Raw genomic sequence first — 57,671 nt, 5'->3', positions numbered from 1 at the left:
ATCCGTTGTTGAGATTGATGGTCTGATAGGCAAGCTGCGCCTGCGGTTCGATGCTGAAGCCGCCGGGGCCGGTGTAAACCGGATAGCCACCTTCAAGCGAAGCACCTAAGGCGCCGCCGTCTGTTTTCATCTTCGGGATGCGGTTCGACTTGGCGTCAATATCGTACCACGAGCCTAACAACAGCGCGTCAACGTAGGCGTTGTTGGGCGTGTAGTGCGTCCAGTAGGCGCCCCACGAATACGCCATGAACGAGTTCTCACCCGCCCTACCATCGCCGATGTGCTGCACATCGCCGGAACCATGGCCGATGGCGAAGAAGGCGCCGGCGTGGTTGCGTGATGTGCCGACATCGCCGTCGCGATAAAGATCAAGACCGCCCTGGAAGGCCCAGAAGTCATAGTCGTACTTCGGGCCGGCGCCGTAGATGCCGCCCTTGCCGCCATCACGATCGCCATGCTGACCGATGACACGCGCCCATGCAGCGTTGTGTACACCTTCTGCGTATGAGCTGACGGATGTTCCGCGCCGTTCGTGCAGCGTGTCGAGCATCAGGCGACCGTACAGCAACGTCATCGCAGGAACAGCGGCATAAAGCGACGTTTCCTGCCGCCAATCTGGGATGTCATCGCCGCCGCCACCACGACATTCCGCAACGTTAGGATCGAGTTCGCAATCGAGATCAGAGCGCAGATACCAGTTCTGCGGGTTGGCGCCATTCTCACCGCCTTTATAGAGCGAATATTCGTACGGGCCTGCAATGACCGGCGCAGCGAGTGCGAACAGGTCTGGCACCGTCGCTCCGTTAAGTGCGTCAACAATGAGAATGCCGTCCAACCGTGTGAGATCACCGCCACCGCCGACGTTATTGACCGACAGCAACGAGGTGCCAATCGCGTTGCCGCCATCGATCACCAGCCTATCGGATGGCGATCCATCGCCGCCGAGATATGCTGTTGACGGCTAGCGTACCACCAGCACCGAGGTAATCGTTGACCGTCAGCGTTTTGAACGGTCCTGCCCCCGATCCCGGCGGCGTGAACTGCACAAGGCTTCCCGCAGCGTTATCCAGAAATGAGATGTTGGAATCGCCCGTTACGTTCCAGCGCGAGTTGGTAAGAGCGACAATGGAGACGCCGCCAGCTGCCGTGGTTGCTGAACCGTTCAGTGTCGATCCCGTCGCGTCGATGCCCAAAGTCGCTGCGGCGCCGACATTCAGAAGCCCATTGCCACCGGTGATGGTCGAGTTGATGACATTCGCGGTCAGCGTTCCGCCGACCGTATCGAAGCCTATCCCATTTTCAGCACTCAGCGTGCTATTGGCGATGGCGAGAGTGTTGTTTCCAACGGAGCGAACAGCGGATGCGTCGAGTCCTTGGGCTGTGATGACGCTATCGGAAATGCTCACGAATGTACTGCCCATGCTTGTCATATATATGCCGTGAGATTCAGTCCCGGTGGTGGTCACCGATATGTTTTCAGCACTGATTTGTCCGGCCAGGAAAACCGCTATTCCGTGGGAGTTTGCTCCCGAGGTAGTAATGGTGGTTCCTGCTGCATTGATGAGTCCGCCATCATAAACGACCATGCCGTGCGCTTGTGTGCCTGCGGTATCGATCGTCACTCCGACAGCATCGATCTGACCTCCGTCGTAAATGTAAAATCCGCTGGAGTAGGCGTCGCTTGTCGTGATCTGCGTGCCATTGCCAACAGTAATCAGCGATCCAATACCATCGACAGAGACGCCAATCGCAGTTGCGCCAGTCGTGATGATTGATGAGCCGGCTGCAATTGTGATTTGTCCGCTGGTCGTTGCCCGAGCGCCGTCGCCGCCGGTGTTCGTTATTGTCAGCGGTGTAGTGCTGAGGATGACGCCGCTATTGATCGCAAGCAGTGCCGGTGGCCCGCTCGTGGTGATCGTGCCGCTGGCGGTTACTGTTGTTCCATTGGCGTAGACCTGCTGGGCGTGCGCGCTCGGCGTATGCATCACTGCAAGCGCTGCAGTGCGAGATGGCAGAATTGCTGAACAAGATCGCCGACGCATATGTAGGTCCCCAGGGCCGCCAGCTCACATCGACAACAATGGGTGAGTCGTCAGTGGACGCAGTACACTGCGTACCCCATGCACTCCTTTTGGTTGTACTTGTGGTGAACAGAACACGTCCACTACACATTGCGTGTTATAGGATTGCAGCGCGTCATTACCATTGACGCACCGATATTCAGTGCGTGATCTGGCTTCGTCTCCGACATTCCAAGATCAACATCTGACGCGATGTACCAGTAAGTAGTCGTGATCCGGGCGCCCCTCATCATCGCTGATTATGGAGAATGGCGGTCGCAGTTTTTGGGACCAAGCGTCAGCCATGCCGAGACGCCGACGCCTCGTGGCCGCCGCGTCCCCGGAGGTCAAGCGATCCGTTAGCTTTCGTCAGGCGAGCGGCGTTACGGGCCAGAAGCGCCCGATGCATCTTTTTGGATAGTGCTCTGCATAACTGCGAGGATCGAGCCGCAGGAACAGATTCAAAACGAAGTCACGTCTTGCGCCGGTTCAGAAGCATAGCCAGGGGCCCAAGCAGGTCGCGGGCGTTCCGCCCTTGCAGGCCATCTGCGAGGAGTAACACTCAATCATTGCCGAGCCTGATTTGCAGGTGGTTTTCACTGGCCCCTTTCCTACAAGCCCTCGCCCTGCGATCGTATTCTTGAGGGCGTTTGTGGAGAACAGCACAGCCAAATCGTGGGTTACGTTATCGCCACTGGCTGCGACCCGGGTGCAATCGGCCGCCTGAGCCATCGCCGAAAGTGCGCACACCATAACCGCGGCCACGAAGCCTAACTTGAAGACCTGCATCGCACCCCCCGTAAGAACAAATCTGCTCGAACGCTAGTCTGCTTAAACGCTAGTCGAGTGCTTGGCGGTTGCCAAGTAACGGACCGTTACCGGTACAGATTTTTCCGCAATGCGATTGAGACCCTCCGCACACGGCATCTCCATCTATGAGCTGACCGATAAGACCCACTAGGCGGCGACGCGATCTGTGCTTACCCGAACGGCAAGTGGCGATAGCGGCAGGCTTACAACACTGCAGTACGCGCGTTGGTGTCTAGAGTGGATCGCCAGAGCCGGCCTGGACTCAGCGAAGTTCGGCACTCGCTCGCCGCGCCGGACAAAGGCGTTGCTCATCTACCGGCGAACCGGAAACCAACGGAGTGCGTTACAGATCGTCGCGCGAGTCCCCGGCCCCTTCACTGCGCCGCGGGTTTCATTGTTTCACCTGACGCCGACATCGTTGAACGGGCGCTCACAAGATTGGCCTGCCGACATTCGCCGCCGAGGTTGAAAAACACCGGACTTCTGATGCCCGCTTCGACTGGCCAGACACCGGCAATGTCCATCCGGAGGCCATACAGAATTATGCGCGTTTCATCGCTTTGCGATGCAATCGTGGCGTTGCCGTCCGCGTCCACAGAGTAGTTCCAAACAGGGCGGTCATCGCCCTCATACGCTCTACGACTGCCATCGCCAAACACGACTGCCCGCTCAAAGAATCGCGGTTCGGCCCCTTCGTTCATCGCCACATCAAAATAGAAATAGATGCTGTTGTGGTTGGCAGGCCGGAATGCGCAATCGAGAGAAGGGCGCAGCTCTGTCGCAGCCGGTTCGCGACCAGCTTGAGCAGCGGTGTCTAGCTCCGTCGTTGCGGGGTTATCGCTCAGCGACAGAGCAGCAATGCCGACAAAAGCGGCGGCCATGGCTACGCCTGCTGTGAGCGCAACCGCTCTTTGATGCTCTGCGATAAGCATTCTTAGTTCTGATAGGCCCAACGGTCTGCCCCTTCCAGCTGCCTGCACAACGACGGCATGATTACTACAGACCTACGACCATGTCGCGCCACGAGACCGTCAAAGGGCTTGCACCGGATTTTCTGGCTTAATTCCGCCCCATGCCAAGCTTCTTGGCAACCGCAATAGGGGAAATGCCTGCGGATCGGCCGCACTAATCGGCGCGGCGCGTGTCAGAAATAATAAAGGCCCAGCCGCCTGCCTTCGATCTCGTGAATGGGGATGTCGAAGTCGAAGATGTCGCGCAGCACAGGCGTTTGCAGGATATCCGCTGGCTTGCCCTGCCTGATGACGGAGCCCTCGCGCATTGCAATGATGTGGTCGGAATAGATGGATGCGAAATTGATATCGTGCAGCACCAGCACGAATGTCTTGCCGAGGTCGTCAGCGATCCGGCGAATGAGCTTCATCATGCCCGCCGCATGGCGCATATCGAGATTGTTGAGCGGCTCGTCCAGCAGCACGTAATCGGTATCCTGACACAGCACCATGGCGACGAACGCCCGCTGTCGCTGCCCGCCCGACATCTCATCGATGAAGCGGCCCTGCAGCTCTTCAAGCCCCAGATAGCGAATGGCTTCATCAATGCGTTTCTGATCGTCAGCGGTCAGGCGGCCGCCGGTGTAAGGAAAGCGGCCAAAAGCGACGAGATCGCGCACAGTCAGGCGAGCGGTGAGATGGTTGTCCTGCCTGAGGATCGACAAACGACGCGCCAGCACGTCACTGGGTGCGGTCGCAACGTTCAGTTCATCGACCAATACCGTTCCGGATGTTGCCGGAAGCAACCGGCTGATCAAGCCGAGCAAGGTCGATTTGCCTGCTCCGTTTGGCCCGATGATCGACGTGATGCCGCGCCGCGGAATTTCGATAGAGACATCCTGCACGACATCAGCCGTGCCATAGGCTTTCTTCAGGTTCTGCGTGACAATCATCGCGAGGTTCCTCGCAGCAGCATGATGATGAAGGCGATACCGCCAGCGAATTCGATGATGATGCTGAGCGCCGTGTTGAACGCAAACACGCGCTCCAGAATGAACTGTCCGCCCACGAGCATCAGGATTGCCACCAGCACCGCCACGGGCAACACGTAGACGTGTTTCTGCGAGCTGCTGATGCGATACGCCAGACTGGCGACGAGCAGCCCGAAGAACGTAACCGGCCCCACCAGCGCGGTTGAGACCGAAACCAGTATCGCCACGATGATGAGGATCTGCGCGACGCTTGCTTTGTAGTCAACGCCAAGCGCGATGGCCGGTTCTCGACCCAGCAGCAGCACATCCAGCGTGCGCAACTTTCGAAATCCGAAAATTGAGACGGCGACAACCGCCACTGCGGCCACAGCCAGAACCTGCGTGTTCACAGTATTGAAGTTTGCAAACAGGCGGTCGGCAAGAACCACGAACTCGTTCGGCGACATGAGCCGCTGCAAAAGGTTGGCGACGCTGCGGAACAGCACGCCGAGCACCAGTCCAACCAGAACGATGAGATAGAGACTTTGGGTGCGGCCTGAAAACAGCCACAGATAAAGCAGGCCAGAAAACAAAATCATAGCGGTTGCCTGCGCGAGAAACATCGCGGCCGGCGGCAACGCAGCGGTGGCGGCGCTGCCGATGCTGAATATAAGCGCCGTCTGGATCAGGACATAAAGCGTATCCAGGCCCATGATCGCCGGCGTCAGAATGCGATTGCCTGTCACCGTCTGAAACAGCACCGTCGAAACGGCAATCGAATAGCCGACAAGCACCATGGCCGCGAGTTTGCCGCCACGGAACGGTAGCACGAAACTCCAGGCGCCATTGGCGCCTACCGTCATGAACGCGACGCAAGCAATGACACACAGCAACGCCAACACCGCAACCGGCAGAACTGAAGGCGACAGCAATGTAGAGGCGCTCTGCTTCATGTAAGGTGAGCGTTCTTACGCAGCAGCAAATAGAGAAATAGCCCGCTTGCCACCGCACCGAGCATGGTTCCGACCGGGATCTCATACGGCGCATTCACGATCCGCCCGAGAATGTCGCAAACGAGAACCAGCACCGCACCGAGCAGTGCGACCCATGGCAGCGCCCGCCGGACGTTATCGCCCATGACGAGACTGACGAGATTCGGCACGACGAGACCTAGAAACAGGATCATGCCAGCTGTGGCGATGACCACAGCCGTAACCACCGCGACGATGACGAGGCCAAGCGCAACGACGGCACGATAATTCAGCCCGAGATTGGTCGTGAAATTTTCGCCCATGCCGGCGACGGTAAATCGATCGGCGTAGATATAGGCGATGACCGTCATGCCCAGCGCAAGCCAGAGCAGCTCATAACGGCCGCGCAGGATCATCGAGAAGTCGCCGCTGCTCCACGTCGCCAGAGATTGCAGCAGGTCGTATCGGTAAGCGATGAAAGTTGCCGCCGCATTGATGACACCGCCGAGAAGAATGCCGACGAGCGGGACAATCAACGGTGACTGCAGCGACGTGTGACGCAGAATGCGCAGAAATATCGCTGTAACAAGCAGTGCCACCACCGTCGCAGCAACAAGGCGCAAAGCGATAGATGCGTCGGGAACGAATATCAGCGCCAGCAGGAAGCCGAGCTTTGCCGCTTCTGCAGTTCCGACCGTGGAAGGTTCAGCGAAACGGTTGCGGACGATCATTTGCAGGATCGTTCCAGCCACCGCCATAGCGGCACCTGCCAGCACAAGGGCCAGAGTGCGAGGAACCCGGCTTTCAAACAGCACCTGAACCTGCGTATCGGCCCAGCCTGAGGCAAGCAACGTCGCAAGGCTGATATTGCTGACGCCGACAAACACGCTCCAGACAAAGAGCGCACACAGCGTGGCAACGCCAAGCCCAGGCAGCAGCAGTGCATGAGCGCGAGCGATCGGCATCTATGGTTTGGCGTCCAACGCCGTGGCGATCTGATCCGCGTTTGCCTGCATCGACACGATGCCGCCACCGATGAGATACCAGCGCGCGGCGTCGAGATAGATGATGCGCTTGTTCTGGGCTGCCTTGGTGCGCGCAATCAGCGCATTGTCCAGAAGCTGCGCCGCCGGCTGACCCTTCTGGCCAATGGCGGCGTCCCGATCGACGACGAACAGCCAATCCGGATCGGTCTGCAGGATGAACTCAAACGAAACGCTCTGGCCGTGAATGGCTTTATCCAGGTCATCAATCGCGACGGCGATGCCAAAGTCGCGATGGAGCGCGCCGAACCGGGATTGCGGTCCATAGGCGCTGATGCGCCCGCCAGTCGTCAGAATAATCAGACCTCGCCCTGCACTGCGTGCTTTGACCTTCAGCTCGTCTATCGTCTGCTGCAGCTTGCCGATCAACTGTTCCGCATCAGGCTCCTTGCCAAAGATGCGGCCGAGCGTTCGGGCGTTGCGAAAGGCGCTTTCGAGAAATGTGCTGTCATCTGTCGACAGATCGATCGTCGGTGCGATCTGCGCGAGCTGGCGATATTTGGGCGACGAGCGCCCGGCAACAATAATCAGATCGGGTTGAGCTGCATTGATCGTTTCATAGTCGGGCTCAAACAGCGAACCGATCTTGAGATATTTGTCGTCGCGATACTTCGCCAGATGATCCGGTATATTGGAGCCGATGACGCCTGCGACTTCCACGCCAAGCGCATCAAGCGTTTCCAGCGATGCCAGATCGAAGGTGAAAACCTTTTTAGGACGATCAGGGAGAGCAGTCTCTCCCTGCGCATGGGTGACGGTCATCGGCTCGGCACGCAACGGCGACGCCATCGAAGCGAACGACAATTGCAGCAGCGTCAGCAGCGTTATGGCCAGCGGCATCACACTGAAGCGAAGACGATTGCGCGGCAGCAAATAACCCGACGCGATCTTGAGGTCGTTCACACGCGTCTCCTTCTGGTCGTCATGACAGTCATTTCTTTGCGTCAGCTTGGCCAGCGGAACCCGGCCGCCAAGCCGTGAACTTATAAACTGGAGGAACCCCGTCAAGGTTGTGGCAGATGCGCCGCGCGCAGATGTAGTAGTGCGAAATGCGCTTTTCCCGACAGACATCATGCAGCATCCATGGCAGTGACCTGAGCCATCCATTTAGTAATGCGTGACTGGGGAGCGCCGCATGTTTGTCGCCAAGGCTGAGGTGAAAACGCCAAAGGCGTCCGTGTACCTCGTTCAGCTTTGCAAGCACTTCGCGCACAAGGTGCATGCCACCTATGATGACAGCCACGGCACCGTGAGATTCAAGCCCGGCGTGTGCATCATGCGTGCTGACCGGGACGTTCTGAGCCTGCATTGCGAGGCGGACAGCGAGCACGCCCTGGCGACAGTTAAAGCGACTGTTGGCGACCATCTCGTACGCTTTGCATGGCGCGAGGAACTACCCAGCGTTGAGTGGGTGACATGCGCCAGCGCGGACACCCGGACCATCCCCGTGGCGTGATCCGCACCGCGCGTGCCTCGACCACTGGGCTCCATATAGTAAATCATACTATTTTTGTATAGTATCTTACTCGGCATGGGACGCATGGGCACACGGCCTGGCATCCACATCCTTGCGCGGGCTTGGTAAGGGCGTGCGAGCGGAGCGGCTGGCCGAGCGAGTATGGTTCCCGTCCGGCCGTTCGGTTGCGTTCCAGATTAACCTTGCTCATCGTCTGTCGGTCTGCGGACAGGCGAATGGCCGCAAAAAGACAGAATCCACACGTCATCCGGGGTTCGTTGGGGGCCGCCCGTGATTAAACCGAACGACAAATTGAAAGACCGGATGCGTTCGCGCGCCCAGCGGCTTTCCCCGTCGCTGGCACGCGTTGTCGAATACATGGACGGGCATCGGCATGAAGTTATGACGATGTCTGCTATGGAGCTTGCAGCGGCCATCGGCACCTCGGATGCGACCGTTATCCGTGCGGTGCAGGCGATTGGATTTCGCGGCCTGAAGGAGCTGCGCCAGGCCATCGCGACGACACTTGGATATGGCCAGACGCCGGTTGACAGCATCGCGCGCACGGTTGCGTCGATCAAAGAGCATTCGGCCACGGCGGTTGATCAGGTCTTTGCCGATCATCAAGAGACATTCCTTGCATTGTCTGTCGACGGAACCCGGGCAAGCATTGGCTCGGCTGCCGAGCTGCTTGGATCAGCGCAAAAAATAGGTGTGTTTGGCATCGCATCTACGGCATTTCTCGCCCGCTATTTTGCGTTGTCTGTAAACCGCATCGGACGCTCAACCGCTGTGTTCGACGCGTGCATGGCACCCTTGCCTGAGCAATTGCTCGACATGCCCAGCGTCGATGTTCTCTTGATGCTGGCCTTCGGAAAACCGTTTCGTGAAGCCAGAATGACAATGGCTGAAGCCAAACAGCGGCACGTGCCGGTCGTGCTGGTGACGGACACCAGGGAAACACCGCTCGCGCGCGAGGCCGCCGTCGTCATCGAGGTGCTGCGCAGCCATGCCGGTCATGTGCCCATGCACGCAACGACGTTGGTATGTCTTGAGGCGATGATATTTGCACTGACGGCCCACGAGCCTGCGCGCGCCATCTCGACACTGGAGCATTTGGGCGAGCTGCGGCGCACTTTGTTCAAATAAGCGGCGGCTGAAGCGCGACGAGCTGAAGTGTCTAATTTGCATCGCCCGGCGCCTTTCTCATCGGCGCCCAATCCAAAACTTTACTACTGCAGTAGGCAATCAAACTCTGCCCCTCGCAACAGCCAGCCATCCCCGCGAGGGTGAAAGCCAGCCAGGCTTGCATTTGTAGCTGACATCGCCCTTTCGGCAGCCGTGATGCCAGTCCGCGTAATGAGTTTGGAGTATAGTATATGCGTAACGTGCGTCGCGCCCGCTGCACCGGGCGTCGTTCTGCGGCTATCGTTGTCGGTTCGGCAGCCCTATGCGGACTTGGGTGCGGATCCATCGTTTCAGCACAGGAAACGACCGAGCTCCCGGCCCTCGAAGTTGAAGCTCCAAAGGCCAAGCAGAAAAAGAAATCCGCAGCGGCGAAAAAGCCGGTGAAGTCCGCCCCGGCATCGGCTGACATCACACCTGCTCCGCTGGCCACGCAGGCCGCTGCAGGCAAAGCCCCCGTTACTGTTTCCGGCGAACCCAGCATCGGCACGCAGACGACAAACATCACGTCTGCCGATCTCGACCGCCTCAATCCGGCAGACATCAAGGATGTGTTTGCTGGCCAGCCTGGCATTCTCGTCGGCAGTTCGATCCCGACTTCGCAGAAGGTTTACGTCAACGGTCTGGAAGAGACGGCGCTTGCCGTCACGGTCGATGGCGCGGCTCAAAACAACAAGGTGTTCCACCACAACGGTACCAACTTTATCGATCCAAGCCTGCTGAAAGCGGTGCGCGTCGATGCGGGTGTCGCGCCTGCTGACGCGGGCTTCGGCGCACTGGCTGGCTCTATCGCCTACGAGACGAAGGACGTGGTCGACCTGCTGGACAAGGATGGCTTCGGCGGCTTCCTGAAGACGCAGTTCAATACCAATGGCAACGTGCTCACCAGCAACGTCGCGGCCTACGGCATGTCAAACGGTGTCGAGATTCTCGGCTACTTCACCATTGGCAAGGGCGACGACTTTGAAGCTGGCAACGGCCGCACAATCGGCGGAACTGAGATCGATTACCTCAGCGGATTAGGAAAAGTTGCATATCAGGCGCAGTCGGGCGACCGCTTCGAGATCAGTCACGAACGCTTCAGCGACGATGCCATGCGGCCTTACCGCGCGAACTTCACACGCCCGCCAATCGGTGCCGAACCGCTGTATCGCGAGTATGACATCGACCGGCAGACGACTGTGTTCAGCTATACCGATGCCACGCCGCAAGGTTGGTGGGACCCCACGGTGCTCGTCGCGCACAGCAAAACAACCGTGTATACGCCCCTTTTCGATCGCGTCACCGGTCTCCCTTCGCCAGTCGACGGTGTTTCGGAAAGCGTGAACGGCAAGGCGGAAAACAAATTTTCGTTTGTGTTCGGCAGCGTTGTGACCGGCGTCGACTTCACTCTCCGCAGCGCCGAACTGGTATATCCGGGCGCCAAGATGGACGAAGAAAGCGACGTCGTCGGTGCTTACTCGCAGGCGCGGATTGAAGTTTTCAAGGGCACGCGCGTTTCGTTCGGCGGCCGTGCCGATCATCAATGGTTCACCGGCGTCACCGGCCAGACCTGGACCGACAGCGGCGTCAGCGGCAATATTTCCGGCGAGCAGGATCTGCTTGGCGAGTTCCTGACAGCGAAGGCTGGCTATTCGCACGTGTGGGGCGGCATCCCCCTGGCCGAGAACTTCATCATGAACCCGGACTGGACCTACGGCACTGGCCCGCAGGCTGTCGAAGCTGACAATTATACGGCTGGCCTCGTAGCCCGATATAATGGCTGGAAGCTTGAAGGCAGCGTGTTCCGCACCGAAATCGACAACGCCCGCATCGCCGCGTGGACCAATGTCGGGTTTGGCGCCCTGCGCGTACGCGACATCATCTCCGAAGGTTACGAACTGGGCGTTGGCTACGATTGGGGCGACGGCTTTGTGCGCGTCAGGTACGCCAACATCGACGTCTCGGTTGATGGCAAGCCAGCTGACTCGGACACCGGCACCTATATCGCAACGCCGGTTGGCGAAATCATCACGATATCGGGCGCGCATACTTTTGTCGGCACCGGCTTGACTGTTGGCGCCGATGCGGAGATCGCCCCGAAGTACGACAACGTCACTCCCGGCCGTCCGGCGTATAAGGCCTACAAGGTGTTCAACGCGTTCGCAGAGTATGCGCCGGACCTGCCCGGCTACGATCTGACGTTCCGTCTCGATGTGCGCAATGTCTTCAACGAGACCTACGCCGACCGCGCGACCTACGGCCAGGAATTCGCCATCGTCACGCCGCTGTATGAGCCGGGCCGCTCATTCATCCTGAGTGCCACGTCGAAATTCTGATCCTATCAATGTTGGCGCGGTCTTCAGGCTGCGCCAACATTTGATGCGCACCCACGGTTGCATTGTTGCTAATCGCAGTGACCAACCATCCGCCGTCCGCAACCTGACGGCGAGCATTTTGCGAACATGTTTCGTGCGGCTTGTGATGAAACGCGACACACTGACTTTGGTCAGCGGCGACAGCGGCATCATACTTGACTCATAAAGTAACGTTTAATTAACGTGCTCGCTCACGCGGCCAGATTTCGCTGCGTGTACGAGCCAGTGGAAGCGTTGCGTAGAGCGTACTTCGCATTCGTATCCCAGCCAGAAGTTTGTTTTGCGTCCTTCGGGGGGATCAATGTCGAAGTGTGTTGCCGCGGGTTTTCCCGCGGGCGTTGTTGCGTGCGTTCTGTTGGCTGCCAGCCCAGCACTGGCTCAAGATAATTCAGCGTCGGAAATTCCCGGATCGGAAGCACCCGCGCAACAGCAGGCTGGGCCGACTGGCGAAGTGCCCCTTCCCGATCTCGTTGTCAGCACCAGCAATAAGCCGAAGAAGGCCAAAAAGGCCAAGAAGCAAGGCACAGGTGGCGGTGGTAGCGGCTCCGCCGATGCCGACGAAGGCGTTCTTGACTCCCAGGGCTCAGGCGACGCAGCGGCTTCTTCGGATGGGCCGCACGACGGCGTCGTGCTCGGCGGCGCGGTAGCAGACACCGGCATGACCGTGTTCGATGCCCGCAGCGTGAAAATGCGCACCGATGGCGGCGGCGACGCGAACACGTTCATGCGCAATCTGCCCAACGTGCAGTACCAGAACGACGCCAACGAAAACGCCGGCATCAATGGCTATCAGGCCATCGATACGCGCCCGCTGCTGCTGTCGATCAACGGCGGCCAACCTTACGATAACAAAATCATTCTCAACGGCGTCTCAATCTCGAACGCGACGGGTTCCGTTGAACCCTTTCCTGCCGACCAGCTCACTAACGACTCAGGCCAGGTTCCCAACCTCAACGCGACGTATGGTTTGCATCCGCAGAACATATTTGTTCCCTCCGACTTCGTTGGTGTCGCCACTCTCATCGACAGCAACGCTTCCGCCGAATACGGAGAATTCCAGGGCGGCGTAATCAAATACGATCTTGCGCGCCCACCCACAGATCGCTATCGCGGATCGCTAACTTACAATCGTCATACGCACGAGATGGTGGATTACCTCAATGCCACGCCGGATGGCACCAATCCGCTTGGGCGCACAGCGCCAAAATTCGTGAAGGAAGGTCTTGCTGCCTCTGTCGGCGCTCCGATCACAACAGACCTTGCGTTCATCATTCAGGCCAGCCGTAAAACCGCTGAGACAACGCGACAGAAAGACTACCGTTTCTACAGCGGCGTCGCGAATGAAGACTCGGAAAACCTTTTTCTGCGTTTCGCAACCTCTCTAAAAACGGACATCGGCCGCTTCACGCTCGATACGTCGCTGACGGACTACGCTCAGCTATGGACGCTTTCCACATGGCGCGACATGGAGATGGACGTCAAAACAAAAAGCTCATCGACGCAGCTCGAATATATAACGTCGCTGACAAATGTTACGGAAGACTCCATTGGCCTACGCAACGTCGCGCTGGAAGCAAAGGCCTACTACAACGACAGCGACACGTTGAATTACACCGGCAAGGATGTTGCGCACGCATGGGTCGCATCGCGTCGCGTGAAGCCTGTCAATGGCGTGTGGCAAGAAACATTCAGCACGGATATGTTTCAGGATTGGTGCCGGCCGGATCCGGTCAGCGCTTTGCTCCAGGACCCATCGCGAAGCCTTCAAGACAACGCCATGTGCTATAATGGCGGCTATGGCAACAAAGAGATGGGACAAACGGATCTTGGCATCACAGCCAAGCTGACCGGCGACGTGCTGCTGGGCAACTTTCTGATCGGTGGCGAAGCGAAGACGATTGACGGTCGCCGCGGACGTCCCAACGACTTCATTTATTATTCGACATTCCGTACAGCGACCGGCGAAACCGCCAGCCCCGCCGGAGGCGAGTTCCACTGTCCGCCGAACGACGAGGCCTGCAATAGCCAGCAGTATGCGCGCATCAAGATCGTCTCGCCGGCGAACATGACCGAAAGCACCGTGAACACCTACCACGGCTTCGCAGAAGTCGATCAAACGCTGGGATGGTTCAATGTGCGCGCAGGTGTCCGCGTCGACTATGAAGATTACTTCAAGAACCTGAATGTCGCTCCGCGACTGGCGGGTACGATTACCCCCATCGACGGAATCAGTTTCACCGCGGGCTATAGCCGCTACTACAGCGGTGAGTTCCTGGCCTATGCGATACGCGACGGCCAGCCCTACTCGCTCTCGTATACCCGCGGGCACGATGCACAAGGCAACGTGTCCTCGACGTGGACCCCACCGGCCAACATCCGTACCTATTCTTTCAAGGGGTCGGATCTATCCACGCCGTACACCGACGAAATGACAGGCACCGTACGGATCAGGGACCCCTTGCTGGGCGGAAATCTGCGCCTGCGCTATATTGAGCGCGATGGCCTTGACCAGTTCTCTTCCGAGAGCTGCGGTTCCGGTTGCACGATGCTGACCAATAACGGCTGGAAATACTATCGCTCGGCATCTGCTGAGTATGCCAAGTTCTGGCACCAGTTGCCGACGACGTATCTCAACACGGCAGGCTTTACCGCCGGGGTGACATGGTCGGAACAAAGCATGTCGCGCTCGACCTACTTCGACGACGACGAGAGCGACGTTTTCATCTCCTACAAGGGCGAGTCCTACACGAAGGAAAGCTTCGTTGCGGTGACCGGCAACAAGGATATTCCTATCCGCATCGGCGGCACGCTTTCGACAAGCTGGTTTAACAACCTGCTATGGTTGGATTTCAGCGCTGGCTATAATCTTGGCTACGACGGTATCTACGACACCGGTGCCAATGAGATGCTGAACGGCCGCCAGCACGATGTCTACGACGACAAGAAGTTCAAGGCGGTGCTGACACTTGACATGGTCGCCCACGTGATGGTGACCGAACAAGCGTATGTCAGCGCCCACGTGAATAATATTCTCAATACGTCCGGCAACTCGGTCGCCACCTATGACAATCCCTGGGTCATGGGCCGCAGCTTCTGGCTGGAATCGGGCTTACGTTTCTGACGCATGAACCAAGCAGAAAGCACCGGATTGCGATCACGTTTCAAAGTGCTGGCGGCGGGGGCGATTGCCTTCGCCGCCATTTGCGTCGCGGGCTCACTCGCCTACGCGCTGCTGCCGCCCGACGTTCCGCTGGATGCAAACTTTCCATCGCAACCGTCCGCCGTGGAGCTGGCCTATCTGCGCGACGCGTATGCGAAGCCGCCGAACGACTGGCCGCGGCCGCGCTTGCTTGCGGACGCCGACTTCACGGAAATGGCCGCGCTGAATATCCATCCCGCGCCCACCGATCGCGAACTCGCTTTGGCCCGCCTGGGACACGATCTGTTCGAAGACCCAGCACTTTCCGCATCAGGACATATCGCCTGCCAAAGCTGCCACAACCGCCGCCTCGGTTGGGGCGACGCGTTGCCAACACCGTTCGGACACGCGCGGGCGAAGGGCAAGCGCAACGCCATGCCGCTGTTTAGCGTGGGCTACAAATCGACGTTCTTCTGGGACGGGCGCAGCGGCTCACTGGAACACCAGGCGCTTGGCCCGCTGACCGACGCGCACGAAATGGCCAACGACAATCTCGATGGCGTCGTGGCGCGGATCAACGCCAACGACACCTATCGCTCCGCCATCGCAGCCATCAAGGGCGATGGCAACAACTTCGAGGCGGAAGACATCGTTGCTGCGCTCGCCGCGTTCCAACGCACGCTGGAACGGCCGACGCGTTTCGATCGCTACCTGCGCGGCGATCAGAATGCGTTGTCAGACACACAGGTGTGGGGGCTGCACATCTTCCGCACCAAGGCAGGCTGCGCCAACTGCCACAACGGCCCGCTGCTGTCCGACAATCGCTTCCACAATATCGGCCTCAGCTTCTTCAACCGGAAGCTGGAAGATCTCGGCCGCTTCAATGTGACCGGTCAAGTCGAGGACATCGGCAAATTTCTGACGCCTTCCCTGCGCCATGTCTCGCGCACAGGCCCCTACATGCACAACGGCGTCTTTCCGCGCCTGGAGGGCCTAGTCAGGTTCTATGAGGCTGCAATCGACAGCGTAGGCAAAAGGACGCCCGTTGCAGATGAGCGCAAGCCGCAGTTCAACGCGGCGCTTACAAAATCTCCGCAGATGAAAGCGTTCAAGCTGACACCAGATGAGCGGGCTGCGCTGGTTGCTTTTCTGGAAGCACTTTAGACGACTGCTTCCGGCAGGCTTCCGGCCTATGCTCGGTCATTTTAAAATCGGGGATCGCGCCGATGCAATGATGCAATCAAGAGGCGCGCACTTCAGCGCAACGCGTTATTTGCCGCCGAACTTCAGCCCGTGACGCGCCGCGACCTTGCGCATAACTGCAGCACCGTTCTTCACGGGCTTGACCGACATCAGATTGGTGACACCCACGCCGCGCATTTCATTCACGAAGGATTCCACATCGGGGTCGTTGTCCGCCCGACCCAGATGCCTGGCGATGGCAACGCACAGCCCCTTGCCATGCTCCTGCAGAATGGGTTGCAGATCCGGATCGTCGCCCACCTCAAGGATGATCGACAGAAAAAAGCGCATACGCTCCGGATCGAAGAACAGCGCAACCAGCAATCCTTCGAGCGGCACCTTGCGAACCGCTTTGGCTTCGGCGCGCATATGCGATGCTTCAAGCAGTGCAATGTAGAGATCGGCCTTGCGCGGAAAATAGTAGGTGAGATGCGACTGCCTCAGCCCGCACGCCTTGGCGATCCGCGGCTGCGTGAGGGCCTTCATCCCATCATGCTCGATGATATCCAATGCGGCATCGAGAATGAGTTGCTTTCGCGACGGCTCCTGATGGTCCAAAAGCTTCCCTCCCTACCCTAGCTCCGTTCTAACTTCCAACGGGAACAGAACAAAAGGTTCAGGTGCACAGGAAACCGGTTAATCAACAGATCGCAGGCGCATCCGGGCGCTGGTGCCGACATATCCAAGGGTTTGAAAGAAGGTCGCCTGCTCGGCAAACCCAGTACGGGCGAGCAGTTCCGCGATGCGTTCCGGTGTTGCCCGGTGCCACAGGGTTTGCATGCGTTTGATAACGGCATCGGGGGGCGGCACACCCGGACCGTGCTGCGTCAGCAGCCATTGCCGCAAAGCTGATTCGTCGAAAGCGACGCTCGGCGCATCAAGCAGCAGCAGCGGCGCGTTGGCCGCGAGCCGCTGTGCAACCCCTGAAAGAAATGCCTGCTTGGCGCCATCATCGGGCAGGAAGTGCAGCACCAGCGAAACCGTTGCAGCATCGAAGCGCCCCCGCTCGCCGACATCATCGAGGTAGCCGGAAACAAACTCCACGCGCTCCGACAGCCCCGCCGCCGCGATGCGCTGCCGCGCCAGATCCAGCATGCCAGCCGACGGCTCAACGGCGACAAAGCTGGCTTCGGGCAAACTGTTGGCGATCGCCAGTATTTCAGCGCCGGTGCCGCAACCCGGCACGAGAATGCGGCACGGTCCCGACAACTGTACGGCCAGGATGGCAGCCATCAACTCAAGCGCCAGCGCATAGCCCGGCACGAGACGCACAATGTTGTCGTCATAGATCTTCGCTGCCGCATCGGGGAACGCGTTCATGCTGCCTGCCCCTTTCGGAACACCGCCACCACCGCGATACACGCCACCACAGCCAACGCAACCGTCGCTGCAAGCGACGGCGCGGACGGCGCCAGCTTATGCAGCGCTGCACCCGCTATCGGACCGGCCGCGAGACCCAAGCCCTGCGCGATCGCGTTGACGCCCGCTACACGCCCCTGCGCCGCTGGCCCGGCAATGAAACTCAACAACGCCAGATTGCTCGGCAGCAGCAGACCCAGCGCGGCGCCCAACACGCCCAGCGCAATGAGCAGCATCGGTACTTCAATTGCCAGGGCCGCCGCAGCCATGGCCAGACCGCCGGCCATCGCACCCAGCAACAGCAGCAGTGCGGGACGCAGCTTGATGAGGCGCAGTCCGAAGATCTGCATTGCCGCCATGGCGATGCTTGCCGTCATGAGGCCAGCGCCCGCCGTCGAGATTGCATCCGCCCGGGGCAAACCGAAGCCATCTTCAAGACGCAGCGCCGTGACGTGCTGCATAACGCCGTAAACGCAAACGCCCAGGAACGTCACGATCAGATTTGACCAGATCAATCGCAGCGGAAAGCCGATGCGTACTGTCTGGCTGAGGGGCTCGGTGCGCGCGTTTCTAACCAGCAACAGCACCAGCACAAACCCGACCGCCACAGCAACGGCCAACGCCACCAAAGCCTCAACCGGCGCTGAGCCACCGGCCTTGAATGCCGAAGCCGCGCCAATGATCGCCCCGATGCCGTAGGACGCACCCAGCAGGCCCATGCCTTCGGCACGCTGATCAGGCGTGGTGCGGTCCGCCATCCAGGCTTGCGCTGCCGGCAGCAATCCACCGGTCAGCAGCGACTGCAACGCGCGCGCACCAAATAGCGCGATGAGTGCTGTGTCGCGTTCCAGGTCACCGGCCAGACGCAAAGCGATGATGACTGCCATCAGCGCCGTGCCGAGCGTTGCACCGAACAGGCCGCTCAACAGCACGAACCGGCGCCCGCGTGTTTCGCTTATGCCGCCCCAGACCGGTGCTGCAATCAGCAGCACAAGAGCGCCGAGCCCCAGCAGCAATCCGGTTTCCATGGCGGAGAAACCAAGGTCGCGGCCCAACCCCGGCAGCACCACCAGCAGAAAAGCTTGGGCAGCCGCATTCGCGGCCAGCCCAAACAGCAAAGGAAGTGAGGAAATTCGGAAGCCAATCATGTCAGAAGTTTGTCCGTGCGCCGATCATATACGCCCGCCCTTCGCCTGAAATGCCGGCGAATACCGGCCGACCGCTGGTGTCGGTGCCAGCCTGGAAGCCCGACGTTGCATAGTTTTCATCAAACAGGTTCTCGACCGCGCCGAACAACTCGAAGCGCTCTCCCTGCCAACCGGCGCGCAGGTTCACCAGCTCATAACTGCCCAGCTTGCGGCTGTTGGCCGGATCAATCATGCGCGAGCCGGTGTATCCATATTCGGCGCGCACGAACGTCTCGCCGGAGTTGCCAGAAATTGGCGTCGACCAACGGTATTCGGCAAACAGCATGGAGCTGAACGAAGGTGCGTACGGCACATCGTTGCCGAGAATGAGCGCGCTGCCGCTGGTGATTTCGGTGTTGAGCAGCGCCACGTTGGTGCCAACGCTCAAACCGCGCATCGGCCTGACAACGGCTTCCAGTTCCGCGCCATAGGTACGCGTATCGGCGTTCTGCACGGAGAAGCGTCCCAGCACGGGATTGAACGTGAAGAGCTGCTCGTCGGCGGTATCGTTGTAGAAGACTGAAGTCGCAACATCGACATTACCACCGGCAAGGCGGCTGCCCTTGACGCCCGCTTCATACGACCAGGTGGTCGAGCTTCCGTAGGGCTGCAACGGAATGCCGAGCGCGGCGAACTGATTGTAGAACAGATAGCCGCCGGTTTTTTCGCCGCGTGCAACGGTGGCGAATGCCGTCAGATTATCGGCAAGCTCGTATGACAAGCCCGTCCGGCCAGTCAGGAAGAGATAGTCGACATTGCCGGACTCATCGAACTGGGGACGCGCACCGTTACGGCCCAGGAACTGCCCGTCAAAGTCCTTCGATTCATAGGAGAGGCGCAGACCGCCGATCCAGTTCAGGCGCTGAGCCAACGGCACGGTGACTTCACCGAACGCTGCAAGGTTGGTGGTCTCGATCTGTCCGCGGTAGCTGCCGTTCGCCAGCGCAAGGCTGGTGATGTCCGTGGTGCTATCGAAGTTCGACCACAGCGCGCTGAGCCCGGCAACCCAGCGCACGCCGGCGGTGGCGCCATCGAGGCGCAACTCCTGACTAAGCTGTGTGCTGTCCTCGTCGATACGGCGCACGTTAAGTCCGGGCGCCTGCAGCATGAAGCCCGGCGCGCCCGATTGTGCAGAGCCGATGAAGCCGTCAACAATATCGGCTTCCATTTTTGTATCGTAACCCGTGATGGCGCTGATCGACGTGAAGCGCGCCCAGCCCAGGTTCTGCTCATACTTCGCGCCAGCGCTGGCCGCCTCGGTTTCCAGCTCTGGAATGGGATTGAACGCGTTGCGCGGGAAGCCCGGATCGTCCAGCCACATACCGGTGGTGGGGTTCTGGCGATCACGGCTCCAGTTGCCGAACAGCGTCAGTCGCCTGTCGTCATCGATCTCAAACAGAAGCTTGCCCGACAACGTGCCATACGTCCGGGCACGAAGCACTTCATCCGATGATGACACAACACCGGGCGCCGACCACAGCACGTTCGTCAGATCGCCGTCATAGTCGTAAAGCTTGGCTGATATGCGCCCCAAAACGGAATCCGTCACTGCCCCTTCGAGCGTTACATCCGCTTCCTTGCGGCCATGCGAGCCGATAATCACGCCTGCAGTGCCGCCGAACGTTTTGGACGGATCGCCGGTGACGATGCTGACCGCACCGGCCTGCGAATTGAGACCAAACAGTGTGCCCTGCGGCCCGCGCAGCACCTCGACGCGCTCGACACCGCCAAACGGCATGTCGAAAAGGCGCGCAGGCACAGGCACGCCGTCAATGTAATAGTTGATCGATGGCGAAATCAGCGCCGACGACGAACCAATGCCGCGCATGTTGGTCAGATTGGCGAAGAACAGTCCGGAGTCGGCGTGGTTGAAGTTCGGAATGCGGCGCGCCAGTTCCTGCGTATCCTCGATGTCCTGATGTTGCAGATCGTAGGAAGTTTCGGCTGTCATCGCGAAGGGTACGGCCTGCGCCGGCTCCTCAATGCGCCGTGCGGTGACGACAACGCTTTGCGCAGGCTTCATGCGTGCAGCTGCACGTTTTTTTGATTTGGTCTGCTGCGTTGAAATTTCGAGCGGCTCCAGCGCGATGGCATCGCCATCATTGTCGGCTGTCTGTGCCAAAGCACCGGTGCTTGCGAGAAGAGCCGTGACAGAGGCAGAAAACAGCCAAGCTACAACACTGCGATCACGACTTACGCCGCGTCGCCCAACGCCACTCACACGCATACCAAAACGCCCTCTACGCAAACAATTGGTTAGTTACCAACTATCGGCATATCGCACCCCCGGGGTCAGCGCAACAAGTTGACAAAATTCGCAAACATTCAGGCGCATGGGTGTTGTCCGGCGCCCACACAACGGGGCCGCGCCAGCGTACGCAAATAGATCGACAGCAAGCGGCGGTGAGCACCAAAGGCATTTGCCCTCACCCTATTGCTTGGCGACGCAACGGCCTGCTCTCGCAAAAACGCAGCAATGCGATTTTGCCGAGCGGCGCTGCAAGACCGGGAGATGTTCGCAAAGACGGCTGAGGAGGTTTCACCGCGTTAGGTTGCAACTGGCGTTGGCAGCATCAGGCTGCGCCTTCGCCCACGCAGCACCTAGCAGAAGGAGGAGCCCTGAACTAACATTCCACCCCGGCCACTCAATGAGGGCAGGTCACGATCACGCCCGCTATCCCGAGAGCCTGCACATTATTTGGACACGACATTGCCAGGATGTATTGTCCTCACGTTCCCATGTTCAGTGCGAATAAACCTGACGCCGAACACATCCTCAAGGATGGGCGCATCGTACACTGCCGCCGTGGCGCCATCTGCAACGACCCGGCCGTCGTTCAGCAGCAGGATGCGATCGAAATATCGGAACGCGAGATCAATGTCGTGCATCACGACAATGGAAAGCGCAGTGCGACCGTAAGCGCTTAGGCGCTCAACCATCTCAAGCTTACACCGCGGATCGAGATTTGCCGCCGGCTCGTCTGCGAGCAACACCGGCGGCTCCGTCGCCAGCACCATCGCAAGCAACACGCGATTGCGCTCACCACCCGATAGAGTCGACCACCAGCGATCTCGCAATGGTCCAATATCGTGCGTGCGCAGGGCAGTATCGAGCATTTCACGCTGTACCAATGCGCGCGATCGTTCGAGGGAAATCTGCATCAGATCCGCGACACGGATGTCCCAATGCGGATTGAAATGTTGCGGAACATACCCGATGACGCTCGCACGACTCGCAGCCGTCATCGAAGCAATCGACGTGCCGTCGTACATTGCCGAACCGCTCGCTGGCCGTAATAGCCCGGCGAGAGATTTCAAAAGCGTAGATTTTCCTGCTCCGTTCGGGCCGATGATCGCGATAGATTCGCCACGACGAGCAGTGAACGAGGCGCCATGCAGCAGCGTGCGCGCCTGCAGCCGAACAACAATTTCCTGCGCTTTGAGGGTCACCATTTCCGGCTCCGCGCAAGCAACAGCAGAAAGAACGGGCCACCCGCCACCGCCGTGACAAGGCCGAGCGGAATTTCTGCCGGCGGCAGCGCGGAGCGCGCAATTGCATCGGCTACCGTGACAAGTATCGCGCCGATCGCCGCCGACGCGGGAATGACAACACGGTGCAGTGGCCCCAAATGCCATCGCGCGATATGCGGTGCTGCAAGCCCTACGAAGCCGACCAGGCCACCGACCGAAACGGAAATTGCCACCGTCGCCGCCGCGACCAGGACCGCGAGCATCACGAAACGATGCACGTCCATTCCGTATGCGGTGGCCATCGTTTCGCCCAGCCCCAGCCGGTCCAGCCCTGGCGCCAGCGCAATGCATGCGAACAGCGAAACAAGCGTGAGCGCTGCGAGAATGCCAACACCGCCCCACGTCGGCGTCTGCATGCCGCCCAGCACCCAGCTCAGCACGACCTGCAGGCTGACGGTTTCATCCGACAACGCCAGCATGAGAAAGGATCGCAGCGCGCCAAGCACCGCGGAAATGGCAACGCCCGACAGCAGCAGCGTCGGCACATCCAGCGCGCCGGCAGTGCGGGCAACGCCGATGACAAGCAGCGTGGCGCCCCAGGCTCCGAGAAAGGCGAACAACGGCAGCGCGAACGACTGCGACAGGCTTAGCGGAACCAGCAGCGCAATGGTGGCACCGAGAGCGGCGCCCCCCGCTGACCCAAGCAGATAGGGCTCAGCCAACGGATTGCGAAACACGCCCTGAAAAATGGCGCCGCCCAAGCCGAGCAACGCGCCAACCAGCAACGCGGCCACCACCCGTGGCAAACGCCATTCCCGCAACAGCATGGCCTGCATTGACGTGTCGCCCATCGCTGCGCTCAAGACATCGGCGGGAGTTACCCATGTGTGACCGGCACACGCGCCGAATAACACCGCGCAGATCAGCAGCAACGCGAGTGTGCCCCAGTATCGCACCATGCTCGTCAGTCGCCCCTCAGGTTGCGTAACTGTCCTGCCAGCCGCTCGACACCATCAAGTGTGCGTGGGCCGGGTATCAGCCACTCAGCGCGCGAAACAGTCCACGTGCGCCCGCGCTTGATGGCTTCCATCTCGCGCCATCCCGGTCGCGATATGAGATCATCCAGGTCTTCCTGCTTACCAGCGTACAATAGCAGGTCGGGATTGGCGGCGAGGATGGCTTCCGGCGACACCTGCGCCAACGTACGCATGCCGACAAGCGCTGGCTCTGTTCCGGCCATGCCCAGCGCATCACCCGTGTAAGTGTTCGGCCGGGCCACGAGAAGCAGACCGTTACCCAGCTTGCCCGTAATCATGACAACACGCGGACGCCGCATGTGCTCCGCTCCGGCACGAACGTCGGCAATGCGCTTTTCAAGCCCTTGCGCAACCGCTTCTCCCTCTGCAGCCCGTCCAGTGGCGCGACCGATGAGACGGATGTTGCCGATCACTTCCGCCATGTTCCGTGACGTGAGCACGACGACCGGAACGCCGAGCCTGCGCATGGGTTCAACAAGCTGGTTCGCGGCCTGACGCGCCGGCGTCACGATGACAAGGTCGGGATTTTGCTCAACCACGCGGTCGACTGAAAAGCCGAGCCGTCCACCAACATGACGTCTCGACGCGATCTCCTCCGGATAGCGCGTCATGGCGTCGATGCCAACGATCCGATCGGCAAGGCCGATGGCGCATACCAGTTCAGTGTTGGAGGAAAAAATGGTCACGATCCGCTGCGGGGGAGCAGGGATCGTGACGCTGCGACCGAGCGCATCCGTTACCGTAACGGCTTCGGCTCGAAGCGCACTTGGGACGACTGCGGCCGCGACAAACATCGCGACCGCAACAATGCTTCTTACCAGCGCCACTGCAGACCGGCCACAAACTCGCGCCCCATCATCGACGTGCCGCAGCCGCCGTTCTGGCTCGCCATATTGGCCAAGCCAGCGCACGAAGGAGTATCGGTGAGAATGAAAATCGGATGCTCATTTACATCGAACAGATTATTCACGCCTGCAAACAGCTTTACGTTTTCCGTGATTTCAATGTCGCCGCGCGTGTTCCAGACCCAGAATGGACTCTTGCGATGCCGGTGCGAAGTTGATGGTTCCCCGCCAGCGCGGAAGCTTTCTTCGGTATCATACCACATCGGACCACGCAGCAAGCCGACGACCTGGAATGACCAGTCGCGCACATCCGGCCCCGCCTGACCGAAACGCGTTCCGATCGAAGCTTCATATTGATACATGCGCTGCGCTTTGTCGGTATTGGCCGAAGCTGGCGCGCCGCGATCCGTCATCTCGAAGTTGTAGTAGCTGTTGGAGAACAGGTTCCAGCGCCAGTTGCTGCTCTGCGGCCTGGGCTGCAGCAAGCGCAACATGTTCATGTCAAAGCCGACTTCGATACCCTGCACTTCGATATCACCGGCGTTGTTCACATAATCGGAAACTCTGTTTGCGCCGGATCCGCGGGAAACCGTACCGATACGATCGGAGATGACGTTCTGAAACACTGCAACGTCCAGTGTGCCGAGCCAGCCGTTAACATTGGCGCCGAACTCGATCTGCCGGCTGGTTTCAGGTTCGAGGTTCGGATTACCGAAGGCTCGTGAGCCATCGAGGTTGGTCGTTTGCGCGGCCAGTTCGGTTGCCGTCGGCGCGCGGAAACCGGTAGCAATGCCGGAGCGCAGCACAACACCGTCCATTACTGCCAACGTGCCGCCGAATGAGTAGGTGAGCGCCTCATACTCCTGCGACTTGTTTTCCTGGTTTTGATAATGCGGCGTCCAGTCAAACGTTGTTGTGCCCTGGGTGTAGCGCATGCCACCGCGCACATTGAGCACATCGCCAAAGAACGATTGGGAATCCTCGAAATAGAAGCCGTTGAACTGATCGGTCTGATTGTTGTCCTGAGGCGGCACCTGCAGCGGATTCAAAACCCTGCCCGGCGCAGCGATCCGCAAGCGGGTCGAGCGCACCGTGCTATGTTCGAAGTCCCACCCAACAAGCAGTTCGTTGCCTTCCCACGGCTTCACGCGCGGCTGAACACGAACGCCGGCAATGTCCAGTTCGCGGCGATTGTGATCCAGCGCTGTGCCTGCACTGATCGGCGATGCCCATTTGAAATTATCGACGTCATTGACGACGTAGGCCTGTGCGAACCAGTTAAACACTCCGTCCGCCGTACGGCCGTAGTAACTCGCGTCGGCGGATTGGTTGTAGCGATCTTCGCGCGCGAAGTAGTTGGCGGCCGAACCGCGGAAGCCGGCGTCATAAATGCCGTCTGTACGGGCGTTGAACTCAAGCCTGTGATTGTCATTGATCTGATAACCAAGCGAGGCCGTTGCACCGCGCCGATCCCAGTCGGTGTTCTCCATCGTCGTACCACCGCGACCGCTGTGGTAATCGCCGCGTGCACCGACCGATGCGCCGACATAGTAGTCGACATTCTTCTCGACGCCGCCGGTCTGCACCTTGCCTTGCCGCAGGTCCCACGAACCGATGCTGCCTTCAACGAAAGTTCCGGAGGCTGAACGGCCGGTCTTCATGATGATGTTGATGACGCCGCCAAGGTTGCCGCTGCCGTAAACCACCGATGCCGGGCCGCGTACGATTTCGATGCGTGCAACATCGGAAAGAGACAGCTTCGACAAATTGGCTGTGCCGGAGCGATGCCCGTTGATCAGCACGAGAACCTGACTGCGGAAATCCTTGCCTTGGCCATCGCTTGCGGCACCGCGGACGTTGATAGACGTCTGGCCGGGCGTCCACTCACTGAAGAAGCCAACCGCGTTTTCGCGCAGCAACTCCGTGACAGACTGCGACGTAGAACGTTCAATCACGTCGCGATCGATGACCTGCACGGTCGCAGGAACCTTACCGCGGGCTTCCCGACGCCCGCCCGGCGTCACGACGTACTGGTCGGATGCAACGGCCGATGCCGCCTGCCCGCTCTGGCGGCTGGGATTTGGCTTCTTGGCCGATTTCTGCTGCGGCGCTTTCTTCTTCTGGGTTGCCTTCTCGTTTGCCTCCACTTCCAGTCCCGGCAGAACGATCGCCGCTTCACCATCGGCGGCGGCAAGTTCTTGGGCAGAAAGTGTATGGCTTGGAACGATCAGCGCACTGAGAGCAACGAGATACGAGGATACTCTCGACGTTTTCATACTGGAACTCCAAACTAAAACGCACGAATTCGGTCGCAAGAACGCTAAATGTCGGCACCCCTTACGGGCGCGGACAGCGCGAAGCTGATGCTGAGGAAAAGGCGTTGGCTGCGCGCGACGGGCGGGTGGTTTCACCATCGCAGCAGGCGGCACCGCGTACTGCGCCGATGCGGCGAGCCGTGCACTGCAGATGCGCTGATCGCAACTGCATGATGATCGAATGCTCTATCGAGCCTTGCGTACGCACATCAACGCTCCAAACACATTGGAACGCTCGAAACTGCCGTAACTAACGGCATTCACTCAAACACTGCAGAAACAGAAAGAAGGTGGCCTGGCGTGAGCGTTCCCGAACGTTCCAAACAAACTAAGGTTCGGTCGCTACTACGCATTCGTATCGACTGCGCCACCCGCGCAATCAATGAACGACCATGCTCAGGCAGGTCTCCTGGCTCGCGGCTAATCGCGCTCTTTGCACCTTCCCGGCGAAATCGCCAGTGGCTTACGCAAACAGCTTGCCGCTTACAGTTGCGGGGGCAGCTGCGGCATAGCCGACTTGCATCGGCGCACCGCATTCCCTACCTGCGGAGCACGTCCGCAGAACCTGAACGCCTCCATAAACTGTACGATCGGAGTGCGAGTCAACGCGTGCAGCCGACACCACCTTGAAATGTTTCCAAGTGGCGCAAGCAGGCAACAACCTTGACGACCATCACCAGAAGCCGCAGCCTGAAGGCTCCATTATTCTCCTCCCAATCATTTTGCATATGCAGCCACACAATCGTTCCACGATGAGCCCGACGGCGTTCTGGGCGTTGGCGTTCGAGCAATCGACGCACGTTAATCCGCGTCAGGGTGACGACCGCGAGGAAGAAGCGTTCTGGCAGGAGTACGCGCCGCAGTACGATGAGCGCAGCCCGCTAGCGCGCCTTGCAACCGACGTGATTGCCGACGCGCGCGCGCTGTTGCGCTCTAACGATAGCCTGCTGGAAATAGGTCCGGGCAGTGGCGCCTTCACACGAAGGCTCGCGGGTTGCGTCACAAGCATCATCGGCGTGGAACCATCCGCAGCCATGCGCGCGGAATTTGTACGCCGGTGGCCGGATGATGACGCTCACCCGCCGCCTCAGCTGATCGCCGCCAAATGGGAAGATTGCGCCGCTCCGACGGCCGACATCGTCTTTTCCGCCAACGCCCTCTACAGGGTTACGGACATCGCAACCGCACTGTTGAAGATGACGGGCTGCGCGCGCCGCCGCGTAATTCTCGTACAAACCGTCGGACGTCCGCATGCCAATCCTCTGGTCGTGCAAGCGCAAGGCAACACGTACGAACGCGAGCGTGCGGATGCGCTATGCGATGTCCTTGGAGAGCTTGAAATCAAGTTCCGTGACCGCAGGTATCTCGTTGACCGAGGCGATCGCACAGCCTGTGAAGTTGCGCTGATTGATTGGCCTAGCGCAGGTAAGAGCAGTGAATTCGATGCGGATTGATGTTGCCGGCATCGGCCGCGAGCAAGATCGGATTTCCCACGCCGACTTCCTCGCCCTTATGCGGGAAATTGACCAACTAGGCTTCGATGGCATCTGGTTCAACGAGTTTCATTTCCAGACGCCGCCGCAACCCTATCCGTCACCGCTACTGCTGGCCGCTTCGATATTTACCTGCACGCAAAGACTGCGCGTCGGTACATCGGTGCTGGTGTTGCCGCTGCACGATCCGTTGCTGCTTGCCGAACAGATCGAGCAGCTTCAATGGCACAGTGGCGGCCGCTTCGATGCTGGTTTTGGCCGAGGAACCGACCCTGCAACATTCGCGAAACTGAACATCGACGCGGCATCGACACGCGAGCGTTTTGAAAGCGCTCTTGTTACATTGAAAGCGAGCCTGGCGCCCACGGCCAGCGACAGCCGCCAACCGATATATCTCGCCGGTTACACACCGGAGACGCTAGGCTTCGCCGCGATGCACGGATTTCCTCTCCTGCTAAGCCTTGAGCCACCGGAAGGCCGCCAGATCGAACTCTACAACGCCGCCGTTGCTGCCGGCCAGTTCCGGAGCAGGCTGCCTGAAAGTTCACTGACACGATACGTTGTCATTGGACATACAGAGCCGAGGCGGAAAATTATTTGCAGGCATTACTGCCGCTGTTGCAAGAGCGGCGCATTTTCTATGCCCAGCGTCGAGGCATCGCGCGAGCCGACGTCATGCCAATCGACCGCAACGAACTGCTGCGCGATCAATTGATCATGGGAAGTCCAGAAACCTGCGCTCGGCGCATCATCGAGCTGCAGCGCGCAACTGGCATCGGCGCTTTGCGATGCGTATTCAACGGCAACGGCGTATTGCCTCGCCAGCAAACCCTCAGCCAGATGCGTCTTTTTTCTCAAACCGTCCTGCCATCGCTGCAGCTAGTTTAGACCAGTCGAGCATCGGCATCATGCATTTGGCGAAGCGCCCGCAGTCGGCGCCATCCAAAGGCTGAGTCGTTCGTCGACGGACACAGCTACCAGGTGCCCTTCACCGGATGCTTACGATATGCGATGAGGTGCGCGGCTTGATTTCACACTGCATTCAGCCACGAAGGCCGGCCCGGTTCAATTCGGGGGCATCTGCCGCCCAGACCATATCACCCCGTCACCCGGCTCAGCGGATTTTCATTGCTGTGGCGGTACTTAGCCTTCCACATCCTCCAACCGCAAGCCGCTGACCTTCAGGTAATCGTCAAACGTGCGCACCGATCCCAGGCCATAGGCACCGCTGAGCTTTCCCGTCATCAGCTCGCCCAGCCTCCGATCGGCGCGACGGCGCAGCTCAAACCATTTCTCCTGACGCTGGCTTTCAAAGTCGGCATCCCAGTGCAACGGCGCCTCCTTGGCCCCGCGCTTCTTGTAGAGGTGGTAGAGCGGGACGGCGTTCGGATGCCAGATGTCCCAACCGTGAGTGAACGCGCGGATGGAGATGTTCTGCTCCTCGCCGTGGAAATAGAACAGCGGGTCATAGGGAACCTCGGCGGCGAAGTGCCCGCGCGTAAAAAGATACGCTGCGGAAATCTGGAAGCCGGCGACATCATCCCTGTGCTTTGTGTCTTCGCTCGCGAACTGCAACACCGGCTCGCTTCGCTTGATGACTGACACGGTCGGCGTCAGGCGCAGCGTGGTTTCGGTGAAGCGCTTGGTGCGGATTGATCCGTCGTCGTCGATTTCAAATGCGAACGGGCGAATGGAAATAGCCACTTTGGCATTGCCGGAGCGAGCATCGATCTGCTCCAGCGTATCGATGAGCGTAACGTCCCAGTGCTGATCGAAGCAGGTGTGGGAATCGATCTGGAAGAAATATTCCTCGCCCGCGTAAAGCGTCATCGCCAGTGCGCGCGCCCAACATGCCCCGCGCGAATGACGCGGATTGACATGCAGAAACGCCGTGCGCCAACGCCCTGTCGGCAGCGCACTTTCAACACTTACATCATTCTGTTCGACGATACCGAATGATAGCCGCTCCGGATGGCGCGCGGTCGCAACCGCATTCCTTATCGTGAACTCCAGCAGTGGATCACAAAAGCTGGCGACGCTGACGAATATACGCTTCGAATTCATGCCGAGTCCTTGGCCGCATCGTTCCGTTGCAATCGATCAAAGGCACCCCGCTATAACACTTGGGGCGTGCACAATGCGAAACAGGAGGGGATGCATATTGATCCCCTCCCGTCAGCACCATGCTTGCGCGTAGTGTCAGAACTTCAACTTCATGCGTGCGTTGAACACGCTCTCCGTTGCACCATCGCCAAACTGACCGGTGTAGTTGACGCCGAAGGCGCCGCTATCCGACAGGTTGAAATCCAACCCGGTGTTCACCACCAACGCATTCTCAGCAATCGGCACGCCCTGGATGACGAAGCTGTCACCCTCAGAGAATTGATGCACCGAGCGCAGGTCAATGTCGCTGAATGCGTGACGCCAGGCGAGCGTGCCTCGTGCAACTGCATTGAAGCCCACGAAGTCCAGCGTGGATGACATCCTAACGCCCAACGTCGAGAACACCGCCTGTGTTGTATCCCCGCGAACAGTCAGCGCAGCCGAACCACCGGTCTCGGTGAACGTGTCCGTCTTCAGCTGAATGTAGGACAGGTTGGCAAACGGCTCGAACCCGTCCGTAGCAGTCCCCATACGATAGCCAAGTTCACCGAAGGCCTGGAACGTCTGGCTGGAATAATCGCCTTCGACACGCTGACCGAGAATGGCAATCGAACGCGTCGTTTCATTCTGGTGCCAAGTGTAGCCAAGCCCGCTGCGGAACGCCAAGCGACCGAACTCGGTGCCAGCATAGGCGCCGAGGTGGTAGTTGTCGGATTCACCTTCGGCATGCGCTGTGTCGAACGCCGATGCGCTGTAGCCACCGAAGAGACCGACACGCCAATTATCGGTGACATATCCATCCGCGCCAAGGATGACGCCGCCGGTGGTGTAATCGAGTTTGCCGACGCCTGAGCTACCATCGCTATTGCCCCAGGCACCGAAACCGCTGCCCCAGAAAGCGAAGCGACGTGTGTCAGCCTCTGCCTGCTGCAGGCGCTGCTGCTTCGACTTCTGCGAATGGCCAAGCCCCATCATCCCCGGCGGGTAGGCCATCACCGGAGCAGACTTCGCGCCAACCGAACCGAACGCACCGCGGATACGATCGGTGACGATGTTCTGCAACATGTAGGCGCCCTGGATGAACACCGACTTTGACGATGCATACTGCTCGCCGGAAAGCTGCTCGAAGGCCGTGCGCGCAGCTTCGTAGTTCGGCAGGTTGGCAACGCCCCACCACAGCGCATTGCCGTGCGAGAGCAGATCCAGCGCCTGTGCCGTCGCGATCTGGTTCGGCGTGCGTGCGGACGGAGTGAACACTGCCGGTTCTGGAGTCGGTTCCGGTGTTGGTTCCGGCGTGGGCTCTGGTGTCGGCTCTGGTGTCGGTTCTGGAGTCGGCTCGGGTGTCGGCTCTGGCGTTGGCTCAGGAGTCGGTTCTGGGGTGGGCTCCGGAGTGGGCTCCGGGGTCGGTTCCGGAGTCGGTTCCGGTGTTGGTTCCGGCGTGGGCTCAGACGTTGGCTCAGGAGTGGGCTCCGGCGTCGGCTCTGGGGTGGGTTCTGGAGTGGGTTCCGGCGTGGGCTCTGGAGTGGGCTCAGGCGTTGGCTCAGGAGTCGGTTCTGGGGTGGGTTCCGGAGTCGGTTCCGGTTCCGAACCCTTCAGCTGAACTTTCACATAGGCGTTGTTGGCGTCGGTCGACGTCGTGTAGGTGAGGAACGCAGTTTCCTGCTGCACGGGCGTGAAGTTGCCGCTCAACTCGCCTTGCGAGGTGATGATCGTGTAAGTATGGCCGGTGCCCTGATAGCTGACGTAGTCGCCCTGCCCACCAAGCGCATAGACCTGCAGCAGCGCGCCGTTTGCAATCGTGACCGTGCCGGCAACGCTCAGGAAATCATTCGCGCCGTTACCATCAACATTCACCGCGTAGATCGATCCGTCCTCAAACGCCAGGTTGCCGTCGACGTTCATCGTGCCGATCTGGCCAATGAGGCCCGGCGCAAGTGTGCCGCCGCTGCCGATGGTTGTTGTGCGGCCAGCCGATCCAATTGTTCCGAGGCCACCCAGCAGACCTGCTCCGCTCACATTAAACGTACCTCCGAGCTTGGCGTTGTCGCTACCCAGCAGCAACAAGCCGCCGGTGACATTCGTGGTGCCGAGAAATTCGGAACTGTCCGCCGTCATCAGCGTCGTGCCGGCAAGATGTTTGATGGTTGCAGTGCCAGAACCGTCGTTCACCAGACGCGAGGAAAATTCGTAATTGTCGTCGGTGTGATTGAAGACGAGCGTGGCGGTGCCCGCGTTGAACCGAATGCCGGTTCCTGTCGTCAATGTACCCGCACCGGCAGCGGCTTCATCCTCCGCGCCGCCGATATTTATCGTGGCGCGGCTGTTCGCGTTTACGGTCAGCTCAAGGAAGCTGCTCCACGGGTTGGTTACGCTTCCGCCGTCACGGATAGTCAGCGTGCCGCTGCTCGTGGCCGTGACTCCCCCTGAGCCCAAGACCAGGCTTTGCGTCGCATTCAATTGCGATCCGGCACCACTGACGATCACCGTTCCGTTGCCAGCTGCAGAATAGCCAAGGTTCAGTGTTTGTGCGTTGAAAATGCCGCCATTTTCAATTCTAAGCGTACCAGTTCCGAGCCTGCCGACTTGAAAATTACCGCGTGTCGTCCAGACCGATCCGGGGCCATCAATCAACACATTACCGACCCCCGTATTGCTGTAGCCGATGCCTCCCAGCGCTTCGACCTTCGCACCGTTGATGATCTTGATGGTACCGTTACCAGACATACCGGCAAACAGATTGCCGGTAAGATTGTACGTTGAGCCGTCTATCGTCAGCGAGCCATTCCGGCCAGCAACCGCCGCCACGTAGATTTGCGTGCCGTTCACAGTGACATCGCTGCCCGTCGTCAATGATCCGTCACCGACGTTGTTGCCGATATAAACGATCGCGCCCGGCGTCCAGATGTTGTTCTCATCGAACGTCGGAGCGGGTGTTACGTCACCGCTATAGGAAAACTGCTGCGCCAACGCTGAAGTCGTCAGCGCTGTCGTCGACATCAACAATGCAATGAGACGCTGCGATGTCTTTCTGGCTGCAGAACGCTTAACTGAATGGATACGCATACTAGGCTCCGAACGCTTGGGGCCGACTGTGCAATACGCTGCACGCCCCTCTGTTTGTGATGACGTCCATGTCGCGAAAAACGGACGTCAGAAATCCGCATTTGCTGAGGTTTTCTTGCCCTGTCGCGCTGACGCGACAGAGCCTTTGTTGCGCACCGGCGCAGCGTCAGAATTTGTAATTCACGCCGACGCTGAACTTGTCGATGCGCGTGAAAGCGTTCGGCGCCTTGTCCGATCCCTGCTCACCGTCGACGTTGATGAAGCTGTACTCACCCTTCACCGTCCAGTGATCGAAGACTGCATATTCAGCGCCTGCTCCGAGCGTCCATCCGCTCTGCTCAACGGACGAGAACAACGGCCCCCAACCCGATCGCGCACCGCTGTTGCTGCCGACATACGCCCAGCCGCCTGTGCCGTAGAGCAGCGCTCTGTCGAAGGCCATGCCGAGCCGTGCCCTTGCGGATGCCGTCCAGCCGTAGCTCATCGCGACACTGTTCGCCGCGTAGCTGCCTTTCAGGCTGGTGTAGTCCACCTCAATGCCGGCAACGATATCGTTGGCGAAGTGATGATTGATGCCAGCCTGCACGCCGCGATGGCGGTCGGTCATTTCAATGATGCGATGGGGCCAGAAGTCCCGCAGCTCAGAATGGGCGTTGAATGCGCCGCCATGCACACCGGCGTAAAGGCCGGTCCAGTTGTAGGTCGCGCGTTCTTCATCGCTCCACAGCGACCAGCTTCCCGGCGCTGCGGAAAGATCCGTCGTTGCACCGATGCGGATCGTACGGCCCGGCGAAGGGATAGCCGCGAGATTGAGCGGATCGACGTAATAGATGTCGGTGAGGTTCTCCACGCTGGCGTGGAATTTAATGCTGTCGGTCCATTGATAGGACGCATTGAGATCGAACAGCGTGTACGGCTTCCACTTGATCAGACCGATAAACGGATTGGCACCGCCGGCCGGTGTTTCCGCTGCCGCTGCACGCGGTCCAACGTGCGTGACGCGGCCACTGACGAGCAGCTTGTCGTCCAGCAAGCGCTGCGAAAGTGTCAGGCTGCCCGAGTATTTCGGCGGCACCTGATTGGTCGCATAGTCCTCTGCCAACGAGCTGTTCTTGCAGTTGGCACTGGTGCGGCAGAACTCTACGTTGGTGTAGTAGGTGCCGGAAACCTCGGCGCTGAAGCCGCCGATGTCATAACGACCGGACATTTCATAACCGGCGAACTTGGCGGCATCGATGTTGCTGATCAACATCATCCAGTTGACCCAGTCGCGGTTGATGTAATCCTTGATGTCGTTGTTGAAGTACGCAAGCTTCAGCCGCACGGCATCGTCGTCGCGCAACACACGGTCAAAGCTGAGATTGGTGCCAAGTTCAAATCCTGTCAGCCGCTCCGGCGCAAGGTTTGGATCGATCAGCGTCATGAACCCGCCACTCGCCTCAAACAGCGATGGCAGGCGCGATGCCTCCTTGTAGTTGGCGAACAACTGCCAGCCCTTCACGGGCTCCAGTGTGACGCCAGCTGAGTAATCCATCGCATCATCTATCGCCGCCTCATCGGTGTTGCCCGGACGCTTGTTGCGGCTTTCATAGACGTGATAGCGAACACCGCCGTCGAACTTCAGCCAATCCACAGGCGCGTACTGCGAATTCAGGAACACGGCCGATTCCTCGCGCACGCCTTCCCGCGGCGGCGCCAGATTGTAGCGCGTGTAGTCATCGCGCGGTCCCGTTTCCTCGCTTTGATGCGACGCGCCGTATTGAAACTTCAGCTTGCCGAAGTCCGTCTCGATCAGCGACGTGTTGGAAAGATCGACGCCCCACATGTCGGTGAACTTGCGGGCCGGGTCGCCAACAGAAACCTGGCTGTCGTCCTCAACCTTTGCCAGCCACGTGTTCCATTTGAGATCAATCAGATCGTTGTCAGGATTCCAGCGATAGCGCGCCGTGTAGTTGCTCACTCGCGTAAGCGACGGCAGGCGCTGGTCGGTGATGTTGAAGTTGTTGTTCGTCAGCCAGGGATAGGTCTCGCCGTACATGTTGGAAAAATACGAGTAGCCAACATCCAGCGTCTGATCGTTGCCGAGGCGCACAGTGCTTTTCAGCAGCGTTGAATAGCTGTCCTGCGATGTGTTCAGCACTTCTTCGCCGGGCAGATAGAGCGTCAGCCCCATCTTGTACCAGTCAAGATTATTGCAGGGACGTCCGGCGGCTGGATCGCAATCCACTTTTTTCGACGCGCCATCGCCATTCTTGCCTGCGTGGTAGTTGCCAACGCGGCGGCGCGAAAAGCCGGCGACGAAATCAATGTTCTCGCTCTTGCCGGCGAATACGGTGCTGGTTGAGCCGAAGCTCAAAGAATCTCCGTCGGAGATCGACACGCCGGGGCGCACATAGCTGTATTCCAGACCCGGTGTTCCATTCAGCGCCACGGCGTTGGTCTTGTTCGCCGGCGTCCATGGATCCGACGTATTGCTGGTGCCTTCCACCTTGACGCGCGCCGCAATGCTTTGCCCTGCGGGAACGATGTCATCAGCATTCAGCGTCCGCAGCGCCACCGTGCCACCGATAGCACTGGCGCCACCTGGGCCCATGTTCGGCCCGCGATCGATTTCGATGCCGCCGATGAAATCAGGATCGATGAAACTGCGGTTGGCGATGCCCTGATAGCCGCGATAAACCGTGGTGGCGTTCTGCGCACCGTCCACCGATACAGCAACGCGCCCCATGCCCTGCATGCCGCGAATATTTACATCAAGGCCACCGCTGTTGCGGCTCTCGCCCGAGAAAATGCCGGGAGCATTTTTGAGAATGTCGGCAGGCGATGTACCTCGATAGCGCTCGATCTGCTCCGCCGAGATGTAGCTTGCGGTCGACGATGTAACATAGGGCTCATCTGAAGCTGCACCCGAGCCGCCGGAAACATCGATGGTGTCGAGAGCGATAGCACCGTCAACGCTCGCACCGCCGATGGATGCCGGTGCGGCCGGGTTTTCGATCGTGACCGTCCCCGCACTCGTAAAGCGATATGTAAGCCCGGTGCCGCCGAGCAGGATGCCCAGCGCCTGCTCCGCTGTATAGGTTCCGCTGAGCCCCAAGGTGTTCAGGCCGCGCGTCGTCTCACCGCTGTAAACAAGCTGGATCTGTGACGTTTCAGCAAAGCGGTTGAGCGCCGCCGGCAGCGATCCCGCCGGAATACTGTAGCTGCGCGTCTGCGCTGCTGTCTGCGCAACCGCCGAAGCCGGATCAAGAATGAAAGGAATGATTGTCAGCGCCGTCGCCGCGGACAGCAGCGGGGCTACGCCCGCCCAACGCCGATTACGCCTGGCGGATACGCCCGCCGAACGCCTGATACGCATTACTCGCCCCCATACACGCGAGGGGCCAAGCTTGGGTACCTGGTACTAACCCCTCATCAGTGAAGACGGGCGTGTTGGAAAAACCTGACGTCGGCGTAGTAGTTTTTTTACGCGGCGTCCGATCGCATCAGAGATGAAGCAGAATAAGATAGTTAGTCAGGCGCGTCGACTTGAGGCCAAGCGAGCCTTCCAGCGCGTCGACAACCGCAATCGGGTCTTTGGTGTCGAACACGCCCGACACACGATGGTTGCCAACCGCTGCGTCAGTGATCTGGATGCGACCAGGATGATACCGGTTGAGCTCCTCGATCACGCTACGGAGCGGGCGATCCTCAAACACGAGCTTACCCCGCTGCCAGGCCAAAGCATCATTTGCATTGATGGGCTCGACATTTCCCATGCCTGCAGCACCCAGCGCTACCGTCTGATCCAGATTGAGCTCCACCGTGGTTTTCGCGCCCGGCGCGCACACTGTGCAAACCACCTCGACACGGCTTTCCAGCACCGTCACCACAGTTGCGTCATCGCTCTCGCGGACAGCAAACGCCGTGCCGAGCGCGCGCGCTTCGCCATCGGTAGCCGCCACGACAAACGGGCGAACCGGCTGTTCCTTGGCGACGCGGAAGATCGCTTCGCCGCGCAACAGACGTATACGCCTTTCCTCCGGCGTATATTCGAAGGCCACGGCTGTGTCAGAGTTCAGCAGGATTTCCGAACCATCCGCCATCGTGATGGTTTGAACCTCGCCCCGTCCCGTCAATGCATCAGCCTGTAAACGCATCGGCAGATCGTAGACATAGCCGATCCCGAAAATTGCGAGCACAGCAACAGATGCGGCAATTGCCTGACGGGAAAACGACCCACGTCCGAAAGTGCGTACAGCGGGCGCCGAATGCGGAAGCTGACCGAGCTTCTCCCAGGTGCTGTCGAGGCGTGCGTACGCGCGACTGTTCTGGGGCGATGAAATCCAGTCCCTGAACGCCGCCTCGTCGCGTGGCGAAAGCGGTCCAGCGTCGCGACGAAAGTACCACTCGGCGGCTTCCGCCAGGGCGTCCCGTTTCTCCCGCCTGTCATTCTGTTCGGTCATCAGCGTTGTGCGCACCCTGCGAGAGTTCGGAGAATCGCCCCCTTATCTCTTAAGACGGGTGAGTCCTAAAGGACCGGAGCTGTCCCGGCGACAAAATTTACTCGTCGCCCCAAAGACGGCGGGTGCAATACTCGGCCGCATAGCGCAAATGCTTCTCGACCATGCCGCGGGTGATGCCCATACGCTCGGCAATTTCAGCCTGCGAGCGGTTCTCGAAGCGGCGCATGATGAAGCACTCGCGGCATCTTGGCGGCAGTTCTGCAATAGCTTCGCTGAGCAGTGCGAGTTCCTGGCGAGCCGCAACCTGAGCCTCGACGTTGACGCCCTCGTCCACACAATCATAGTCGGGGCTGACAACACCCTCGTGGCGCGCGCGCGTGTTTTCGCGCCGCTGATAATCGATGATCAGATTGCCGATGACATGGAACAGGAAGGCGCGCGGATTCTCTATCCGGTCCCGCTCCATCATGGCTGTCAGGCGAAGGCAGGCTTCCTGAACCAGTTCTTCAGCGATCGAGATGCTGCCGACCTTCCGCAGCGCAAACGAACGCAGTTCCCCATACGACGAAGAGAAGATGCTGAGCGCTGGCCCCGACATTGAACGCCCTACCCCGAACAAAATTATTGTTGCCTGATACAGTCAACAATTCGAGGTCGCAATCTGAAAGATTTAGACACCTTCAAACCTCGGCGCGGCGAAGCGTGCACGTCGCGCATCAAGTCGTTACGCGACACCGTTTCTGCAGATCTCGGTCAGTAACAGCCGACATCACCGATCTCACGAAATCATGGATGCTGTGGCACGGCAGCCACGCTCCGAGCTGGGTTTTATATGCCGCCGGCATCCCCATCTGGCAGGAGCCCAACGCAATCCGTACAACTGAGCTCGTTCGTGAGTACGATGCGACCCTGCAGAAGTATTGGGGTGATCTCCTCGACGGCAAGCTGGCCACAAACAAGTCAGCGCTCGAGCAGAAATCGCCGCGCCAGTATCAGGTCTGAAATGTACTGGGCCGTCCGTCCAAGCTATCGGCTGCTCAACGAGCGATTGCCATCCGCGATGCGCAATCACGGCGCCCGCTCGCGGAAATCGGGAAGTGCTATCGATCTCCCAGGCGACTCTGCGGCGAGTACTCAAGGAATACGGGTCGAGCGTCGCCCAGGAACGCGAGAAATTCGCACGTGGACAGAGACCTATTGTTCCACATGATTTCGCCGCGCCTACCGCAAGGCATTGAAATGACTTAGCAGGTTCGAATCCGCCGGCAGATTCGAACCTAATAAGTCATTGATTTATAAGGATTTTTGGCTCCGCGGGTAGGATTCGAACCTACGACCATCCGATTAACAGTCGGACGCTCTACCACTGAGCTACCGCGGAATACTGCCTTGAAGGGCGAACGCGCCTATTAGCAGAAAGCTACGGGGTGAACCAGCATTTTGTGGCAGCCAGTCCCCGTCGGCACGGCCCTTGAGGTCTCACAATCGGACTTTTTAATCAAGGGGTTCTGATGAATTCTTCGATGTTATTTTGCCTTAGTCACGCTTTTGTAAAATAGGGCTGTCCGGCGCGGCTCCGACAGTGGGCGCAGAACGCCTTGAAACCGGCTGAGAAATGCCTGCACGGCTCGGCAAACACCGCCCTGCTCCGCGTCTTGATCCCTCCGGTGCGACCAAAATGCGCGAGGCAGGAAAGCGCGCTTGGCTCCCTGCTTAACAATTCACAACAAGGACCCGGGCCTTGGACCATGATCGCTTCGGACCCTACCGGTCCGAAGCGTGCGTGAATCATCTGCCCGACAAAAGCCTAGGGCGCGAGACTTGCCGCCGGCATGGGATCGTTGGGATCACGGTCCATCTCGGCGATCTGATCGGCGGCTCCGTCACGGCCGTAGATGTCCGGCCGGAATTCAACATCGCCGTCACGCTCCGCCCAGGCCGTGATGTAGGTGAAGTAGACCGGAACCGGACGGCTCAACGTAATATCGACCGCCTGACCGTTCTCCACGATCCTTTGAGATCTGCCCGCGCCGCCCCAGTTCGGTTCGTACGCCGCCAGCCAGTCAACGAGATTGAAAACGCCCTCCACGCGCACGCAGCCGGCACTGAAGGCCCGCGAGCGTTGACGGAACAGCTCCTTCATCGGCGTATCGTGCAGATAGACCGTGTGCTCATTCGGCATGTCGATGCGCACCAGCCCGAGCGCGTTCTGCGGCCCTGGATCCTGGCGGAAACGCAGGCGGCGCGATTCCGGCAAATCCCAGTTGACGGAATGCGGATCGAATTCGGTCGTGCTGCTCGGATCAAGCACGCGGATCTTTTCATTGGCCAGATAGTCGGGTTCTTTCTTCAGCCGCGGAATGAGATCGGCATGCGCGATGCTGTCTGGCACTCGCCAATAGGGAAAGAAGTTCAAGCCGCGGATCGTTGCCTTCAGCGACGGTGACTCCCGCCCCGAGCGGCCAACAATAACGCGATGGCGCTGCTGCACTTCAAAGCGCTCGACGGCCTCAAGCTGAAACCCCGGCACATTGATCAGGACGTAGCGGTCTTCACCGCCCATCGACAACAGATCGCGAATGCGATTCAGATTGAGCCGCAATTGCTGGATGCGCTCATCGACCGAAACGTTCAGCGCCGGATAGGTTGAACGCTCTACGCGCCCCGTTGGACGCAAGCCGTGGCGACGCTGAAAATTGCGCACCGCGTCGGCAAGATCGCCATCGAAGCTGTACGAGTTGTAGTAGTTCGAGCGCGGCTTCAGATCGCCGGATGCAATCAGACGCTTGCGCAGGATGGCGACGCGATCGTCGTCCTCGCCTTCGCGCATCATGCGGCCCGGAGGCACAACAGGCCAACCGCCAGCAGCAGCGATCTGCTGATAGCGCGCGATTGCCGATTCCATAAACAGGACCATCTCATCGGAACGCAGCGGCACGGCGTCAGGACGCAAATCGTCAAGCACCTCTGTGGCCCGCGCCTGTCGCTGGCGCGCGCGCTCTTCCTCGCGGCGACCCGAGTAATCGGGCGTGCCTGAACCGGTCAGGCTCTCCCACCAGTTTGACTGAGCCTTCGCCGGTGTCGGCAGTGTCGCCAGCAGAACGGCTAGCACAGCGACGACAATACCCACGCTGAGATTGAAAGCCTTCACCCCAAGCGGAGCAAAATCCGGATCGAAGTGCCGCGCACGGGCGCGATATACCTGCATAAAGTCGTCCTGCTTTTGCCCGACTGCTTCAGCCCATCCACTTCGCACTGAATGAGCACAAGTAGTTGTCAATGCGCACTAACTTCAGCGTCGCACGAGCCGTCTCAATAGTCGCCAGGATATGGCCAAACCAAGACACCAATGTGTTGGCTAACTATTCAAGAGAAAAAGCCGCGACGCCGAACAACCGATACCTAAGCTAACCCATGGATTGGTGCTCATGCAAAATGATCCCAACCCTTATGCAGAAAGCGAAGGGGCAAGTTCGCCGCATCCAGCGCTGAAACGCCAGTATCAGCAGGCGTGATGCGCCCGATATGCGTCACACGCACGCGATGCTTATTCGCTGACGCTTCAAATTCAGCGGCACGCGCTTCCGGCACACACGCCAGCACTTCATAATCTTCGCCGCCGCTGAGCAATTCAGGCAGCGTTGTTTCGCCCGCAGTCAGCAAAGCGCGCGCTGCGGGAGACAGCGGCACCGCCTCTGCCTGCAGTTGACCACCGACCGCTGATACCCGGCACAGGCGCTCGAAATCCTTCATCAGGCCGTCGGAGATATCCATCGACGCCGAGGCGAAGTCGCGCAAAGCCGGAATGACATTCAGCGGCGGCCGCGGCTTCACAAGCCGCGCAACGAGATGCTCCGCCGTGCCTGCCGGATTATCCCACCGCGCCAGCATTGCTGCATCCCGCTTCAGCGCAAGCCCTAGGTGGGCATCACCGATCGTGCCCGTCACATAAACGCGGTCGCCGACACCGGCACCGCTGCGGCGGATCAGCCGGCCTGCGGGCACCGCGCCAAATGCTGTGATGGAAATGCTGAGCGGACCGGGCGCGCGGTCAGTGTCTCCGCCGGCCAGATGACAACCGAACGCCGATTGCGCCGCGCTTAGGCCATCGACAAACGCCTGCAACCATTGCGATTGCGGCCGTGCGGGGAATGCGATGTGCATGAGGTAAGCGAGCGGCGTGGCGCCCTTGGCGACGAGATCGGAAACGTTGACGGCCAGCGCCTTCCAGCCAATGGCACCGGGATCTTCGTCGGCAAAGAAATGCACACCCGCGATCAGCGCGTCGGTGCTGACGATGAGCTCTTCGCCCGGCGGCACCGCAATGGATGCTGCATCGTCCTTCAGATCGTAAGCCCCGGCGTAGCCCTTGGCCAGCGGCGCCCAGAATTCGGCAATCAGCGTTTCTTCATCGCTGTTGAAGTGCTCCAGCCCCGCCTCGTCACTTGGATCGGGTATCATTGCGGTTGAACTCCGTCGCGCGCAGGGAGCGCCCCAGTTTGTCCAACACGCCGTTGACGACTTTGGGCTCATCATCCGAGAAGAACGAGTGCGCCACGTTAATGTATTCGTTGATCACGACGCGGCCCGGTACATCCCGGCGTTCCATTAGCTCAAATACACCGGCACGCAGAATAGCGCGCAGGATGGCGTCGACGCGCACAAGCCGCCAGCCTTCGGCGAGCTGCTGATCGACCAACGGATCGATGTCGCGCTGGCGCCGCACAACACCACGGATCAGTTCGGCAAAAAACGCCGCGTCCGCACCAGCCGCTGCCTCATCCCCCGGCTCCAGCGGAAAGCGCAGGCGGACGAACTCATCGATCACCGCGTTCAGGTCGGTGCCCGCCATATCCATCTGATAAAGGCCCTGCACCGCAGCGACCCGCGCAGCCGTGCGAGGTTGCAGCGCGATCTTGCCCGGTTGCGGCGTCACGTTACCGGTGGATGTCATGCACTTTTCCCCTCGGCGCGCCTGCTTTCAAACGCGCGGCCAATCTCAATCAGTTGCATGCACGCATTCGCTGCGTCGGCACCCTTGCCGCCGTTGGCGCGCGCCAACGCCTGCTCCATGGTGTCGACCGTCAGGATGGCGTTGCCGACCGGTGTGGCATGCCGTGCCGCCGTTTCCATCATCCAGTGGTTGGCGTTGTTGCAGACAATATCGTAGTGCGATGTCTCACCGCGAATGACGCAGCCCAGCGCCACCACGCCGTCAAAGCCGTTCGCGGCATCGCGCGTCAGCAGGCCCCAGTTCGCAGCCTGGATCAGCACCTGCGGGATTTCCAGAGCGCCCGGCACCACGATGTGCTCGTAAGAAACGCCGCGTGCATCCAGTGCCGCAATCGCGTGCTCCAGCAGCAGGTCGCCGATTTCTTCGTAGTACCGGCCCTCAATGATCAGCACGCGCGCGTCGAGTTTTCCGCGCGGCGTCCGCTGGTGTGACTGGCTATCGGTTTTAACAATCATATTTCACTCAATCCCGCGCGTTTCGACGACGCGCAAACCAAACCCTTCAAGTCCGACATAAACGTGCGCCGGCGAATTGGAGAGCAGGACCATGTCGCGCACGCCCAGATCACGCAAGATCTGCGAACCGACGCCGATTTCGACCTGCCGCCGCTCCTTCGCGCCCTGTTGTACAGCTTTCGGCTGTCCGCGCGCCTTCACCCATTCGGACAGCGAATTTGCACGCAGGTCACGGATCAACACAACAACACCGCGTCCCGCCTGCTCCACCATGCGCAGCGAGTTCAACACATGGCCATCGGTCTGTGCCACGCCGACGACGTCGCCCAGCACATTGACCGCATGCACGCGAACCAGCACCGGCTCCGGCCCTGAGATATCGCCTTTGACCAGCGCCAGATGTTCACTTGGCTCAACAGTCGTTTCATAGATGTGAAGATCGAAGCGGCCCGCCGTTGTGTCGACGCTTGTCTTGCCCGCAGCCCGCACCAGATGCTCATTACGCAGACGATGGGCGATCAGCTCCTCGATCGCGCCGATCTTGAGGCCATGGCGCTGCGCAAACGGGACCAGATCCGGCAACCGCGCCATGGTGCCGTCGTCATTCATGATCTCGCAGATCACGGCCGCAGGATAGAGCCCGGCCAGACGCGCCAGATCCACCGACGCTTCCGTATGACCGGCGCGGATCAGCACGCCGCCTTCACGGGCGACGAGCGGAAAGACGTGTCCGGGCGAAACGATATCGTCAGCGCCGCGCGTCGGATCGATCGCAGTTGCAATCGTGCGCGCACGATCGGCAGCGGAGATGCCGGTCGAGATGCCTTCGCGCGCTTCAATCGATTGCGTGAACGCGGTGCGATTGCGTGAGCGATTGGTGCCGACCATCGCCTGCAGCTGCAGCTCACGGGCGCGTGCGCCGGTCAGCGTCAGGCATATGAGACCACGCCCATACCGCGCCATGAAGTTGACGGCGTCGGGCGTCGCCATTTGCGCAGGGATGACGAGATCGCCCTCGTTCTCGCGGTCTTCCGCGTCAACAAGCACGACCATGCGTCCGTTGCGCATATCCTCCAGGATCTCGGAGATCGGAGACAGGCAGCTACGGCCTTCAGAGATAGCGTGTTCGCCAGCACTGTTCGTCACGTTCTGAACTCCAGCAGGCGCGCGATATATCGCGAGAACAGATCAACTTCGAGATTGATCGATTGGCCGGCGGTTTTCGCGCCCCACGTCGTCACCGTCAAGGTGTGCGGGATGATGTTGACCCCGAAACAATTGTCGCTGACCTCGTTCACTGTCAGCGAAACTCCGTCCAATGCAACGGAACCCTTAGGCGCGATGTACGGCGCCAGGTGATCGGGCGCCTCGATGACAAAGCGGCGGCTGTCGCCATCGGCAATGATGTCGGCGATGCGCGCGACGCCATCGACGTGGCCGGTGACAAGATGTCCGCCCAGTTCCTGACCCATCGCCAGCGGGCGCTCCAGATTGATGCGCGTGCCCGGCTGCCAGCTATCAATCGTGGTCTTGGCGCAGGTCTCATTGGAAACGTCGGCGGTGAAGATGCTGCTGCCGGCAACAGCACCATCGTCGGTGCGGATCGATGTCACGGTCAGGCAGCAGCCGTTGCACGCCATCGAGCCGCCGATTTCCAGCGTCTCAGCTGGATAGGGACAGCGGATCGTGAAGTTGCCGCCGTTGCGCCCGATCACCTCGCCGATGCCGGTGACGATACCCGTGAACATGCTGTAGCGTCCTCGCAATTTTATCTGTCTGCGCCTGCCAGCCGTGTGGCTTCACGCATCCATGGCCTGCGGAGCGTAATCATATCGTCACCGCCCAGACTTCGCCGCCCACAAATGCTGAATTCTGCCGTTGAGATGTAGGGATCGAGGGCGGCGCTAACAGCAGCGGCGGGCAAAAATACTTCCCCCGAACCGGTCGCAGCGGCAGCCGCAGTGGCACCGCGAGACTTGTATAGGACAACCTCGTCAATAAGGCGCGCCCGCGAGAAACGGCGCCATGTTTCCGGACCGCCCTCCACCAGCAGGCGGGTGATGCCGGCCTCAGCCAGCGCCTCCGCGACGCCTGGCAACCACAATGCGCCATCCACCAGCGGCAGCGGCAAGATGCGCGCGCCCATGGCTTCCAGCGCGGAAGCATCGGCACCGTGGGCGCAGACCACCCAAAGCGGTATCCGGTCCGCCGAGCGCGCCAGCCGTGACGTCTCAAGCCCCGCCGGATTGCGCGCCAGCACGATCCGCACTGGCGAGCGATCCTCCAGCCCCGGCAAACGACAATCGAGCATCGGGTCGTCATCCAGCACCGTACGGTGGCCAACCAGAATCGCGTCGGCGCGGGCGCGCAACAGATGGCCATGGGCCCGGGCAACCTCTCCCGTAACCCAGGTCGGCTGACCTGCCCCGCCCCTCGGCACGCCGCCATCGGCGCCCAGCGCCAGTTTTGCCGTCACCAGCGGCCGCCGTTCTGTGACACGCAGGATGTGCCCTGCTGTCAGCCAGTGGGCCTCATCCGCCAACACGCCGCGGGTCACCTTGATGCCCGCAGCGCGCAGACGCTCCAGCCCCCGTCCAGCCACACGCGGATCGGGATCTTCGATCGCGCACACGACGCGGCCAAGCCCTGCCTCGACGATAGCATCGGCGCACGGCCGGGTGACGCCGTGATGGGAACAGGGCTCAAGCGTGACGTAAAGCGTGGCGCCCTTTGCCCGCGCGCCTGCCTTGGCGATGGCTGCTGGTTCGGCGTGGGGCCGCCCACCCGGAGCCGTGACGCCAGTTGCGATGATCTCACCGCTTGCCTCGTCGGCAATCACCGCACCGACGGAGGGATTGGGCGCAGTTCGCCCCAACCCGCGCGCGGCCACCCGCAACGCAAGGCGCATCATCTGCGCGTCGAAGCGTGAGTAAGCGGCACTCGGCATGGCGATCAATGCTTTTTCAGCGGCGCAACGCCAACAACAGTCCCGTCGAAAGGAATGTGCGGAGCATCGGGGTCATCAGCCACTGGCTCGGCGATCTCGCCCAGCACCTCGTGAAAATCAGCGGCCTCGCGGAAGTCGCGATAAACAGAAGCAAAGCGTACATAGGCCACCGGATCGAGGCCACGCAGCGCCTCCATCACCAGATTGCCAATGGTGTCAGAGGCAATCTCGGTTTCGCCGGAGCTTTCGAGCTGGCGCACCAGCCCCGAAACCATGCGCTCCACCCGCTCGGTATCGATCGGCCGCTTGCGCAGCGCCACCATCACCGAGCGCACCAGCTTATCGCGGTCGAATGGCATCTTGCGGCCCGACCGCTTCACGACGATCAGCTCACGTAACTGCACCCGCTCAAACGTGGTGAAGCGGCCTCCGCAATCGGGGCACACGCGCCGACGCCGGATGGCCGCGTTTTCCTCCGTCGGACGGCTGTCTTTCACCTGGGTGTTTTCGCCAGCGCAGTACGGGCAGCGCATAGGGGCCTCCCTCGCCGCCGATCAGGAGTGGGACGGGTCACGGCGGATCATGTTTTTAGATGGCTTCACTCGGCGAGAAAACCGCTATTCCGGCCGAAAATTGCATAAAGCCGGAGCACAAATGACGCGCTGTCCGACTAGCCGGCAAAATACGCACCCGATATGCCGCCCTGAAACGAACACGGCGCGCCCGGCAGGACCGGACGCGCCGCAAACTTTAAGCTGAGAAGCCGATCAGGAGTAGATCGGGAAGCGCTGGCACAGTGCGATAGCCTGAGCCTTGACCTTCTCTTCAACGGCCTTGTTGCCTTCTTCGCCGTTGGCAGCGAGGCCTTCCAGCACTTCGGCGATCATGCGGCCGATCTCCTGGAACTCGGCAACGCCGAATCCGCGCGAGGTGCCAGCCGGTGCGCCGAGACGGATGCCCGACGTGACCATCGGCTTCTCCGGATCGAACGGAACGCCGTTCTTGTTGCAGGTGATGAACGCGCGGCCCAGAGCCTTCTCGGAGATATTGCCGGTCAGCTTCTTGGGACGCAGGTCAACCAGGATGAGGTGGGTGTCGGTGCCGCCGGAAACGAGGGCGAAACCGGAATCAACCAGCACCTGGCCCATGGCCTTGGCGTTGTCGATCACGCTCTGCGCATAGACCTTGAAGTCCGGACGCAGTGCTTCGCCGAACGCAACGGCCTTACCGGCAATCGCATGCATCAACGGACCGCCCTGGATGCCAGGGAAGATGGCCGAGTTGACCTTCTTGGCGATGTCTTCGTCGTTCGTCAGGATCATGCCACCGCGCGGACCGCGCAGCGTCTTGTGCGTCGTGGTGGTGACGACATGCGCATGCGGGAACGGATTGGGGTGCAGACCGGCTGCGACGAGACCGGCGAAGTGGGCCATGTCTACCATCAGGTAGGCGCCGACTTCGTTGGCGATCGCGCGGAAAGCTGCGAAATCGATGTGACGCGGATAGGCCGAACCGCCAGCGATGATGATGGTCGGCTTATGCTCGACGGCGAGCTTGTAGACCTCGTCCATGTCGATCAGGTGGGTATCGGGACGCACCTGGTAGGACACCGGGTTGAACCACTTGCCCGACTGATTGACCTTCGCGCCATGCGTAAGGTGACCGCCGTGAGCCAGGTTGAGGCCCAGGATCGTGTCACCCGGCTTTGCCAGCGCATTGAAGACGCCCTGGTTGGCCTGGCTGCCGGAGTTCGGCTGCACGTTGGCGAATTCACAGCCGAAGAGCTGCTTGGCGCGGTCGATCGCGAGCTGCTCGACGATGTCGACGTACTGGCAACCACCGTAGTAACGGCGGCCCGGATAGCCTTCGGCGTACTTGTTGGTCAGTACGCTGCCAGCGGCATCAAGCACGGCCCGAGAAACGATGTTTTCGGAAGCAATCAGCTCGATCTCGTTCTGCTGACGGCCGAGCTCCTTGTTGATCGCATCGGCGATCTCGGGATCGCTCTCAGTTACGCGGGCGGTGAAAAATCCGCTGGTCATAGGTCTTTGTCCTTGGTTTTCGTAGATAACAGATATTCGTTAAGGCGCGTGGGCGCGCCCATGGGACCCATCCGGCTCAATCGGATACAGCTTATTGGACTTTTGAACTAGCCGTTTTTTAGGGGTGCGCGCAAGCGCAGCGGATTAGCCCTTACTCGGCCGCCAAACGAACGTACTCCCCCTTCGCCAGCGGGCAGGCCTGCCACAACGCCGAAAGCGACGCCACCAGGTGATCGATCTGCTCGGGCGTGTGCACAGGCGACGGCGTCAGGCGGATGCGCTCGGTGCCGCGCGGGACGGTCGGATAGTTAATCGGCTGCGCATAGATGCCATAATGCGTCATCAGCGCATCCGTCACCGCCTTGCAGTGCACCGGATCGCCGACCAGCACCGGCACGATGTGGCTCGGGCACGGAATGACCGGCACATTCGCGGCCATCAAGCGACCGCGCACTTCGCTGGCGCGCTGCTGAAGCTGCTCGCGCTCAATGGTGCTGGACTTCAGATGCCGGATGCTCGCGACCGCGCCGGCGGCCAATGCCGGGGCCAGCGAGGTGGTGAAGATGAAACCGGCAGCATAGGAGCGGATGGCGTCGCAGCAATCGCGCGAGGCGGCGATGTAGCCGCCCATGACGCCAAAGCCCTTGGCCAGCGTGCCGTTGATGATGTCGACGCGGTCCATCACGCCGTCACGTTCGGCGATGCCGCCACCGCGCGGACCATAAAGGCCAACCGCGTGCACTTCGTCGAGGTAGGTCAGCGCGCCGTACTTGTCGGCCAGATCGCAGATTTCAGCGATCGGCGCGATATGGCCGTCCATCGAGTAGACGCTCTCGAAAGCGATGATCTTCGGCGTCGCGCGGTCATACTGCTTGAGCTGGGCTTCCAGATCCTCAAGGTCGTTGTGGCGCCAGATGCGCTTGGGGCCGCGGCCGTGACGGATGCCGGCAATCATCGAGGCGTGGTTTTTTTCATCCGAGAAAATCACCGCACCCGGCAGCATCTGCGCCAGCGTCGACAGCGTGGAATCGTTGGCGACATAGGCTGAAGTGAACAGCAGCGCCGCTTCCTTGCCATGCAGATCCGCGAGCTCCTGCTCGAGCTGGACGTGATAGCGCGTGGTGCCGGAGATGTTGCGCGTGCCGCCCGAGCCCGCACCAACCGTATCGATGGCCTCATGCATAGCCGCCAGCACCGCCGGATGCTGACCCATGCCGAGATAATCGTTGGAGCACCAGACGGTGATCGGGCGCGAAGCCTCGGGACCGTTGTTATAGTGCTGAGCTGCTGGGAAGGAGCCGCGTACGCGCTTCAGATCGGCAAATACACGGTAGCGTCCTTCGCGGTGGACGGCGTTGAGCGCGTCCTTAAAAATTCCAGCGTAGTCCATTCGCCGACTTCCACTCCCCAGGATCAGTGCATTGCATCAGTCGTTTTCGACTTTGTTTTTCCGTTTCCCTTAGCATCGCCGGTCATTGGATGACCAGCAACGTATCTGTTGTCGCGTGGAATTGAACATTGGCACCCGCGCGAACAACATCATGGCCAATAAATGAGGGCTAACCTTGACGTTGGTCAACCATCCAGCGCGCGATCTAATACGCCGCAGCTACTTTTCCGACGCCGTCTTTCAAATAAAGATCGGGGCGGAACTGGATAACGCCATCGGGCGTCGCCCATGCTGTAACATACGCAAAATAAAGCGGAACTGGTCTACGTAGCCGCACCGTGCGCGTCTCACCGCTTTCCCGCAGGTGATCGACCTGTTCAGCAGTTCCCTGCCCCGCCAATAGCCACGTTGCAAGATCGGCAATGTTTTGCACGCGCACACATCCCGAGCTGGCAGCTCGGAAATTGCGCCCGAATAGAGATTCTTTCGGACTGTCGTGCATGTAAACCGACTCCGAATTGGCGAAATTAATTTTCAAGAATCCGAGCGGGTTTTCTTTGCCGGCAATCTGGCGATATGTGAGCTGAAATGGCCGATTGCTGGCCCAATTGATTGATTCAGGATCGAGCTTCTTTCCGCCCTCATAGGCATCGATGCCGTACTTCACGAGCACGTTCTGGCCCTTGCTCTGCATGTCGCGACCCTTGGGGATCAGGTCTTCCTTGATCACCGTTGGCGGCAGCGTCCACGGCGGATTGAACGCCAGATCGGTGATGGTCGAGCGCAGCAGCGGCGTCGGGCGATCCGGCTTGCCGACCACACCTGAATACCGCATCGCAACAGCGTTATTCTCGACCGCTTCAATCTGCGCGGCCGGAATGTTCACCATGACGTAGCGCTTGCGCACCATGCCCGCGAGATCATTGAGGCGAGTGAGATTGGTCTTTAGTTGAGCCAGCCGCACCTCGGACGGGACGTTCAAAGCCGCAATGGTGCGCCGGTCGACGACACCGGTGGGCGCCAGACCGTTCGATGCCTGGAAGCGCTTCACCGCCGTGACGAGATCGGAGCCATAGTGCTCGGGATAATTGGTCTCGGCCGCATCCAGATCGCCGGAACGCTGCAGACGCCGCCGCAGCACGCTGACAGCCGCGTCGGTCATGCCCGGCTCCACCTCAACCTGGGGCATCAGCGGAAAGCCGCCGGTGGCAACAATCTGCTCATAGCGCGCCACTGCTTTGCGCGTCGGCTCCAGATTGGCTTTGTTGAGCGTCGGATAGCCCTTAGGCGGATTGGCCTGCCATTCGCGGATGAAGCTGCGGTCATAGCCGCCGCTGCGCGCCTCCGATGGGCCCTCGCCCGCTGGTCCGAAGCGTAGAAACTCCTGAGCACCCGCATGGCTCACCGCCAACACGCCGCCTGCAACAAGCACTGGCCCGGCCAGCGCTGCCCATCGCTTCAAGCTCACATATCCCTCCCGCAGGTCCGGCTTAAACCTGTCGCACCGCCAGTCCGAAGACGTCAAAACACGGAAAGCCCGGGCTTTTCAACCTCGCGGCGAAGGTACGCCGGGCATGGCGACAATGGCAAGGATGGGCGGCAACGGACAAGCGCAGCCCAATCGCGGCATGGCGGACGTCTGAAGCGCGGGGGCGAACGCTGCAGCGCACATACGGCGAGGCGGATAGAGGCGATCTTTGCTGAGACGCGATGCGTAATCGAGGCGATAGGGCGTTTGGAAACAGCCCGCGCTGCGCTGCAATTTCTGGCGCGCGGCCCGCCAAATAAAAAAGGAGCTGCGAGCATCTGCCCACAGCTCCTTTAAAAACCGGCGCCCGGGCTACTGCCCTGGCCTACAGGAGGAACTACAGCCGGTAACGGATCTGATCCGACCAGAACCGCTCAAGACGAACGAGCGCCTTGTTCAAGCCGCGGAAATCCTCTTCGGACACTTCGCCAACCGTCTCGATCGAGCCGAGCTGACGGTTATAAAGCTTCTGCACGACTTCGCAGGCATCCTTGCCCTTTTGCGTCAGGCTGACCCGCACGCTGCGGCGGTCAGTTTCCGAGCGCTTGTAATGCAGGTAGCCCATGTCGACGAGCTTCTTGAGATTGTAAGAAACGTTCGAGCCGAGATAGTAGCCGCGCGTTTTCAGTTCGCCGGCAGTCAATTCGCTATCACCGATATTGTAGAGTAGCAGCGCCTGCACGCTGTTGAGATCTGCTCCGCCGAGACGATCAAACTCATCTTTGATCACATCGAGCAACAAGCGATGGAGTCGTTCAACGAGACGCAGAGCCTGAAGATATTCGGAGCGAAAGTTTTCTTCGGCACTGTCGGTCTGCACTGGCGCGCGGTGGCGCGCCACATCAAGCGCAATACTCATAACTGCCTCACACTGTTTGACGCCGGTTCCGGATGTTTTTTGTTTCTCCGGGTTGCGTCGAGAGGTAAGGCATAAAACTAAAAGTCACCTAAATACCTATAGTAAAAGAATAGTAACGGGGGTGCCGCGGAACGGTTCATTCATCAATTTGGGTGGCGAAGACGCAAGAGAGATCACATCATACAAATGTGCGAAAACTCACCATTTACACCCGTGCGGCTTGCATTTGTTGGCGCGTAGGCAAGATCAGTTCGCTATCGTCAAACGATGCAAAGTAATCGTCAACCATAACATCAGAGACATCCGCCAGACGGTGAGGATTCCAGCGTGGTCGTCCGTCTTTATCTATGAGCACCGCGCGAACGCCCTCATAGAAGTCCGCACCTTCGAGAAATCTGCACGCAAGGCGATAGTCGATCGCAAGCGTCTGTCGCAGATCGAGCGCGGCTGCATCGCGAATGTGGCGGTTCGTGATCTTCAGCGACAACGGCGAGCGCGTCGCAAGCTCATCGGCCACTTCGCCCGCCCACGCGCGATGATCGCCATCGACGGCTTGCAGGCGTGCAATGATTTCTTCAACCGTCGGCGCAGAGAAGCAATGCGCGATCGTTGCCGCCAGCGGCGCAAGTTCTCCCGGCCCGGGATCGACATGCCGGTCATCAAGTACGGTATCAACCGGCCAGGCGTCGGCGAGAGCGTGTCGGATTTCATCAAAATGCGCGGCAGGAATGCAATGCGTCAGCAGCCCCAGCGCGAAGGCATCCGCCGCACCGATGGTGCGCCCGGTCAGCCCAAGATACATGCCGATGGAATTGGGCATGCGCGCCAGCGTCCATGAAACGCCCACATCAGGAAACAGCCCGATTGCCGTCTCGGGCATGGCGAAGCGATACCGTTCGCCCGCAACGCGATGGGTGCCGAACAGCGAAATGCCCACGCCCGAGCCCATGACCGCACCATCGATAAGTGAAATGGTCGGCTTGGAAAAACACTCATGCAGCCAGTTGAGCGAATATTCCTCGCGGAAGGCCTGACGGGCTGCCGGCAAATCCTGGCGGGCCATGGCCACAATCTCGCGCACATCGCCTCCGGCCGAGAAGGCGCGGTCGCTGGCCGACTGGATGACGCAGCAGTAAACCTGCGGATCGCGGGCGAACTTCGGAAAGGCCTCGGCAAATTTCGTGCGCATATTGAGCGAAAGTGCATTGAGCGCTCGGGGGCGATTCAAGGTTATGACCGCGCACGATCCCTGGAGTTCGACAGGAAGCTCGTCAGCCGATGGGACGGCAGCCTGTTCCGGTTTTTCCTGTGCAGAGGCGGTCTCGCTCACAACTTTCTTCCTGTTCGCTGGCGACAGAAGGGCGTCGCACCATAATCGGGCCGATTTCCCTATACACTTAGCGGCAATGCGATGAAACTTGCGCGGACGATTCGCCTCTTCAGGCGCACTTTGTACCCGTGCCCCGCGCACTCCAATCCGTGGAGACACGAACGATGTTGCGACTAGGCTCCGTATTTCCGTTGGCACTGGCTGCCGCCCTCACCGCGCTCGCGGGCACGGCGCCTGTCTATGCGGATCTGGCTGCTTTCACTGTGCGCCATGGAGCCACCGGCGCCGGCCATAGCCAGAAGGCACGGGTTCTGAAGGTTGGAACCAAGAACGCGGCCGCCCCCTCAAGCTGGAACACCAAGACCATCAAGGCGCCCCCTGCTCCGGCCCGGAAGGCTGAGCCGGAATTTCCCAAGCCGGGCAAAGCCGCGGCAATAAATGCCGGCGCAGCCAGCCTTGCAGCAGAAACCACCAAGGGCGAAAAATCGGCAGACGCTGCCGCCACGCCGGCAACCTCCCCGGACATCTGGAGCCCGGAAGAGGTCGCTGCCGCCAAGGCGCAGTGCACCGAGGCGATGAAGCGCCTCAACGCCTCGTTCACCTATCAGGAGCCCATCAAACAGGGCGAGTGTGGCAATCCGGCCCCGATCCTCGTCTCGCGTATCGGAAATGTGGCCTTTTCCCCCGCCGCCCGCATCAATTGCGGCATGCTGGTTCCGCTCAACACCTGGATTACGCGCAATCTGCAGCCCGCAGCCTCCCGCAAGTTCGGGGCCCGCATCACCTCGATCGAAGTGATGAGCGATTACTCCTGCCGTACAGCGCTTGGCCGTGTAGGCAACCGGCTGAGCCAGCATGCTTATCTGGACGCGCTCGACATTCGCGGCTTCACCACCGCCAAAGGCCACCGCATCCACGTTTTGAATGCATGGGGGCCGACCAAGCGGGAGATCGCCAAGGCTGAGGAGAAGCTGGAGAAGTTGCGTCAGACGCAACTGGCCGAAGCAGCAATCAAGGCCCAGGCCGAGCAGGCCGACCATAACCGGGCCAGCCGCCAAGCCGCCGCAGCGGGTGATAACGCCGAGACGGTTGCCCTGCGCGCCGGCGTTTCACTGGGATCTGGCAAGGAGATGGTGGCCGCCCTGTTGCCCGGCACTTCGCGGCAGTCGCAAGGCGCTGCCTGGCTGGGTGGCCCGGACGACGACGGGCAGAAGACCACACAGAAGACTGCTCAGCCTCGCCAAGCGGCGCACACCGGTCTGGCTAAAGACGCTTCCGTCGCCGCCATCGCCATTGAGCATCCGGTCCCCATGCCCGCCAACACACCCGAAGCGCGCTTCCTACGCGAAGCCCATGCGTCGGCATGCAAAATCTTCGGCACCACACTCGGCCCAGAGGCCAACCGAGCCCACCTCAATCACTTTCACGTCGACATGGCGCAGCGCAAAAACGTCAAGCACATCTGCCGCTGATCGCTGGGAGCCCTTGAACGAGAGCGACCGCGCATGGATCATCGCGTCCGGTGTACGGTCTGACGCACTTGCCAAACATGGCCTGTTGCTGTGAGTTCGGGATCACCTCTCACCGGATATGCCGCGATGACAACATCCCGCCTGCCTCTGACGCCGCAACACCACGGGCAGTCATCTGCCCAGCGCCGCGGCGCTGCTCCAATATCCGGTGCCGGAGCCTTTCCCAGCGTGCGCCTGCGCCGCGTACGCAACTCGTCCTGGTCACGCCGCCTCGTTGCTGAACATCGCCTTGGCGTTGAGGATCTGATCTGGCCGCTGTTTGTCGTCGAGGGCGAGAACAAGCGCGTTCCGGTGGCATCGATGCCAGGCGTTGAGCGGCTCTCCATCGACAACATCGTCGCCGCAGCGGAACAGGCCGCAGAACTTGGCATCCCTGCCGTTGCGCTGTTTCCAAACACGGAAGCAAAGCTGCGCTCCGAAGATGCGCGCGAAGCCTTCAATCCGGAAAATCTGGTCTGTCGCGCCACGCGGGCCATCAAGGCGGCGGGCCTGAATGTCGGCGTCATTCTCGACGTTGCACTCGACCCCTACACCAACCACGGCCATGACGGTCTGATCCGCGACGGCGAGATCGTCAACGACGACACCATCGAAGCGCTGGTGCGCCAGTCGATGGTGCAGGCGGAAGCGGGCGCGGACATCCTCGCCCCATCCGACATGATGGACGGACGCATCGGCGCCATCCGTTCCGCGCTGGAAGATGGCGGGCATTTCAACACGCTGGTGATGGCGTACGCGGCGAAATATGCCTCCGCGTTCTATGGGCCATTCCGCGATGCGGTCGGTTCGGCAGTCACGCTCGCGTCGTCGGCCGAAAAGCGCGACAAGCGCTCCTATCAGATGGACCCGGCCAACACCGATGAAGCGCTGCGCGAGGTCGCACTCGATCTTGCTGAAGGGGCCGACCTCATCATGGTGAAGCCCGGCATGCCGTATCTGGATATCGTGCGACGCGTGAGTGAGACGTTTCGCGTGCCGACGTTCGCGTATCAGGTGTCGGGTGAATACGCGATGCTGCAGGCCGCTGCGCAGAACGGCTGGCTGGATAGCGATGCGGTGATGATGGAAAGCCTGCTTGCTTTCAAGCGCGCAGGTGCATCGGGCATTCTGACTTACTTCGCGCCCCGTGCCGCCGCTGCCCTGAAAAACGAAGCGTGAAGGCTAAGCGCGAAAGCTGATCGCACTGACACGCAGCTGCGCAGTCCGCCGCGGCTGCGTTTTGCAAATCAGCGAATTGATGTTGTTACAGACTTTGCAGTTTCAGCATCCGCTTGCGCCGTACGCGGCTGCATCTGCGCGCGACGTTGGCTATAACAATCCCGACTTATCCGATAGCCGCGCTGATCCAGCTTTGACCAGCGCCAGACTGGAGCTTTCCAATGGACATGCCGCAACGCTGGAACATCGATCCCGAACCGAAGGAGATCAAGGCCGGCGGATGCGGTGGCGTGGCGCTGCGGCAGGAATGGGAACTGCCGGTCACCAAGGATTTTCTGATCGCGTTTTTCACCGACGTGTTCGAAAACCACTGGCAGGAGCTGCGTTACGGACCGCTCGTGCCCGGCGCCGCCTACGAGATCATGTGCGCCGCTGGGCCGAGCCGCTTCTCAGTTTCCGGCGGCTACCTGACGATCTTCTTCAGCAAGGGCGGCCACTTCCATCTGTGCGTTGATGGACCCGAAGAAACGACCGAGCATCTGGAACCGCGCCGTCCATCGCGCGCCATCATCTTCCGCGCGCTGACGCGCGAGCGCCATCCGGTGACGTGGGGCTTTGAGATGTGGAACGGCAAGGGCATGTCGATGATCGCGCTGTTCTTCCCCAATCCGTTCCTGACCGATGAGGATACGAACGAACCCGAACCCAAGTGGGAGCGTCTAAAAACCTGGCGCGCGATTTCCAAGAAGTGGCTGGGTCGGGAGCCGGAAGCGCTGGACGAGCAAGGCCGCGGCTTCGCGTGATGCATCGTCCCGTCGGCACAGGCCCACATCGACGATCGGGTGTTTAGCGGCGTACGCGGCGGCGTGGCTGGAAGAAATCATCTTCGGCGGGCGGCATTTCTTCGCCCGCAGCAGCGGCGCCAGCTGCCGCATCACCCGCATTGCCACGCTGCGCGAACGAGCCGCGCGGCTTCTGGCATTCAGCCAGCCAGACGTCGAACACCGGATGCTCGACCGCATTGAGGCCGGGGCTTTCAGCAAACATCCAGCCGCTGAAAATGCGCTTTTCCTCGCCGTCGAGTTGTACTTCCTCGACTTCGACGAATGAGGTCGTCTTCGGCTGCTCCTCGGGCGGGCGCGAATAGCACACGCGCGGCGTGACCTTGAGAGCTCCGAACTGCACCGTGGAATTGAGCGGCACTTCGAATTTCGACGTCCGCGCCGTCACCTTGTCGAGCGCGGAGAACACGGCCACCTGATTTTCAATACGATCCGCGCGGGCCTCACCCGGCAGGCCGAACAGCGCCACAGCGCAAAGGGCTGTCGCGGTGAAACAAAAGCGCTGCCGTGAGCTGGCGATACTGATCATTCCCTATCGTCGATCATATTGGCGGCTGACGCCCCGAGGTGCCCCAATGCCTGCGCCTTGAGTGCGGCCGAAGTTTGAATACCCCGCACCCCGTGACCAGCCCGAGCCCGCTCCGATCAGCCCGCTTCTGGGCGCCAGGGCTTGTAGTCAGCCGTACCCGTGGGCCGCTTGGCTTCACCAAGGATCGAGCCCGGCGGCCGGTAAGCGTTGGCGGTGCCGGTCTGGTTCATCATATGCGGCCGCTGCCAGGGGCGCGGCTGATAGTTCTGCTCCGACGGCGGCGTGTCATAAGTATAGTGCAGCCAGCCGAACCAGCCCGCCGGCACCTTCGAGGCATCGGCAAAGCCCTTATAGGTGACCCAGCGGCGCGGACGGCCCAGCGGCCCAACGCCCTTTTTCTGCTCGTAGTACCGGTTGCCGAACTCGTCGGTTCCGATGTGGTGCCCCTTACGCCAGAGCGTGAGGCGCGTGCCCAAGGTGTTGCCACCCCACCAGCAGAAGATCTCGCTGAAAAAGCCCATGTTCCGGACCAAATCCCCGTGT

46 protein-coding genes, 1 tRNA gene, 2 pseudogenes and 1 riboswitch (1 of these 50 only partly in view) are annotated in these 57,671 nt (G+C 60.2%); of the genes and pseudogenes, 13 read left to right on the top strand and 36 right to left on the bottom strand.

Features of this window, described 5'->3' with window-relative positions:
- Both QEZ49_RS07740 and QEZ49_RS07735 read right to left on the bottom strand, forming a co-directional pair.
- Positions 1-913: the 5' portion of an autotransporter outer membrane beta-barrel domain-containing protein gene (locus tag QEZ49_RS07740; protein WP_280385706.1), read on the bottom strand. It extends 473 nt beyond the left edge of the window; 913 of the gene's 1,386 nt are visible here — the first part of the coding sequence; the start codon lies at positions 911-913; the stop codon falls past the left edge of the window.
- 4 nt (positions 914-917) lie between these two features.
- Positions 918-1,985 (bottom strand): hypothetical protein, encoded by a 1,068-nt coding sequence (locus QEZ49_RS07735; RefSeq protein ID WP_280385705.1) that lies wholly within the window; start codon positions 1,983-1,985, stop codon positions 918-920.
- A 1,099-nt stretch (positions 1,986-3,084) separates the two neighbouring features.
- Between QEZ49_RS07735 and QEZ49_RS07725 the strand changes: the two are divergent.
- Positions 3,085-3,210: pseudogene (locus QEZ49_RS07725) on the top strand (integrase); the annotation flags it as partial.
- 34 nt (positions 3,211-3,244) lie between these two features.
- Here QEZ49_RS07725 and QEZ49_RS07720 read toward each other — a convergent pair.
- The 5 genes from QEZ49_RS07720 to QEZ49_RS07700 form a co-directional block, all read right to left on the bottom strand.
- On the bottom strand, positions 3,245-3,751 hold the full coding sequence (locus tag QEZ49_RS07720) for a hypothetical protein (protein WP_280386018.1): 507 nt from the start codon (positions 3,749-3,751) through the stop codon (positions 3,245-3,247).
- A 263-nt stretch (positions 3,752-4,014) separates the two neighbouring features.
- Positions 4,015-4,773 (bottom strand): ATP-binding cassette domain-containing protein, encoded by a 759-nt coding sequence (locus tag QEZ49_RS07715; protein ID WP_280385701.1) that lies wholly within the window; start codon positions 4,771-4,773, stop codon positions 4,015-4,017.
- Positions 4,770-5,744 carry an iron chelate uptake ABC transporter family permease subunit gene (locus QEZ49_RS07710; protein WP_280385699.1) on the bottom strand — a complete coding sequence of 325 codons (975 nt, stop codon included), beginning with the start codon at positions 5,742-5,744 and terminating at the stop codon, positions 4,770-4,772. The genes QEZ49_RS07715 and QEZ49_RS07710 overlap by 4 nt, the downstream gene beginning before the upstream one ends.
- Positions 5,741-6,727 carry an iron chelate uptake ABC transporter family permease subunit gene (locus QEZ49_RS07705; RefSeq protein ID WP_280385698.1) on the bottom strand — a complete coding sequence of 329 codons (987 nt, stop codon included), beginning with the start codon at positions 6,725-6,727 and terminating at the stop codon, positions 5,741-5,743. Before QEZ49_RS07705 ends, QEZ49_RS07710 begins: the two co-directional genes overlap by 4 nt.
- A complete protein-coding gene (locus QEZ49_RS07700; protein WP_280385695.1) occupies positions 6,728-7,708 on the bottom strand; it encodes a siderophore ABC transporter substrate-binding protein in 981 nt (326 codons plus the stop codon).
- A 232-nt stretch (positions 7,709-7,940) separates the two neighbouring features.
- On the opposite strand from QEZ49_RS07700, the gene QEZ49_RS07695 reads away from it, so the two are divergent.
- The 5 genes from QEZ49_RS07695 to QEZ49_RS07675 all read left to right on the top strand — a co-directional run bounded on the left by QEZ49_RS07695 (position 7,941) and on the right by QEZ49_RS07675 (position 16,106).
- On the top strand, positions 7,941-8,261 hold the full coding sequence (locus QEZ49_RS07695) for a DUF2218 domain-containing protein (protein ID WP_280385693.1): 321 nt from the start codon (positions 7,941-7,943) through the stop codon (positions 8,259-8,261).
- 291 nt (positions 8,262-8,552) lie between these two features.
- A complete protein-coding gene (locus QEZ49_RS07690; protein WP_280385692.1) occupies positions 8,553-9,410 on the top strand; it encodes a MurR/RpiR family transcriptional regulator in 858 nt (285 codons plus the stop codon).
- A gap of 230 nt (positions 9,411-9,640) precedes the next feature.
- Positions 9,641-11,764 carry a TonB-dependent receptor gene (locus QEZ49_RS07685; protein ID WP_280385690.1) on the top strand — a complete coding sequence of 708 codons (2,124 nt, stop codon included), beginning with the start codon at positions 9,641-9,643 and terminating at the stop codon, positions 11,762-11,764.
- Positions 11,765-12,104: 340 nt separating this feature from the next.
- Positions 12,105-14,924: a hypothetical protein gene (locus tag QEZ49_RS07680; RefSeq protein WP_280385688.1), complete on the top strand. Its 2,820-nt coding sequence runs from the start codon at positions 12,105-12,107 to the stop codon at positions 14,922-14,924.
- 27 nt (positions 14,925-14,951) lie between these two features.
- Complete coding sequence (locus QEZ49_RS07675; RefSeq protein ID WP_280385686.1) at positions 14,952-16,106, top strand: cytochrome c peroxidase; 1,155 nt, start codon at positions 14,952-14,954, stop codon at positions 16,104-16,106.
- A gap of 105 nt (positions 16,107-16,211) precedes the next feature.
- Here QEZ49_RS07675 and QEZ49_RS07670 read toward each other — a convergent pair whose 3' ends face one another.
- The 8 genes from QEZ49_RS07670 to QEZ49_RS07635 all read right to left on the bottom strand — a co-directional run bounded on the left by QEZ49_RS07670 (position 16,212) and on the right by QEZ49_RS07635 (position 26,359).
- Positions 16,212-16,742, bottom strand: a complete 531-nt coding sequence (locus QEZ49_RS07670; RefSeq protein ID WP_280385684.1) for a TetR family transcriptional regulator — start codon at positions 16,740-16,742, stop codon at positions 16,212-16,214.
- Positions 16,743-16,820: 78 nt separating this feature from the next.
- Positions 16,821-17,504, bottom strand: a complete 684-nt coding sequence (locus QEZ49_RS07665; protein WP_280385683.1) for a class I SAM-dependent methyltransferase — start codon at positions 17,502-17,504, stop codon at positions 16,821-16,823.
- On the bottom strand, positions 17,501-18,691 hold the full coding sequence (locus tag QEZ49_RS07660) for an MFS transporter (protein WP_280385681.1): 1,191 nt from the start codon (positions 18,689-18,691) through the stop codon (positions 17,501-17,503). Before QEZ49_RS07660 ends, QEZ49_RS07665 begins: the two co-directional genes overlap by 4 nt.
- Before the next feature lies 1 nt (position 18,692).
- Positions 18,693-20,852, bottom strand: coding sequence for a TonB-dependent receptor (locus QEZ49_RS07655; protein ID WP_280385680.1), 2,160 nt, complete (start codon positions 20,850-20,852; stop codon positions 18,693-18,695).
- A gap of 572 nt (positions 20,853-21,424) precedes the next feature.
- Positions 21,425-22,183: an ABC transporter ATP-binding protein gene (locus QEZ49_RS07650; RefSeq protein ID WP_280385678.1), complete on the bottom strand. Its 759-nt coding sequence runs from the start codon at positions 22,181-22,183 to the stop codon at positions 21,425-21,427.
- On the bottom strand, positions 22,177-23,160 hold the full coding sequence (locus QEZ49_RS07645; RefSeq protein WP_280385677.1) for an iron ABC transporter permease: 984 nt from the start codon (positions 23,158-23,160) through the stop codon (positions 22,177-22,179). Before QEZ49_RS07645 ends, QEZ49_RS07650 begins: the two co-directional genes overlap by 7 nt.
- 5 nt (positions 23,161-23,165) lie before the next feature.
- Positions 23,166-23,924: an ABC transporter substrate-binding protein gene (locus QEZ49_RS07640; RefSeq protein ID WP_280385675.1), complete on the bottom strand. Its 759-nt coding sequence runs from the start codon at positions 23,922-23,924 to the stop codon at positions 23,166-23,168.
- 128 nt (positions 23,925-24,052) lie between these two features.
- Positions 24,053-26,359, bottom strand: coding sequence for a TonB-dependent receptor (locus tag QEZ49_RS07635; RefSeq protein WP_280385674.1), 2,307 nt, complete (start codon positions 26,357-26,359; stop codon positions 24,053-24,055).
- Positions 26,360-26,779: 420 nt separating this feature from the next.
- Positions 26,780-26,982, bottom strand: a riboswitch (cobalamin riboswitch).
- Between the two features lie 57 nt (positions 26,983-27,039).
- Here QEZ49_RS07635 and QEZ49_RS07630 point away from each other — a divergent pair.
- The 3 genes from QEZ49_RS07630 to QEZ49_RS07620 are packed head-to-tail and all read left to right on the top strand — an operon-like array spanning position 27,040 to position 28,779.
- Positions 27,040-27,852, top strand: coding sequence for a methyltransferase domain-containing protein (locus QEZ49_RS07630; RefSeq protein ID WP_280385671.1), 813 nt, complete (start codon positions 27,040-27,042; stop codon positions 27,850-27,852).
- Entirely contained in the window at positions 27,842-28,606 is a 765-nt protein-coding gene (locus QEZ49_RS07625; RefSeq protein WP_280385669.1) for an LLM class flavin-dependent oxidoreductase, read from the top strand. The genes QEZ49_RS07630 and QEZ49_RS07625 overlap by 11 nt, the downstream gene beginning before the upstream one ends.
- Positions 28,567-28,779, top strand: coding sequence for a hypothetical protein (locus tag QEZ49_RS07620; RefSeq protein ID WP_280385667.1), 213 nt, complete (start codon positions 28,567-28,569; stop codon positions 28,777-28,779). The genes QEZ49_RS07625 and QEZ49_RS07620 overlap by 40 nt, the downstream gene beginning before the upstream one ends.
- A 255-nt stretch (positions 28,780-29,034) precedes the next feature.
- On the opposite strand, the gene QEZ49_RS07615 is transcribed toward QEZ49_RS07620, so the two are convergent.
- The 5 genes from QEZ49_RS07615 to QEZ49_RS07595 form a co-directional block, all read right to left on the bottom strand.
- A complete protein-coding gene (locus QEZ49_RS07615; RefSeq protein ID WP_280385664.1) occupies positions 29,035-29,955 on the bottom strand; it encodes a GlcNAc-transferase family protein in 921 nt (306 codons plus the stop codon).
- 135 nt (positions 29,956-30,090) lie between these two features.
- Positions 30,091-32,991, bottom strand: coding sequence for an autotransporter domain-containing protein (locus QEZ49_RS07610; RefSeq protein ID WP_280385662.1), 2,901 nt, complete (start codon positions 32,989-32,991; stop codon positions 30,091-30,093).
- Positions 32,992-33,223: 232 nt separating this feature from the next.
- Positions 33,224-36,415, bottom strand: coding sequence for a TonB-dependent receptor (locus QEZ49_RS07605; protein WP_280385660.1), 3,192 nt, complete (start codon positions 36,413-36,415; stop codon positions 33,224-33,226).
- 127 nt (positions 36,416-36,542) lie between these two features.
- The gene (locus tag QEZ49_RS07600) at positions 36,543-37,502 is read right to left on the bottom strand and encodes a FecR family protein (protein WP_280385657.1); all 960 of its coding nucleotides are present in this window, start codon (positions 37,500-37,502) and stop codon (positions 36,543-36,545) included.
- Positions 37,503-37,599: 97 nt separating this feature from the next.
- Positions 37,600-38,100 (bottom strand): RNA polymerase sigma factor, encoded by a 501-nt coding sequence (locus tag QEZ49_RS07595; protein WP_280385655.1) that lies wholly within the window; start codon positions 38,098-38,100, stop codon positions 37,600-37,602.
- A gap of 194 nt (positions 38,101-38,294) precedes the next feature.
- Between QEZ49_RS07595 and QEZ49_RS07590 the strand changes: the two genes are divergently transcribed.
- A complete protein-coding gene (locus tag QEZ49_RS07590; protein ID WP_280385653.1) occupies positions 38,295-38,504 on the top strand; it encodes a hypothetical protein in 210 nt (69 codons plus the stop codon).
- A gap of 304 nt (positions 38,505-38,808) precedes the next feature.
- Here QEZ49_RS07590 and QEZ49_RS07585 read toward each other — a convergent pair.
- The 14 genes from QEZ49_RS07585 to QEZ49_RS07520 form a co-directional block, all read right to left on the bottom strand.
- Positions 38,809-38,883 (bottom strand) — tRNA-Asn (locus tag QEZ49_RS07585).
- A 426-nt stretch (positions 38,884-39,309) separates the two neighbouring features.
- Positions 39,310-40,710, bottom strand: a complete 1,401-nt coding sequence (locus QEZ49_RS07580) for a L,D-transpeptidase family protein (RefSeq protein ID WP_280385652.1) — start codon at positions 40,708-40,710, stop codon at positions 39,310-39,312.
- Between the two features lie 218 nt (positions 40,711-40,928).
- The gene (thiL, locus tag QEZ49_RS07575; protein WP_280385650.1) at positions 40,929-41,963 is read right to left on the bottom strand and encodes a thiamine-phosphate kinase; all 1,035 of its coding nucleotides are present in this window, start codon (positions 41,961-41,963) and stop codon (positions 40,929-40,931) included.
- Entirely contained in the window at positions 41,944-42,456 is a 513-nt protein-coding gene (nusB, locus tag QEZ49_RS07570; protein WP_280385648.1) for a transcription antitermination factor NusB, read from the bottom strand. Before nusB ends, thiL begins: the two co-directional genes overlap by 20 nt.
- Positions 42,453-42,971 (bottom strand): 6,7-dimethyl-8-ribityllumazine synthase, encoded by a 519-nt coding sequence (gene ribH, locus QEZ49_RS07565; protein WP_280385646.1) that lies wholly within the window; start codon positions 42,969-42,971, stop codon positions 42,453-42,455. Before ribH ends, nusB begins: the two co-directional genes overlap by 4 nt.
- A 3-nt stretch (positions 42,972-42,974) precedes the next feature.
- Entirely contained in the window at positions 42,975-44,117 is a 1,143-nt protein-coding gene (gene ribB, locus QEZ49_RS07560) for a 3,4-dihydroxy-2-butanone-4-phosphate synthase (protein WP_280385644.1), read from the bottom strand.
- Entirely contained in the window at positions 44,114-44,719 is a 606-nt protein-coding gene (locus tag QEZ49_RS07555) for a riboflavin synthase (RefSeq protein ID WP_280384061.1), read from the bottom strand. Before QEZ49_RS07555 ends, ribB begins: the two co-directional genes overlap by 4 nt.
- 20 nt (positions 44,720-44,739) lie before the next feature.
- Entirely contained in the window at positions 44,740-45,918 is a 1,179-nt protein-coding gene (gene ribD / locus QEZ49_RS07550) for a bifunctional diaminohydroxyphosphoribosylaminopyrimidine deaminase/5-amino-6-(5-phosphoribosylamino)uracil reductase RibD (RefSeq protein ID WP_280385642.1), read from the bottom strand.
- 5 nt (positions 45,919-45,923) lie between these two features.
- Positions 45,924-46,451, bottom strand: coding sequence for a transcriptional regulator NrdR (gene nrdR / locus QEZ49_RS07545; protein ID WP_280385640.1), 528 nt, complete (start codon positions 46,449-46,451; stop codon positions 45,924-45,926).
- Between the two features lie 234 nt (positions 46,452-46,685).
- Positions 46,686-47,960, bottom strand: coding sequence for a serine hydroxymethyltransferase (gene glyA, locus QEZ49_RS07540; RefSeq protein WP_280385638.1), 1,275 nt, complete (start codon positions 47,958-47,960; stop codon positions 46,686-46,688).
- A 151-nt stretch (positions 47,961-48,111) separates the two neighbouring features.
- The gene (hemA, locus tag QEZ49_RS07535) at positions 48,112-49,350 is read right to left on the bottom strand and encodes a 5-aminolevulinate synthase (protein WP_280385636.1); all 1,239 of its coding nucleotides are present in this window, start codon (positions 49,348-49,350) and stop codon (positions 48,112-48,114) included.
- Between the two features lie 205 nt (positions 49,351-49,555).
- Positions 49,556-50,818 carry a L,D-transpeptidase family protein gene (locus QEZ49_RS07530; protein WP_280385635.1) on the bottom strand — a complete coding sequence of 421 codons (1,263 nt, stop codon included), beginning with the start codon at positions 50,816-50,818 and terminating at the stop codon, positions 49,556-49,558.
- A gap of 397 nt (positions 50,819-51,215) precedes the next feature.
- Complete coding sequence (locus tag QEZ49_RS07525; protein ID WP_173954691.1) at positions 51,216-51,737, bottom strand: winged helix DNA-binding protein; 522 nt, start codon at positions 51,735-51,737, stop codon at positions 51,216-51,218.
- A gap of 205 nt (positions 51,738-51,942) precedes the next feature.
- Complete coding sequence (locus QEZ49_RS07520) at positions 51,943-53,067, bottom strand: enoyl-CoA hydratase/isomerase family protein (protein ID WP_280385632.1); 1,125 nt, start codon at positions 53,065-53,067, stop codon at positions 51,943-51,945.
- A gap of 164 nt (positions 53,068-53,231) precedes the next feature.
- Between QEZ49_RS07520 and QEZ49_RS07515 the strand changes: the two genes are divergently transcribed.
- The 3 genes from QEZ49_RS07515 (at position 53,232) to QEZ49_RS07505 (ending at position 56,560) form a co-directional block, all read left to right on the top strand.
- Positions 53,232-54,539, top strand: coding sequence for an extensin family protein (locus QEZ49_RS07515; protein WP_280385630.1), 1,308 nt, complete (start codon positions 53,232-53,234; stop codon positions 54,537-54,539).
- A gap of 126 nt (positions 54,540-54,665) precedes the next feature.
- Complete coding sequence (hemB, locus tag QEZ49_RS07510) at positions 54,666-55,757, top strand: porphobilinogen synthase (RefSeq protein WP_280385628.1); 1,092 nt, start codon at positions 54,666-54,668, stop codon at positions 55,755-55,757.
- A gap of 221 nt (positions 55,758-55,978) precedes the next feature.
- Positions 55,979-56,560 (top strand): hypothetical protein, encoded by a 582-nt coding sequence (locus QEZ49_RS07505; RefSeq protein ID WP_280385626.1) that lies wholly within the window; start codon positions 55,979-55,981, stop codon positions 56,558-56,560.
- Positions 56,561-56,732: 172 nt separating this feature from the next.
- Here the strand turns inward: QEZ49_RS07505 and QEZ49_RS07500 are convergent.
- Together QEZ49_RS07500 and QEZ49_RS07495 are read right to left on the bottom strand one after the other, a co-directional pair.
- Positions 56,733-57,128, bottom strand: a pseudogene (locus tag QEZ49_RS07500) (DUF2155 domain-containing protein); the annotation flags it as partial.
- A gap of 116 nt (positions 57,129-57,244) precedes the next feature.
- On the bottom strand, positions 57,245-57,649 hold the full coding sequence (locus QEZ49_RS07495) for an NADH:ubiquinone oxidoreductase subunit NDUFA12 (RefSeq protein ID WP_280385622.1): 405 nt from the start codon (positions 57,647-57,649) through the stop codon (positions 57,245-57,247).
- Positions 57,650-57,671: the final 22 nt, after the last annotated feature.

The organism is Hyphomicrobium sp. D-2 (assembly GCF_029872155.1).
Classification (GTDB): Bacteria; Pseudomonadota; Alphaproteobacteria; order Rhizobiales; family Hyphomicrobiaceae; genus Hyphomicrobium_A.
The sequence above is the reverse complement of the archived record's forward strand: the minus strand, read 5'-3'. Positions and strand labels throughout refer to the sequence as shown.

Coding starts and splice junctions, on each gene's coding strand:
- QEZ49_RS07735 (WP_280385705.1), bottom strand. CDS start 1,985: ATGCATACGCCGAGCGCGCACGCCCAGCAGGTCTACGCCAATGGAACA.
- QEZ49_RS07720 (WP_280386018.1), bottom strand. CDS start 3,751: ATGGCCGCCGCTTTTGTCGGCATTGCTGCTCTGTCGCTGAGCGATAAC.
- QEZ49_RS07715 (WP_280385701.1), bottom strand. CDS start 4,773: ATGATTGTCACGCAGAACCTGAAGAAAGCCTATGGCACGGCTGATGTC.
- QEZ49_RS07710 (WP_280385699.1), bottom strand. CDS start 5,744: ATGAAGCAGAGCGCCTCTACATTGCTGTCGCCTTCAGTTCTGCCGGTT.
- QEZ49_RS07705 (WP_280385698.1), bottom strand. CDS start 6,727: ATGCCGATCGCTCGCGCTCATGCACTGCTGCTGCCTGGGCTTGGCGTT.
- QEZ49_RS07695 (WP_280385693.1), top strand. CDS start 7,941: ATGTTTGTCGCCAAGGCTGAGGTGAAAACGCCAAAGGCGTCCGTGTAC.
- QEZ49_RS07685 (WP_280385690.1), top strand. CDS start 9,641: ATGCGTAACGTGCGTCGCGCCCGCTGCACCGGGCGTCGTTCTGCGGCT.
- QEZ49_RS07680 (WP_280385688.1), top strand. CDS start 12,105: ATGTCGAAGTGTGTTGCCGCGGGTTTTCCCGCGGGCGTTGTTGCGTGC.
- QEZ49_RS07665 (WP_280385683.1), bottom strand. CDS start 17,504: ATGAACGCGTTCCCCGATGCGGCAGCGAAGATCTATGACGACAACATT.
- QEZ49_RS07660 (WP_280385681.1), bottom strand. CDS start 18,691: ATGATTGGCTTCCGAATTTCCTCACTTCCTTTGCTGTTTGGGCTGGCC.
- QEZ49_RS07650 (WP_280385678.1), bottom strand. CDS start 22,183: ATGGTGACCCTCAAAGCGCAGGAAATTGTTGTTCGGCTGCAGGCGCGC.
- QEZ49_RS07645 (WP_280385677.1), bottom strand. CDS start 23,160: ATGGTGCGATACTGGGGCACACTCGCGTTGCTGCTGATCTGCGCGGTG.
- QEZ49_RS07635 (WP_280385674.1), bottom strand. CDS start 26,359: ATGAAAACGTCGAGAGTATCCTCGTATCTCGTTGCTCTCAGTGCGCTG.
- QEZ49_RS07625 (WP_280385669.1), top strand. CDS start 27,842: ATGCGGATTGATGTTGCCGGCATCGGCCGCGAGCAAGATCGGATTTCC.
- QEZ49_RS07620 (WP_280385667.1), top strand. CDS start 28,567: ATGCCAATCGACCGCAACGAACTGCTGCGCGATCAATTGATCATGGGA.
- QEZ49_RS07615 (WP_280385664.1), bottom strand. CDS start 29,955: ATGAATTCGAAGCGTATATTCGTCAGCGTCGCCAGCTTTTGTGATCCA.
- QEZ49_RS07610 (WP_280385662.1), bottom strand. CDS start 32,991: ATGTCGACGACAGCGCTGACGACTTCAGCGTTGGCGCAGCAGTTTTCC.
- QEZ49_RS07605 (WP_280385660.1), bottom strand. CDS start 36,415: ATGCGTATCAGGCGTTCGGCGGGCGTATCCGCCAGGCGTAATCGGCGT.
- QEZ49_RS07600 (WP_280385657.1), bottom strand. CDS start 37,502: ATGACCGAACAGAATGACAGGCGGGAGAAACGGGACGCCCTGGCGGAA.
- QEZ49_RS07595 (WP_280385655.1), bottom strand. CDS start 38,100: ATGTCGGGGCCAGCGCTCAGCATCTTCTCTTCGTCGTATGGGGAACTG.
- QEZ49_RS07590 (WP_280385653.1), top strand. CDS start 38,295: ATGCTGTGGCACGGCAGCCACGCTCCGAGCTGGGTTTTATATGCCGCC.
- QEZ49_RS07580 (WP_280385652.1), bottom strand. CDS start 40,710: ATGCAGGTATATCGCGCCCGTGCGCGGCACTTCGATCCGGATTTTGCT.
- thiL (WP_280385650.1), bottom strand. CDS start 41,963: ATGATACCCGATCCAAGTGACGAGGCGGGGCTGGAGCACTTCAACAGC.
- nusB (WP_280385648.1), bottom strand. CDS start 42,456: ATGACATCCACCGGTAACGTGACGCCGCAACCGGGCAAGATCGCGCTG.
- ribH (WP_280385646.1), bottom strand. CDS start 42,971: ATGATTGTTAAAACCGATAGCCAGTCACACCAGCGGACGCCGCGCGGA.
- QEZ49_RS07555 (WP_280384061.1), bottom strand. CDS start 44,719: ATGTTCACGGGTATCGTCACCGGCATCGGCGAGGTGATCGGGCGCAAC.
- ribD (WP_280385642.1), bottom strand. CDS start 45,918: ATGCCGAGTGCCGCTTACTCACGCTTCGACGCGCAGATGATGCGCCTT.
- nrdR (WP_280385640.1), bottom strand. CDS start 46,451: ATGCGCTGCCCGTACTGCGCTGGCGAAAACACCCAGGTGAAAGACAGC.
- glyA (WP_280385638.1), bottom strand. CDS start 47,960: ATGACCAGCGGATTTTTCACCGCCCGCGTAACTGAGAGCGATCCCGAG.
- hemA (WP_280385636.1), bottom strand. CDS start 49,350: ATGGACTACGCTGGAATTTTTAAGGACGCGCTCAACGCCGTCCACCGC.
- QEZ49_RS07525 (WP_173954691.1), bottom strand. CDS start 51,737: ATGAGTATTGCGCTTGATGTGGCGCGCCACCGCGCGCCAGTGCAGACC.
- QEZ49_RS07515 (WP_280385630.1), top strand. CDS start 53,232: ATGTTGCGACTAGGCTCCGTATTTCCGTTGGCACTGGCTGCCGCCCTC.
- hemB (WP_280385628.1), top strand. CDS start 54,666: ATGACAACATCCCGCCTGCCTCTGACGCCGCAACACCACGGGCAGTCA.
- QEZ49_RS07505 (WP_280385626.1), top strand. CDS start 55,979: ATGGACATGCCGCAACGCTGGAACATCGATCCCGAACCGAAGGAGATC.
- QEZ49_RS07495 (WP_280385622.1), bottom strand. CDS start 57,649: ATGGGCTTTTTCAGCGAGATCTTCTGCTGGTGGGGTGGCAACACCTTG.